This window comes from Bradyrhizobium sp. McL0616 (assembly GCF_049993385.1).
Lineage (GTDB): Bacteria > Pseudomonadota > Alphaproteobacteria > Rhizobiales > Xanthobacteraceae > Bradyrhizobium.
On record NZ_CP188255.1, the window covers coordinates 7,177,455 to 7,234,565 of the forward strand.

The 57,111-nt window shown below is 64.1% G+C and carries 49 protein-coding genes and 1 pseudogene (2 of these 50 running past the window's edge); 23 read left to right on the forward strand and 27 right to left on the reverse strand.

Annotation, left to right across the window (positions count from 1 at the left end):
- Nucleotides 1–643, reverse strand: the 5' portion of a protein-coding gene (locus tag ACPPVR_RS34490) for a shikimate dehydrogenase (RefSeq protein ID WP_426610976.1). 200 nt of this gene lie to the left of the window's left edge; only the first 643 of its 843 coding nucleotides appear in the window; it begins with the start codon at nt 641–643; the stop codon falls past the left edge of the window.
- Nucleotides 644–1,200: 557 nt separating this feature from the next.
- Between ACPPVR_RS34490 and ACPPVR_RS34495 the strand changes: the two genes are divergently transcribed.
- A complete protein-coding gene (locus tag ACPPVR_RS34495; RefSeq protein WP_426610977.1) occupies nt 1,201–1,500 on the forward strand; it encodes a hypothetical protein in 300 nt (99 codons plus the stop codon).
- Between the two features lie 59 nt (nt 1,501–1,559).
- On the opposite strand, the gene ACPPVR_RS34500 is transcribed toward ACPPVR_RS34495, so the two are convergent.
- From ACPPVR_RS34500 to ACPPVR_RS34510, 3 genes are read right to left on the reverse strand one after another with little or no spacing between them, the layout of a single operon-like run.
- Nucleotides 1,560–2,408, reverse strand: coding sequence for an SDR family NAD(P)-dependent oxidoreductase (locus ACPPVR_RS34500; protein ID WP_426610978.1), 849 nt, complete (start codon nt 2,406–2,408; stop codon nt 1,560–1,562).
- Between the two features lie 10 nt (nt 2,409–2,418).
- Nucleotides 2,419–2,970, reverse strand: a complete 552-nt coding sequence (locus tag ACPPVR_RS34505; protein WP_426610979.1) for a carboxymuconolactone decarboxylase family protein — start codon at nt 2,968–2,970, stop codon at nt 2,419–2,421.
- The gene (locus ACPPVR_RS34510; protein ID WP_426610980.1) at nt 2,948–3,643 is read right to left on the reverse strand and encodes a TetR/AcrR family transcriptional regulator; all 696 of its coding nucleotides are present in this window, start codon (nt 3,641–3,643) and stop codon (nt 2,948–2,950) included. Before ACPPVR_RS34510 ends, ACPPVR_RS34505 begins: the two co-directional genes overlap by 23 nt.
- Before the next feature lie 167 nt (nt 3,644–3,810).
- On the opposite strand from ACPPVR_RS34510, the gene ACPPVR_RS34515 reads away from it, so the two are divergent.
- From ACPPVR_RS34515 to ACPPVR_RS34535, 5 genes are all read left to right on the forward strand, one after another.
- The gene (locus ACPPVR_RS34515; RefSeq protein WP_426610981.1) at nt 3,811–5,019 is read left to right on the forward strand and encodes an ABC transporter substrate-binding protein; all 1,209 of its coding nucleotides are present in this window, start codon (nt 3,811–3,813) and stop codon (nt 5,017–5,019) included.
- A 4-nt stretch (nt 5,020–5,023) separates the two neighbouring features.
- Complete coding sequence (locus tag ACPPVR_RS34520; protein ID WP_426610982.1) at nt 5,024–5,917, forward strand: MBL fold metallo-hydrolase; 894 nt, start codon at nt 5,024–5,026, stop codon at nt 5,915–5,917.
- A gap of 12 nt (nt 5,918–5,929) precedes the next feature.
- Entirely contained in the window at nt 5,930–6,898 is a 969-nt protein-coding gene (locus ACPPVR_RS34525; protein WP_426610983.1) for a Bug family tripartite tricarboxylate transporter substrate binding protein, read from the forward strand.
- A gap of 25 nt (nt 6,899–6,923) precedes the next feature.
- Nucleotides 6,924–7,463, forward strand: a complete 540-nt coding sequence (locus ACPPVR_RS34530; protein ID WP_426610984.1) for a VOC family protein — start codon at nt 6,924–6,926, stop codon at nt 7,461–7,463.
- Nucleotides 7,464–7,556: 93 nt separating this feature from the next.
- Entirely contained in the window at nt 7,557–8,369 is an 813-nt protein-coding gene (locus tag ACPPVR_RS34535; protein ID WP_426610985.1) for a class I SAM-dependent methyltransferase, read from the forward strand.
- A gap of 12 nt (nt 8,370–8,381) precedes the next feature.
- Here the strand turns inward: ACPPVR_RS34535 and ACPPVR_RS34540 are convergent, their stop codons facing one another.
- The gene (locus ACPPVR_RS34540; RefSeq protein ID WP_426610986.1) at nt 8,382–11,222 is read right to left on the reverse strand and encodes an ATP-binding protein; all 2,841 of its coding nucleotides are present in this window, start codon (nt 11,220–11,222) and stop codon (nt 8,382–8,384) included.
- 533 nt (nt 11,223–11,755) lie between these two features.
- Between ACPPVR_RS34540 and ACPPVR_RS34545 the strand changes: the two genes are divergently transcribed.
- From ACPPVR_RS34545 to ACPPVR_RS34565, 5 genes are all read left to right on the forward strand, one after another.
- On the forward strand, nt 11,756–12,283 hold the full coding sequence (locus tag ACPPVR_RS34545; RefSeq protein ID WP_426610987.1) for a hypothetical protein: 528 nt from the start codon (nt 11,756–11,758) through the stop codon (nt 12,281–12,283).
- Nucleotides 12,284–12,312: 29 nt separating this feature from the next.
- On the forward strand, nt 12,313–12,960 hold the full coding sequence (locus ACPPVR_RS34550) for an isochorismatase family cysteine hydrolase (RefSeq protein WP_426610988.1): 648 nt from the start codon (nt 12,313–12,315) through the stop codon (nt 12,958–12,960).
- Nucleotides 12,961–13,059: 99 nt separating this feature from the next.
- Entirely contained in the window at nt 13,060–14,037 is a 978-nt protein-coding gene (locus ACPPVR_RS34555) for an ABC transporter substrate-binding protein (RefSeq protein WP_426610989.1), read from the forward strand.
- A gap of 39 nt (nt 14,038–14,076) precedes the next feature.
- A complete protein-coding gene (locus ACPPVR_RS34560) occupies nt 14,077–14,460 on the forward strand; it encodes an enoyl-CoA hydratase/isomerase family protein (protein ID WP_426610990.1) in 384 nt (127 codons plus the stop codon).
- On the forward strand, nt 14,441–14,896 hold the full coding sequence (locus ACPPVR_RS34565) for an enoyl-CoA hydratase/isomerase family protein (RefSeq protein WP_426610991.1): 456 nt from the start codon (nt 14,441–14,443) through the stop codon (nt 14,894–14,896). The genes ACPPVR_RS34560 and ACPPVR_RS34565 overlap by 20 nt, the downstream gene beginning before the upstream one ends.
- Nucleotides 14,897–14,911: 15 nt before the next feature.
- On the opposite strand, the gene ACPPVR_RS34570 is transcribed toward ACPPVR_RS34565, so the two are convergent.
- Nucleotides 14,912–16,480 (reverse strand): L,D-transpeptidase, encoded by a 1,569-nt coding sequence (locus tag ACPPVR_RS34570; protein ID WP_426610992.1) that lies wholly within the window; start codon nt 16,478–16,480, stop codon nt 14,912–14,914.
- 336 nt (nt 16,481–16,816) lie between these two features.
- On the opposite strand from ACPPVR_RS34570, the gene ACPPVR_RS34575 reads away from it, so the two are divergent.
- Both ACPPVR_RS34575 and pstS read left to right on the forward strand, forming a co-directional pair.
- A complete protein-coding gene (locus tag ACPPVR_RS34575; RefSeq protein ID WP_426610993.1) occupies nt 16,817–16,996 on the forward strand; it encodes a hypothetical protein in 180 nt (59 codons plus the stop codon).
- Between the two features lie 111 nt (nt 16,997–17,107).
- Nucleotides 17,108–18,154 (forward strand): phosphate ABC transporter substrate-binding protein PstS, encoded by a 1,047-nt coding sequence (pstS, locus tag ACPPVR_RS34580; protein WP_426610994.1) that lies wholly within the window; start codon nt 17,108–17,110, stop codon nt 18,152–18,154.
- Between the two features lie 17 nt (nt 18,155–18,171).
- Here pstS and ACPPVR_RS34585 read toward each other — a convergent pair whose 3' ends face one another.
- From ACPPVR_RS34585 to ACPPVR_RS34620, 8 genes are all read right to left on the reverse strand, one after another.
- Nucleotides 18,172–19,365: a CaiB/BaiF CoA transferase family protein gene (locus ACPPVR_RS34585; protein ID WP_426610995.1), complete on the reverse strand. Its 1,194-nt coding sequence runs from the start codon at nt 19,363–19,365 to the stop codon at nt 18,172–18,174.
- 44 nt (nt 19,366–19,409) lie between these two features.
- The gene (locus tag ACPPVR_RS34590) at nt 19,410–20,618 is read right to left on the reverse strand and encodes an ABC transporter substrate-binding protein (RefSeq protein WP_426610996.1); all 1,209 of its coding nucleotides are present in this window, start codon (nt 20,616–20,618) and stop codon (nt 19,410–19,412) included.
- A gap of 220 nt (nt 20,619–20,838) precedes the next feature.
- Nucleotides 20,839–21,534, reverse strand: coding sequence for an ABC transporter ATP-binding protein (locus tag ACPPVR_RS34595; RefSeq protein WP_426610997.1), 696 nt, complete (start codon nt 21,532–21,534; stop codon nt 20,839–20,841).
- Nucleotides 21,534–22,283, reverse strand: coding sequence for an ABC transporter ATP-binding protein (locus ACPPVR_RS34600; RefSeq protein WP_426610998.1), 750 nt, complete (start codon nt 22,281–22,283; stop codon nt 21,534–21,536). Before ACPPVR_RS34600 ends, ACPPVR_RS34595 begins: the two co-directional genes overlap by 1 nt.
- Complete coding sequence (locus ACPPVR_RS34605) at nt 22,280–23,566, reverse strand: branched-chain amino acid ABC transporter permease (protein ID WP_426610999.1); 1,287 nt, start codon at nt 23,564–23,566, stop codon at nt 22,280–22,282. Before ACPPVR_RS34605 ends, ACPPVR_RS34600 begins: the two co-directional genes overlap by 4 nt.
- Nucleotides 23,563–24,510, reverse strand: a complete 948-nt coding sequence (locus ACPPVR_RS34610; RefSeq protein ID WP_426611000.1) for a branched-chain amino acid ABC transporter permease — start codon at nt 24,508–24,510, stop codon at nt 23,563–23,565. The genes ACPPVR_RS34605 and ACPPVR_RS34610 overlap by 4 nt, the downstream gene beginning before the upstream one ends.
- A 120-nt stretch (nt 24,511–24,630) precedes the next feature.
- Nucleotides 24,631–25,863, reverse strand: coding sequence for a branched-chain amino acid ABC transporter substrate-binding protein (locus tag ACPPVR_RS34615; protein WP_426611001.1), 1,233 nt, complete (start codon nt 25,861–25,863; stop codon nt 24,631–24,633).
- 275 nt (nt 25,864–26,138) lie between these two features.
- Complete coding sequence (locus ACPPVR_RS34620; protein WP_426611002.1) at nt 26,139–27,575, reverse strand: lipopolysaccharide biosynthesis protein; 1,437 nt, start codon at nt 27,573–27,575, stop codon at nt 26,139–26,141.
- Nucleotides 27,576–27,866: 291 nt separating this feature from the next.
- On the opposite strand from ACPPVR_RS34620, the gene ACPPVR_RS34625 reads away from it, so the two are divergent.
- A complete protein-coding gene (locus ACPPVR_RS34625) occupies nt 27,867–28,958 on the forward strand; it encodes a glycosyltransferase (protein WP_426611003.1) in 1,092 nt (363 codons plus the stop codon).
- Between the two features lie 100 nt (nt 28,959–29,058).
- Nucleotides 29,059–30,126, forward strand: coding sequence for an endo-1,4-beta-xylanase (locus ACPPVR_RS34630; protein WP_426611004.1), 1,068 nt, complete (start codon nt 29,059–29,061; stop codon nt 30,124–30,126).
- A gap of 6 nt (nt 30,127–30,132) precedes the next feature.
- Here the strand turns inward: ACPPVR_RS34630 and ACPPVR_RS34635 are convergent, their stop codons facing one another.
- The 3 genes from ACPPVR_RS34635 to ACPPVR_RS34645 all read right to left on the reverse strand — a co-directional run bounded on the left by ACPPVR_RS34635 (nt 30,133) and on the right by ACPPVR_RS34645 (nt 35,432).
- A complete protein-coding gene (locus tag ACPPVR_RS34635) occupies nt 30,133–31,083 on the reverse strand; it encodes a DUF6492 family protein (RefSeq protein ID WP_426611005.1) in 951 nt (316 codons plus the stop codon).
- Between the two features lie 93 nt (nt 31,084–31,176).
- Entirely contained in the window at nt 31,177–31,971 is a 795-nt protein-coding gene (locus ACPPVR_RS34640; RefSeq protein WP_426611006.1) for a protein-L-isoaspartate O-methyltransferase family protein, read from the reverse strand.
- On the reverse strand, nt 31,968–35,432 hold the full coding sequence (locus tag ACPPVR_RS34645; RefSeq protein WP_426611007.1) for an ATP-binding protein: 3,465 nt from the start codon (nt 35,430–35,432) through the stop codon (nt 31,968–31,970). The genes ACPPVR_RS34640 and ACPPVR_RS34645 overlap by 4 nt, the downstream gene beginning before the upstream one ends.
- 135 nt (nt 35,433–35,567) lie before the next feature.
- On the opposite strand from ACPPVR_RS34645, the gene ACPPVR_RS34650 reads away from it, so the two are divergent.
- The 4 genes from ACPPVR_RS34650 (at nt 35,568) to ACPPVR_RS34665 (ending at nt 44,244) form a co-directional block, all read left to right on the forward strand.
- Entirely contained in the window at nt 35,568–42,005 is a 6,438-nt protein-coding gene (locus tag ACPPVR_RS34650; RefSeq protein ID WP_426611008.1) for an amino acid adenylation domain-containing protein, read from the forward strand.
- A 144-nt stretch (nt 42,006–42,149) separates the two neighbouring features.
- The gene (locus ACPPVR_RS34655; RefSeq protein WP_426611009.1) at nt 42,150–42,314 is read left to right on the forward strand and encodes a hypothetical protein; all 165 of its coding nucleotides are present in this window, start codon (nt 42,150–42,152) and stop codon (nt 42,312–42,314) included.
- Nucleotides 42,315–42,535: 221 nt separating this feature from the next.
- A complete protein-coding gene (locus ACPPVR_RS34660; RefSeq protein ID WP_426611010.1) occupies nt 42,536–43,267 on the forward strand; it encodes a 4'-phosphopantetheinyl transferase family protein in 732 nt (243 codons plus the stop codon).
- A complete protein-coding gene (locus ACPPVR_RS34665) occupies nt 43,264–44,244 on the forward strand; it encodes an LLM class flavin-dependent oxidoreductase (RefSeq protein WP_426611011.1) in 981 nt (326 codons plus the stop codon). Before ACPPVR_RS34660 ends, ACPPVR_RS34665 begins: the two co-directional genes overlap by 4 nt.
- A gap of 2 nt (nt 44,245–44,246) precedes the next feature.
- Here the strand turns inward: ACPPVR_RS34665 and ACPPVR_RS34670 are convergent.
- The 4 genes and pseudogenes from ACPPVR_RS34670 to ACPPVR_RS34685 form a co-directional block, all read right to left on the reverse strand.
- A pseudogene (locus ACPPVR_RS34670) lies at nt 44,247–44,747 on the reverse strand (ABC transporter ATP-binding protein); the annotation flags it as partial.
- Between the two features lie 122 nt (nt 44,748–44,869).
- The gene (locus tag ACPPVR_RS34675) at nt 44,870–45,895 is read right to left on the reverse strand and encodes a histone deacetylase family protein (RefSeq protein WP_426611012.1); all 1,026 of its coding nucleotides are present in this window, start codon (nt 45,893–45,895) and stop codon (nt 44,870–44,872) included.
- Nucleotides 45,896–46,023: 128 nt separating this feature from the next.
- Entirely contained in the window at nt 46,024–46,965 is a 942-nt protein-coding gene (locus ACPPVR_RS34680; protein WP_426611013.1) for an SMP-30/gluconolactonase/LRE family protein, read from the reverse strand.
- The gene (locus ACPPVR_RS34685) at nt 46,922–48,997 is read right to left on the reverse strand and encodes a PQQ-dependent sugar dehydrogenase (RefSeq protein WP_426611014.1); all 2,076 of its coding nucleotides are present in this window, start codon (nt 48,995–48,997) and stop codon (nt 46,922–46,924) included. Before ACPPVR_RS34685 ends, ACPPVR_RS34680 begins: the two co-directional genes overlap by 44 nt.
- A 207-nt stretch (nt 48,998–49,204) precedes the next feature.
- Here ACPPVR_RS34685 and ACPPVR_RS34690 point away from each other — a divergent pair, with 207 nt between their 5' ends.
- Entirely contained in the window at nt 49,205–49,438 is a 234-nt protein-coding gene (locus tag ACPPVR_RS34690; protein WP_426611015.1) for a DUF6894 family protein, read from the forward strand.
- Nucleotides 49,439–49,447: 9 nt separating this feature from the next.
- Nucleotides 49,448–49,624 carry a hypothetical protein gene (locus ACPPVR_RS34695; RefSeq protein WP_426611016.1) on the forward strand — a complete coding sequence of 59 codons (177 nt, stop codon included), beginning with the start codon at nt 49,448–49,450 and terminating at the stop codon, nt 49,622–49,624.
- A 21-nt stretch (nt 49,625–49,645) separates the two neighbouring features.
- On the opposite strand, the gene ACPPVR_RS34700 is transcribed toward ACPPVR_RS34695, so the two are convergent.
- A complete protein-coding gene (locus ACPPVR_RS34700; RefSeq protein WP_426611017.1) occupies nt 49,646–50,419 on the reverse strand; it encodes an enoyl-CoA hydratase-related protein in 774 nt (257 codons plus the stop codon).
- Nucleotides 50,420–50,506: 87 nt separating this feature from the next.
- Here ACPPVR_RS34700 and ACPPVR_RS34705 point away from each other — a divergent pair, with 87 nt between their 5' ends.
- Entirely contained in the window at nt 50,507–52,096 is a 1,590-nt protein-coding gene (locus ACPPVR_RS34705; RefSeq protein ID WP_426611018.1) for a gamma-glutamyltransferase family protein, read from the forward strand.
- Here the strand turns inward: ACPPVR_RS34705 and ACPPVR_RS34710 are convergent.
- The 4 genes from ACPPVR_RS34710 to ACPPVR_RS34725 are packed head-to-tail and all read right to left on the reverse strand — an operon-like array spanning nt 52,093 to nt 55,557.
- A complete protein-coding gene (locus ACPPVR_RS34710) occupies nt 52,093–53,379 on the reverse strand; it encodes an NAD(P)/FAD-dependent oxidoreductase (protein ID WP_426611019.1) in 1,287 nt (428 codons plus the stop codon). The two genes, ACPPVR_RS34705 and ACPPVR_RS34710, sit on opposite strands and share 4 nt — an antisense overlap.
- Before the next feature lie 12 nt (nt 53,380–53,391).
- Entirely contained in the window at nt 53,392–54,123 is a 732-nt protein-coding gene (locus ACPPVR_RS34715) for an amino acid ABC transporter ATP-binding protein (protein WP_426611020.1), read from the reverse strand.
- Nucleotides 54,120–54,773: an amino acid ABC transporter permease gene (locus ACPPVR_RS34720; protein ID WP_426611021.1), complete on the reverse strand. Its 654-nt coding sequence runs from the start codon at nt 54,771–54,773 to the stop codon at nt 54,120–54,122. Before ACPPVR_RS34720 ends, ACPPVR_RS34715 begins: the two co-directional genes overlap by 4 nt.
- A gap of 25 nt (nt 54,774–54,798) precedes the next feature.
- On the reverse strand, nt 54,799–55,557 hold the full coding sequence (locus ACPPVR_RS34725) for an ABC transporter substrate-binding protein (protein WP_426611022.1): 759 nt from the start codon (nt 55,555–55,557) through the stop codon (nt 54,799–54,801).
- Between the two features lie 180 nt (nt 55,558–55,737).
- On the opposite strand from ACPPVR_RS34725, the gene ACPPVR_RS34730 reads away from it, so the two are divergent.
- Nucleotides 55,738–56,388 (forward strand): helix-turn-helix domain-containing protein, encoded by a 651-nt coding sequence (locus tag ACPPVR_RS34730; protein ID WP_426611023.1) that lies wholly within the window; start codon nt 55,738–55,740, stop codon nt 56,386–56,388.
- A gap of 289 nt (nt 56,389–56,677) precedes the next feature.
- Here ACPPVR_RS34730 and ACPPVR_RS34735 read toward each other — a convergent pair whose 3' ends face one another.
- Nucleotides 56,678–57,111, reverse strand: the 3' portion of a protein-coding gene (locus ACPPVR_RS34735) for a D-amino acid dehydrogenase (protein ID WP_426611024.1). Its footprint extends 832 nt past the window's final position; only the last 434 of its 1,266 coding nucleotides appear in the window; its start codon lies beyond the right edge, outside the window; its stop codon occupies nt 56,678–56,680.

Sequence of the window (57,111 nt, forward strand, 5' to 3'; positions counted from 1 at the left end):
TGAGCCGCGACAGGTCGATCTCCAGCGCATCCTTGCCGACCATGCCGCGGTCAGTGCAATTTACGAGCAGCGCCACATCCGCGAGCGCGGCGCCGCGATCCTCCCACGCAACGGTGCTGACGGCGGCACCGAATTCCTTCGCGATCGCCTGCGCCTTCTCGGGCGTACGATTGGCGATGCGGATCTCGCGCGCGCCGTTTTCAAGCAACGCTACGACAACCGCGCGCGATGCGCCGCCCGCCCCTAACAGCAGGATCGGCCCCGTATCGCCGCGCCAATCGGCCCTGGCATCGCGCAGGCTCTGCACAAAGCCGTTGCCGTCATTGTTGAAGCCGGAGAGCGTGCCGTCCGCTTCGACGACGATGGTGTTGACGGCGCCGATGCGTTTTGCGGTCTCGTTGACGCGGTCGAGCAGCGGCATCGCCGTCAGTTTGTGCGGCATGGTGACGTTGCAGCCGCGAAAGCCGAGCGCAACAAGTCCGCGGAGCGCATCCTCGAGCCGTTCAGGCTTGACGGCGAGCGGCACATAAGTGCCGCGGATGCCGTGCGCCTTCAGCCAGTAATTCTGAATCACGGGAGAGCGAGAGTGCGCGACCGGGAGTCCGATAATGCCCGCCAGCCCAAATCCGTCCGCCTGCGACATGCTGCGCTTCCATCCTCGACGGCGCCATTCGGCGCGCGACCATTTTATTTGGTCATTTGTCCAAGACAATTAGAGGGAATGGCTAGCACGTGCAATCTGAATCTCGGAACCGCGATACGGACGGAAATTGACGTCGGCCCACTGAGCGGCCGCCTTCCCCTCCCCTCGTCTGTGGCAATTCAGGTCAATAACCCACCCCTTTTGGGTGACTTGCACGACGTTTGAAGTACCGCGATAATCTACACTTACCTAAAGGTGATCCGCTCGCGCTTCGGCAGGCAATTACGTAACGCGCTCCTTTCAGTAGGAGAATTGCAATGCCCGTGTTGGACTTGCCGCATTGGTTGATGATTGCAGGCTCCGCGTTGGTATTGGGCGGGCTCATTGGCTTGGGTGTCAGCCGCAACAAGCAAGTTGAAGGCGATCCCATTCTGCTCCCGGGCGACTTAGCAGCATGGAGAGCCGAGGGATCAGAGACCCCGGGCCTTGCGGCCGTCCGGGATTCCTGACGGCTTGCGCCTGTGGCCAATTCTGCGAAGCAAACTCTGGAAAGGCATATGGCCCTGCACTTTGTTCGCGTCGATACTCCGGTGCATGCGCTTGAAATCTGGATGGCGTGCAGCGGCGGATTTTCGTTTGTGATCAGTAACGAAAGCCGCACCGGTCCTGGCCTTCACGGAAAGCCGGGCCTGGTTGCCTCGTGGCGACCCGTCCAGGCGAACAAGTCCGCAATCAAGCTTGGCGGCTCCCCCTTCCATACCTTCGCTGAAGCCGCGAAGGCGTGCGAGGCTCTCTTGGAAGCACTTGAGCAGATGAACGCATTGCACCCCCCGGAGATTGCAGCACCGCCGCAATAAAGAGAGGCCTCTGCGCGGCCGGGGCTTCGAATTCCATGGTGCCGGCTTGCGCTTACGCCTTACATCCCGCTCAGCCCGCTATCGACCGCGAGCGTCTGCGCGGTGACGTAGACGCTTTCATCCGCGAGGAAGAACAGCACGGCATAGGCAATCTCCCAGGCTGTCGCCTGACGGCCGAAGGGAACGTTGCTCTTACCACGCGAGGGACGGCCGGCGCCGGCTTCGCGGCCGTTCGGGGTATCGACGAGGCCGGGATAAACCAAATTGGCGCGGATGCCGCGGCGCGATCCGACATGGGCGATGTTGCGCATCAGGCCGCCGAGCGCAGCCTTGGAGGAATCATACACCGCCATCTGCGAGCCGGCCTTCAGCGCGGCGATCGAGGAGATGAAGACGATGGCGCCGCCATTGTCGAACTTCGCCAATGCCGCGCGGCAGCACAGCATCGGGCCGCGGACATTGACGTCGTAGATTTTGTTCCACTCTTCGGGGCTGACGGCATCGAGGCCGACCTTGCCGAAGGTACCGATGTTCAGCACCATGCCGTCGAGACCGCCCATGGCGCGGTGCGCCTCGTCGATCATGCGCTGAACGTCAGATTCAGACGTGACATCGGCGGCGATCGCAAGAGCTTCGCCGCCCTCATCCGTGATGCGCTTGACGGTCTGCTCGGCTGAGGTGCGGTTGAGATCGGCAACCGCAACCTTGGCGCCCTCGCGCGCGCTGAGAATGCTCATGGCGCGACCGTTGCCGATCGGATCGGTGGCGGTGTCGAACACGCGCTGACCGCCGCCGACGATCAGGATGCGGCGGCCCTTCAACCGTCCCCTGCCCGGCGCTTCGCCGAGCGATTCCGCGCTGGGCGGGCGGACGTAGCGATCGGGCTTGGTTTCGGTGTTTTCCGCCATCTGAGCCGCCCTACTTCTTGCCGCCTTCATAGACCTTCATGCCGGCCGCAGGATCGAGATCGGTCTCGGTCGCCTCGGTCAGGCGCGCCATCATCATGTAGAAGCCCAGCGCGACGATGGATTCCACGATCTCCTGGTCGCTGAAATGTTTTCGCGCGGCAGCAAAGTTTGTCGCGGGAACGCGAACGTTTTCGACCACCTCGCGGCCAAATTTGAGTAGCGCGCGCTCCGCCTCACTCAGCGCCGCGGAATCGTACTCGCTGCGCTCCACCGCATCGATCTGCGCCTGCGTGCAGCCGACACCGAGCGCGATCGGCACGTGCTGGCGCCATTCATAGGCGCCGCCTTCGAGTTGGGCGGCCTGGAGGATCAGCAGCTCGCGGTTGACGGCTGAGAGCTTCTGCTTGTGCAGGATGGAATTGCCGAGCCGCATCGCCGGGATCATGTTGGCCTCGGCATGGGCCATCATGCGAAAGATGTTGAGCTTGACCGGCATGCGGTCGAACGAAGCGCGGATGTCGCCGCTTGTCGTTTCCGGATCAATCAGGGGCAGCCTTGCCACGCGTTTCTCCCTTGGGTTTTCGTTTCTTGTTGTCGTCATTGCCTGCCGCAATCAGCGACAGGAAGAAGGCGAGATAACGGTCGATCACCTCGATCACATTCGGCCGCGGCGAAGGGGCTGCGCCCATCACATAATGCTCGAGGCGGATGTAGATCAGCCCGGCAGCGAACAGCCGCGCGGTCTCGCGCGGATCCGGTGTGGACACCAGGCCGGCCAATGCAAAACCGCGAAAATAGTCCGTCATCATGCTCTGCTCGCGCGCGTAAAAATGATCGGCGAATTTGGCGCGAATGCCGGGCACGCGGTTGCGCTCGGCGGTGATGACCTTCTGGAACTGGTGCTCGCGCGGGTCGGACCATTGCTCGACGAGGTCCAACGCAAACTGCCGGCAGAACGCGGCGGGCTGGCGCGCCAGCTGCTTGTAGCGCGGCTCCTCCAGCCGGCTCGCCGAGCTTGCGGGGCCATGCTCGGCAACGATCGCTTCCAGGATCGCGGCCTTGCCGGAGAAATGGTTATAGAGGCTGCTCTCGCGGATGCCGACGCGGCGCGCCAGCTCGCGCATCGAGGCGCCGCCATAGCCGCTCTGCGCGAACAGATTGAGCGCCTCGGTGAGGATGCGTTCGCGCGTGGAAGGCGCAGCCGCTTCCGCGGCAGAGGACGTCTGGACAGCCATGCGACTTGACTAACGAACGATCGTTCGCTAGTCAACCATACGAACGATCGTTCGTTTGCCGGTCTGCCGGCGACGGTCGTGGCCAGCAAGTTCACTTGCTGGCGCTGTTCTCGCGTTTCAACTCCGCTCCATTGAGAGGCGGAGAGCAAATTTGGGGAGACGATTTCATGGCGCGCTTTGCCCGCCTTCGCTTGGCCGCGGCCTGCATCCTGCTGCCGCTGCTCACAGCAAGCACCGCTCAAGCCCAAAGCAAATATGATCCCGGCGCCGACGACAAGACCATCAAGATCGGCACCACCGCGCCGCTGAGTGGCCCGGTCTCGGCCTTCGCGCAAATCGCGAAATCGGCGGAGGCGTATTTCCGGAAAGTGAACGACGACGGCGGCGTCAACGGGCGGCAGATCCAGATGATCATTGCGGATGACGCCTATAGCCCGCCGAAGACGGTGGAGCAGACGCGGCGGCTGGTCGAGAGCGACGAGGTGCTGCTGATCTTCGGCGGCGTCGGAACGCCAACCAACAGCGCCGTGCACAAATATCTCAACGACCGCAAGGTGCCGCAGCTCTTCCTGGGATCGGGCGCGGCGAAATGGGACGATCCAAAGAACTTTCCGTGGACGGTCGGCTGGCAACCCACCTATCGCGACGAGGCGATCGCCTACGCAAAGTACATCAAGGCGAGCCATGCCAATGCGAAGATCGGCGTGCTCTACCAGAACGACGATCTCGGCAAGGACTATCTGAAGGCGCTGGAGGAAGGGCTTGGCGGCGGCGAGGCCATCGTGGCGCGCGCGGCTTATGAGACCTCGGCACCGACCGTGGACACCCAGATCCTGCAACTGAAGACTGCCGGCGCCGATGTGGTGCTGGTGGCGGCGACGCCGAAGTTCGCGGCCCAGGCTATCCGCAAGATCGGCGAAATCGGCTGGAAGCCCGTGACCATCATCTCCAACGTCTCGGCTTCGATCAGCGGCGTGCTGGAGCCAGCCGGCAAGGACAATTCCACCGGCGTCATCTCCAGCCAGTATCTGAAGGACGCGACCGATCCGGCCTCAAAGGACGATGCCGGCTATAAGGAATGGGCCGCCTTCATGGACAAGTACCTTCCTGACTCCAACAAGAGCGACTGGCTCAACGTCTATGGCTACACCATCGCGCAGACGCTGGTGAGCGTGCTGAAGGCGTCCGGCAACGACCTCACCCGCGCCAATGTGATGAAGCAGGCGACGAGTCTCAAGGACGTGCACCTACCGATGCTGATCAACGGCACCGCGGTCAACAACTCGCCTGAGCACACTACGCCGATGACGAGCCTTCAGCTGATCCGCTTCGACGGCACGCGCTGGGTGCCGTTCGGCGATCTCCTGAAGAACTGAGCAAATGCGGCAGGTCAGGGTTGGCAGCATGCGGGTCGATCTCGTCAGCGAGATCCCCGCGCTCGCTTTCGACAAGACCTGGCTGTTCGCCAACGTCACCGATGAGGTGATTGCGGAGAATCGCAGCTGGCTTGATCACCGCTATGTCGAGCCGGAGACCGGCCGCTTCATCCTCAGCCACCACTCCTATCTGGTGCGGACGCCGCGCTGGACCGCGATCGTCGATACCTGCTGCGGCAATCACAAGCCTCGGCCGCGCGTGCCGGTATGGAACGATCTCAACCAGCCTTATCTGGAAAACATGCAGGCGCTTGGCGTCGCGCCCGAACAGGTCGACTTCGTGATGTGCACGCATCTGCATGTCGATCACGTCGGCTGGAATACGCGCCTGATCGACGGCCGCTGGGTGCCGACCTTCCCCAACGCGCGCTATCTGATGGGCCGCGATGAATATCGTCACTTCGAGGCCGCACACAATGCGGCGCCGAAGAATCCCGTGAACCACGGCTCGTTCGAGGACTCCGTGCTGCCGGTGGTCGTGGCCGGGCTCGCCGAATTCGTCGAGACCGATCACCGCCTGTTCGACGATCGCGACGCCGCCTTGCGCTTCGCGCCGGCGCCGGGCCACACCGCCGGCAACATGCAGATTCACCTCGATGGCGGCCACGATCACGCGGTGATGTCGGGCGACGTCATCCATCATCCGATCCAGTGCGCGGCGCCGTGGCTGTCGAATGCCGCCGATGTCGATCCAGCCGCAGCGGTCGCGACGCGAATGGCGTTGCTCGAAGAGCTCGCGGATACGCCGAGCTATCTGCTCACCGGCCATTTTCCGGCGCCGACCGCGGGCCGCGTGATTCGGCATGGCGAGGCATACCGGTTTCGTTTTTGGGATTAGGGGGAGGCACTCATGAAGCTGCGCATCGTCACGCTCTCATTGCTCGCATTGTTGTCGTCGGCGCTCACCGCGCGCGCCGAGGATCCCAGCGCCTATCCCACGCACAAGATCAGGATGCTGCTGCCCTACGCGGCCGGCGGCGGTGGCGACGTGATCGGCCGGCTGCTGGCGGACCGGATGGGCAAAACGCTGGGACAGAGCATCTATATCGAGAACCATACCGGTGCCGCCGGCACGCTCGGCACGCAGATGGTCGCGGCATCAGCGAATGACGGCTACACCATCACCGTCGGCGGCATGACCACGCATGTGCTGGCCCCCGCAATCTATCCAAAGCTGCCTTACGATTCGATCAAGGATTTTACGACGATCGGCCGCATCGGCACGTCCTCGATCATGCTGGTCGCGACCAAGGATTTTCCTGCCGATGACATCAAGGGCCTGATCGCGCTTGCCAAGAAGGGCGAAGCGATCCAGTACGGCAGTTGGGGTGTCGGTTCGACCGGGCAGTTCTGCGCCGAGATTTTGACGCAGCAGACCGGCATCAAGATGGAGCACGTTCCGTTCAACGGCATCGCGAAACTTGCCGGCGATTTGCTCGGCGGTCACATTTCGCTCGCCACTCTCGACATGGCGACCGCGACGCCGCTGGTGAAGGACGGCTCGATCAAGGCGCTGGCCGCCTGCGGCGAGCGCTCGCCGAGCCTGCCTGATGTCGCCAGCTACAAGGAACAGGGCGTGCCATTCGACCGCAGCCTGTCCTGGGCGATGTATGCGCCGGCAGGCCTTGCCGAACCGATCGCACAAAAGCTGTCGGCCGCACTGAAGGAGGCGCTCGGCGATGCCGAGGTGAAGGAGAAGCTGCTTGCGCTCGGCATCACGCCGCAATTCGTGCCTGGCGACGAGCAGCGCGACATCAACGCCCGCGACATCGCGGCCTGGAAGCAGGTTGCCAGGGACGCGGGCATCGAGGTCAAGTGAGCAAGACAGCAACAGGAGCGCGGGCATGAGCCGCATCTTCGGCGCGGTGCGCCAGAACGGATATGTGGTGCGGGATATCCACGCCGCGATGAAGCACTGGATCGACGTGATGGGCGTCGGCCCCTGGTATTACATGGACCGCGTCAAGACCGACTGGTTCCGCCATCGCGGCCAAAACTCCGCGGTCGAGATGAGCATTGCGCTGGCCAATTCCGGCGATCTCCAGATCGAGCTGATCCAGCAGCGCAACGACGCGCCCTCGCTCTACAAGGAGTTTCTCGACGCCGGCCACGAAGGCCTTCAGCACATGTCCTATTGGAGCCACGACTACCAGGCGCTCTACGACAAGGCGATCGGGCTCGGCTACAGGATCGGCCATGAGGGCCAGATCGGCGGCGACAAGGGACGCTTTGCCTATTTCGATACGCAGTCGCATCCGGGCACGGTGATCGAGATCTCCGACATCAGCGGCACCAAGGGCCCGTTCTTCGAGAAGGTCCGGCAGGCGGCGATGAACTGGGACGGCGCCCGGCCGATCCGTGAGGTCGGAGGCGCGAAATCGTAGAGCCTTTCGCCTCGTCTGGACAAGTCATGCCGTTCCGGGGCGGACGATCCATGATAGGATCCCCGTCCTGTCCAAGAGTTCAGCGAGGCAAGCATGTCCGCGACTGACAAGGTTTTCGCCGGGTCGATCCCGAAGATCTACGACGAATATCTCGTCCCGATGATCTTCTCCGTTTATGCCGACGAGATCGCAAGACGTGTCGCGGCTCTCTCTCCTTCGGTTTTGCTCGAGATCGCCGCAGGCACCGGTGCGGTGACGCGCGCCGTAGCGGCGGCGCTGCCGCGCGGCATCCGCTATGTTTCGACCGACCTCAACGAGCCGATGCTCGCGGTCGCAGCGCAGCGTCAGGCGGAGGATGATCGCATCACCTGGCGTCAGGCTGATGCATCGACCCTGCCCTTCGGCGATGCTGAATTCGACGTAGTCTGCTGCCAGTTCGGCGCGATGTTCTTTCCGGATCGCGTCAAGGCTTACGAAGAAGTGAAACGGGTCCTGAAGTCGGATGGCACATTCGTGTTCAACGTCTGGGACCGGATCGAGGACAATGTCTTCACGCATCATGCAACGATTGCGCTCGGCAAGATGTTTCCCGATAATCAGCCTCGTTTCATGATCCGGACGCCGCACGGCTATTGCGACAGGGACGTCATCAGAACCGACCTCGAACGCGCAGGCTTCCGCGACATATCGATTGAAACGCGATCCGAAATCAGCCGGGCGCCGTCGGCCGAGTATGTCGCGATCGCGCTCTGCCAGGGCACGCCGCTGCGCAACGAGATCGAGGCAATAGATGCCAGCAAGCTTCAGGCTGCAACCGACATCGTTGCCGAGGCGATCCGAACGCGCCACGGCTCCGGGCCGATCGAGGGCAAAATTCAAGCTGTGGTGATCGAGGCTCGTCGGTAGTTCGAGGAGGTACTACGCCAGCCCGGCGAGTAATTTGGCCGCAGCTTCGATATCTGTCGTCCCGAAGCCTTCTGCGAAGGCGCCGAATACATCTTGAAGTAATCGCCTCGCACTATCGCGATGTCCGGTATCGGCCATGAATGCCGCCAGATCGGTCGCCGCCCGCAGCTCCCAGGATCGAGCGCTCTGCGCGCGTGCGAGCTCGATGGACTGCCGGAAGCAGGCTTCCGCCTCGTCTCGGCTCGCGCCCGGCGTTGCGGCAAGAAGCTTGCCCTTCACGCGCAGCAGTTCGGGCATCTGGAACAGCTCGCCGCTTCCATTCACCCGATCGATCGCCGCGTTGACGAGAGCGAGGCCCTCGCCGGCCTGGCCAAGCGCGAGGAGGCCGAGCGCTAGCTCCATGTTGAATTCGGTGGTGAGCAGTTCGTGGCGCGCTGCGTGAATGGGCTTGAGGCCGGCGCGCAAATCGTCGACGCCTTGCCTCACGTCCCCCCTGCGGATGGTCAATTCGGCCTTGCGGCATCGCCCGATCGCCATCAGCGGGCCCATGCCGTTTGCCTCGGCCAGCGAATAGGAGCGATCGACGTAATGTTGGGCGGCATCGAGATCGCCGCGCCAGAGAAAGACGGTTCCCGCACCGGCCAGCACCAGGGCCAGCGCGGCCGAATGACCCATGGCTTCCGAGGCCTTGACCGCCTCTCTCGCGCGATCCGCGGCCTGGTCCGGATAGCCATGCAGCCAAAGCGTCCGCGCCAAGGCGACGATCGACCGGTAATGCGGATCGTAGCCCAGCAGAACGGAGCCCTGCTGGGTGTGCGACAGGATTCCCATCAGGGCCTCAAGTTCGCGGCGCGAGCCGGCGAGATCGCCTGAAAACTGCAAGGCCATGCCGAGTCCGGAATGCGCCAGCGTCCTGATTGCGAGATCGCCTGATCTTTCGGCAAGCCCGTGGCAGCGCCGGGCGTAGTCGAGCAATATCCTGAAATGCCCGCTGCGGCCGTGGAAGATGTATTGCATGTTGAGCAATCCGGCCTCGTAGGCCGTCTCGCCCCTCGCCTCTGCAATGGCGAGGCTCCTGTTCAGCGCATCATTGACGGCATCGCTCTCTCCGTACATCTGCGACGAAGAGACCCCGATGCCCGCCTGGAGACGCATCTCATCGGAGCTTCCGATGGCGTCCGCGTCGAGCGCGATCAACCCGCGCTCGGACCAGCGGTGACACTCCGCCAGCAAGGACATGGCCAGAAAGACGTCGACGGCCGCAGCGGCGAGCTGAATGCCGCGCCTGATATCCCCGCTCTCGCCGAAACACCAGTCGAGCGCGGCTCGCACATTGTTGATGCTGGCGAAATGCGAGGTGCGTTCCGCGCCGGTGGAGAGAGTGGCCCAGTCGCGTCCGCGCTGCTCCAGCCAATCGCGGTAGTAGGTCGCATGCCGGACGGCGAGGTCGCGGGCTTCGTCCTCGGCGATCTGAATGTCCAGCGCGTAGGCGCGCGTGGTGTCCAGGAGGCGATAGCTCATCACGGTTCCGACCGGGCGCGTTGCGATCATGGATTTCGCGATGAGGCTGTCGATCGCGCCGAGAATATCCTTGCGGGCAACGTCGCGTCCGCACACGGCGATGACGGCATCGAGCGTGAAATGTCCAACGAAGACGGCAAGCCGGCAGAGAACGACCCGCTCCAAATCGGAAAGAAGGCCGAAACTCCAGTCCAGAGTTGCGTGCAGCGTCCTCTGCCGAGGCGGGGCGCTCCTCGGCCCAAGCCAGGAGAGCGCAAGCCGTTGATCGAGCAATTCTGCCGTCCCATGCACCCCATAGCTCTCGACGCGGCGGGCCGCGAGCTCGATGGCCAGTGCGACACCGTCAAGCCTGCGGCACATGCTCGCGACAACGGGCGCCTCATCGTCGCTGAAATGCAGCTGCGCGCCGCTCGCGCGGGCCCGCTCGACGAAGAGCTGGACCGCCGGAAATGTCCGGACGATCTCAGCCGTCAGCTCTGTGCCTTCGGGCGGACAGGCCAGTGTGTCGAGCCGGTAGACATTCTCGCCATCGGTCTGAAGCGCTTCGCGGCTCGTCGCCAGAATGTGAACGTTCGGTGCAGCCGCAAACACCGACGACGCGAACGCAGCCACGGGATCGACCAGATGCTCGCAGGTATCGAGGATCAGCAAAATCCGCTTGTCCCGGAGATAGGCAACGATGCTCGGCGTCGCGTCGCTGGATTGCACCGACAAACCGAGCAGCGATGCCACGACCGTCCCCACCAGGGTCGGATCGCTGACCATGCTGAGATCGACAAAGAGCAGTGCGCCGTCGAAGCTCTTCATCAGCCGATGTCCGACGGCGATCGCAAGCGTCGTCTTGCCGACGCCGCCGGCGCCCACGATGGTCACGAAACGCGTCGCCGTCAGCCGCGCCGGTATCTCCTCGATCTCCACCTCGCGGTCGATCATCGGCAGACGCACGGGCAGATTGGCCTGCTGAAAGGAGGGCGCATCGCCTGCGGGCAGCGCCTGATCGGATGAGCGCGCAATCTGGGCGACGAAGGTATAGCCGCGCCCGGACGAGGTCACGATATAGCGATTGCCATCGCTGCCCTCACCGAGCGCCTTGCGAAGGTTGGTGATGTGAAAGCGCAAGGCGCCTTCCTCGACGACCAGGCCTGGCCACACCTGCCGCAGCAGCTCAGCCTTGCTGATCAATTCGTTGGGGCGCGACAACAGCGCCACCAGGAGATCGTAGGCCCGACCGCGGAGCTCCACCTGCTCGCTATTCCTGGTCAGCACGCGCTCGGTCAGACTGAGGCGGAAAGGACCGAACGAAATGATCTCCGTGTTCTGCGCTGTCGGCATTGATTGGCGTTGTTCTTGGTGTGGCGCGGCCCAATTCGGGTGATTGCGAAAAGGCGGTGAAGATTGGCGTCGTACGGATCGTGATATCCGATCCTCGAGACAAAAAGTAGTGCTGCTGCGCCATATCCGACATGACGGACCGCCACCCTGCGAGCCATCCCGCCGGCATTTTCGTCTTAAAAGCCAATGGCTTGCAAATTCATCGACGACCCCATGCGGACCGTTTGATCAGGATGGGCGGGCTTGTCGCATCCCGCGAAGATCGCCGGCCATAACAAAATCTCTCAGCCCCTAACACGTGGTCCTACGACCCCCCGGTGAGCTCCTGCCAGCTCGCTTTTGCGGGCTTCGCACGGCTCCGCGAGGGCTAACGATCCATAACAATCGATAACGAGCAAATTTCGATCGTCCGCACCAAAGTATCTCCAGGACGAACGGCCGATCGATCTGCGACAGCGTCACGCAGGTCGCAACACGGGGCCGTGAAGTCTCGATCACGTCAACGGCGCGCAACGCAACCAGGAGACTTAGCCATGACCAGCAACCAGATCGTCGATTCCAGCTTCACCGCCATCATCAATGCACCGATCGACCGGATCGATATTCCGACGTGGTGCTTCAACCTGTCCGAGCGCGACTATCAGGGCTGCTCGCCGGCGCACATCGCCGCGGGCTACACGACGGCACCGGACGGCAAGCGCATGTCGATCAACGTCGAGACCATCGGCGGCAGCCTGATGGTGCAGCACTACGTCGAAACGCTCGGCGAGAAGGACCATCTGATTCTCGATTCGACCTCCGACGTGTTCACGCCGACCGGGCGCACCACCATTCACGTGACCTGGGAGCTGCGCGTCAGGGAGATTGAACCCGGCAAGTGCGAGTTCACCAACCGCGTCCGCTCGCATGCCACCGACGAGTTCATGGCGTTCATCGGCAAGCAGGGCATCCCGTTCGACCTGTTCCGCGCCCAGCGCCAACCCGCCTCGATCGCCCACAATCAGAGCGAAACGCCGGAGTTCGCCGCCAGCATCGAGCGTGCTGCACTCAGGAACAACTGACGGGCGGCGCCGTCGCAACGGAGAATCCCATGACACAGCTTTCATACGACAAGAACGACACCGCCCTCCTGGTGGTCGATCCCTACAACGACTTCATCTCGGAGGGCGGCAAGATCTGGCCCCGGATCAAGGCCGTCGCCGAAGCGAACAATTGCGTTCCACACATGCAGCAAGTGCTGCATGCCGCGCGCACCGCGGAGCTTCGGGTGTTTTATGCGATGCATCACCGCTATCGCGCCGGCGACTATGAGACCTGGAAGTACGTCGCGCCCATCCAGCGCAGAGCGTGGCAAGCCAAGAGCTTCGAATTCGGCACCTGGCGCGGCGAATTCCGTGCCGAGTTCGTGCCGGAGCCGGGCGAGATCGTCGCCAGCGAACATTGGTGCTCCAGCGGCTTTGCCAACACCGATCTGGATCTCCAGCTCAAGCGCCACGGCATCCAGCGGCTCATCGTCATCGGGCTGATCGCGCATACCTGCATCGAGGCGACGGTCCGCTTTGCCGCCGAGCTCGGCTACGACGTCACGGTCATCAAGGATGCTGTCGCCGACTACTCCGACGAGATGATGCACGCCGCGCTGGAGATCAACATGCCGAACTACGCCAGCGCGATCGTGACCACGCGGGAGATCGTCGAGGCGCTGTCAGCGACCCACTCTACAGTAACGGCTGCGTAGCGGCCGAACGATAAGGATCCGGACGGGCGATCGCGTTGCGCAGCCTGACCGGATCCGGCGACGCAAGACCAGAGCAGAACCGAATGCGGAGGTTCGATCATGAAACGCCGGGATTTCCTTGGAGCTTTTGCGGGTTTGGCATTGTGGCCCTCTTTCGCGAAGGAGGAGCGCAGCAAGCCCATCATCGGCTTCCTGAGCAGCCGGACGCTCGACGATTCGGCCCGTATCGTCGCCGGTTTCCGCAAAGGGCTTGCCGAAGCCGGCTACAGCGAGGGCCAGGACGCGACGATCGCGTACCGGTGGGCTGAAGGCGACTATGAGCGGCTGCCGGCGCTTGCGGCCGAGATCGTCGAGCTCAATCCATCCGTGCTGATCGCGGCTGGGGGCGAGCCGTCTGCGCTCGCGGCAAAAGCGGCATCCGCCGACATCCCGACGGTCTTCTCCGTCGGCGGGGACCCTGTGAAGATTGGCTTGGTCAAAAGCCTGAACCGGCCGGGCAGCAACATGACGGGAATCAGCCTCCTGGCCACGGAGCTGGAGTCCAAGCGCCTCGGCATACTGCACGAGCTGTTGCCGCGCGCCAGCGTGCTCGGCGTTCTCATCGATCGCGATTTTCAGGAGTCCGCAACGCAGGTCTGCGAGGTAACGCAGGCGGCACAGGACATCGAGCGGCCCATCGAGATCGTGTACGCGACCAACGACGGCGAGCTTGCAGTTGCGTTCGAACGATTGAGGGCGGTCGGCGCTGATGGATTGCTGGTGTGCGCATCCCCGTTCTTCGACACGCGGAGAGCGCACCTCGTGGCCTTCGAATCGCAGCAACGGATTCCGGCGATCTACCAATTCCGCGAATATGCCGCCCAAGGCGGCCTGATGAGCTACGGGATCTCCCCGCCCGACGGCTACCGGCAAATCGGACTTTATGCCGGCCAGATTCTCAAGGGCACGTCGCCGGCCGAGCTTCCCGTCGTTCAACCGACGATTTTCGAATTCGTCATCAACGCGAAGGCTGCAGGCGCGATGGGGATCGACATCCCGGCAAGCCTGCTGGCGCGCGCTGACGAGATGATTCAGTAGCCCGCCCCTCCCACCCATCGACGTCACAAGGAGACTCCCATGACCCGACAAATCATCATCGACAAGCCTTCCTCCGGACTATGGACCGCGACCTTCGACAATCCGCCGATCAACCTGATCGACCCCGATACGATCGGCGAGTTGCAGGATCTGTTGACGGCACTGGAAACCGACGCGGAGGTCAAGGTCGTGGTGTTTCGAAGCGCGGATCCGGATTTCTTCCTGGCGCACTGGGACGTGCTCGCCGACAAGACGAAAGTCGCCGCGATGCCGGCCGGTCCGACCGGCATGCATCCGTGGATCGACGTGCTCGTGCGTTTGGCGCGTGCGCCGGTCGCCTCGATCGCCGAAATCCGCGGCCGTGCGCGCGGCGCAGGCAGCGAATTCGGTTCTCGCCTGCGACATGCGTTTTGCCAGCCGTGAGCGCGGAATTCTGGGACAGTTCGAAGTCGGCCTCGGCTCGGTCCCCGGCGGGAACCCGATGGCGCGGCTTGCCGGCCTGATGGGCCGCGGGCGCGGGCTCGAGGTCATTCTCGGCGCCGATGATTTTTCGGCGGACCTTGCCGAGCGCTATGGCTACGTCAATCGTGCGCTGCCGGATGTGGAGATCGAGGCGTTCGTCGATGCATTTGCTCGCCGTATGGCCTCGTTCGAAAAGCATGCGCTGGTCGGCGCCAAGGCGCTCATGAACGACGTCACACTGCCCGCAGACAGTGTGTTTCCGCCGGCGCTAAAGGCTTTCTTCAGCGCGGCGACCCACCCGAGCACTCGGGCACGCGCGGCGTCGCTGCTGGAGCGTGGCTTGCAGCGCCGTTCCGACACCGAATTGCGACTTGGTCAGGCGGTGGCGGAGCGCTGATTGGCCGGCCGCGCCTTACCAAAAGCTCCGCTGCATCGGCGCCTGTTGATAGTATTGGTACTGGCCGCCGCGCTGCCGGCGCGGATTGACGGGCTGCGGGGCCGGATCGCGCTGCTGGAAGAAGAAGCCGAAGCCGTTGCCGCCATTGCCCCAGCTGTCGTCGCTCGCCATCGCCATCGGAGGCGGCGCTGTCGGCTTGCGGGTGATGAAGCCGCCCTGGGGATGGTTGCTCAAGACCGCGACGAACTCGGTGCGGTAGTTGGTCTCGGCACTCAGCGGCTCGTCCGAGATGATGATCGACGAGCGCGGCAATGCGGTCGGCCCGATGCGATCGAGCACCTCCTGCGGGAAGGTGATGCGGTCGAGCGCGTCCTTGGCGTTGTCGCCGTCGTCAATGCTGACCACGCTCCAGCGCAGGCCCGAATCATTCTTCGCCATCGCCGTGAAGATATGCGTGCCGAGCGGCTGGTCGGGATTACGGATCGTGACGGGAACCTCGATGCTGGTGTCGAACACCTCGCCGCCGCCATCCGGCGCCGGCTTGTGCGTGTTCCGCCGCACATAGAGCTTCTGCGTCGCGCGGCTGATGTAGACCGAGACCGGCTCGAGCGCGAGCTTTGCGTCGGTTGCAGCCCTCACGGCGTCGGCCTTTTTGGTCGTGGCCGCCTTGGCGGCATCCTTGGTCGCGGCGACGGCGTCGCGCTTCGGCTGCGCGGCGGCCTTGGCAGCGTCGAGCTGGGTCGCCGCATCCGCGGCCTTGGTGGCGGCCTTCTGCTTCAGCTCCCCGGCCTTTGCGATGGCCTGATCGGTCTTTGCGTCCGCGAGCGACTTCTCGGCGAAAGCGAGCTCGGCATCGGCGCGAGCTTTCTGCTGCTCCAGTTTGCGCAGCGATGCCGGGAGCGATTGAGCCTCTTTCGCTGCCGCAGCAGCCGCCTTCTTGGCTTCGCCGGCGGCGTTGGTGGCCTCTTCGGCTTCGGCTGAGAGCTTGTCGGCACGGTTCGGCGCCGCCGCGATGGCCTCCTTGCTCGGCACGAACAGCGAGGGATGCGAGAAATCAACCGGAGCGGCATCGTTCGGCGAGATGATCACCCGCATGCCGATATTGGTCTTGTCGAACAGGCCCTCGGCGAATGGGAAGGGCATGCGCACGCAGCCATGCGAGGCGGCATAGCCCGGTAGCGGTCCGCCATGCAGTGCGATGCCGTTCCAGGTGATGCGCTGCATGTTCGGCATCCAGGCATCGTCATACATCGAGGAGTGGTGGTCCTTGTCCTTCTCGATCACGGCAAAGACGCCGGCGGGCGTCTCGCGTCCCGTGGTGCCGGTCGAGACCGGCGCGCGCAGGATCCAGCCCTCGGAATCGTAGAACGTGACCTGCTGGCTCTTGATCGACACGATCGCCATGATCGGCTCGCCGGCCTCGCGCTGCGCCACCGCCTCGGCAGTCTGGCGCGGCTGCTTCGCCGCCATGGCGCCAGGGGTCAGCGCGGTCAGCGCCACGGCTGCCGCGAACATCACAATTCCGGGAGGCCCCCAACGCCGCATCGTTCCATGGGATTGCGCCGTCGTCAGTCGGTCTTTCATGCCATACCCCGGTTGCCTGTCAGCACTTGCGTGGATCATCCGTCAGATTGCGATCTTTGGATTAAGAAATCGCGGCCACCATCCGTTCCATATCCGGCGATTTTCGGTCCGTTCGAGCGGCAAAACTCTCATATACGAGGGCCCGCGCGGGCGGAAGGGTCGTCAGGGCTGACACTGGTGGCCGAGGCTGGCCTGAAGCTGGCAGGCAGGCGCTGCGGCGCAATGTCCGCTGCCCGTGGCGCGCGGGCGGGGTGTGACCGGAATCACAGAGAATTGCCTCAGGCCGCGGCCATGTTGGCTGTAATATCTACAATCAGCATATCGGAGGATGAACAGATGTCCTCAACTCTCTCGCAGATTGCCGCGGCCGTGGCTGGACTGGCGCTCTTCACCACCGGCCTCATCGTTTTTCCCGTAGGCCATACCAGGAGCCTGGCGAAGAGCCTGGCGGTCTCGGTATCTTTGGCCGTCCTGGCGGCCGTCCTGATCGGCGTCGCCCGCAACTTCGGTTCTTGAGTAGCACCAGTCCACATCACATTGCAGCCAAACCAGATGGTTCTGATCTCCATTACATATTTGTGACATAAGCCACAGAGGCTCCGAGCTCATGCTGCTAGTTTCGCAGGCATGATGAAACTTCTCAGGCTACCGATCATCCTCACCGCTCTCGTCGTCGCGACGCAAAGCTTCGCTGCCGACACCACGGGCGCAGGCTCAACCTTCGTTTCGCCCGTGATGTCGAAATGGATCGACGCCTACAAGGCCAAGACCGGCAACACTGTCAGCTATCAGGCGGTCGGCTCGAGCATCGGCGTCGGCCTGATCAAGAAAGCCACCGTCGATTTCGGCGCGACCGACATGCCGCTCGATCCGAAAGAGCTGGAGAAGCTCGGCATGATCCAGTTCCCGATCGTGATCGGCGGCGTCGTTCCGGTCGTCAACATCGACGGCGTCAAGCCGGGCCAGATTCATTTCACGGGCGAGGTGCTCGCGGGCATCTATCTCGGCAAGCTCAAATCCTGGAACGATCCGGCGATTCGCGCCATCAATCCCGACCTGAAGCTGCCGAATGCGCCGATCACCGTCGTGCATCGCATCGACGGCTCAGGCACGACGTTCAACTGGTCGAACTACCTCTCCAAGGTCAGCCCGCAATGGAATGCGAGCGTTGGCGAGGGCACCGCGGTCGAGTGGCCGGTTGGCGTGGGCGGAAGGGGCAATGACGGCGTCGCCTCGCTCGTCGGCCTCGTCCCCGGCTCGATCGGATACCTCGAATATGCCTATGCGCTGCAACGGCTCGACAAGATCTCGTTCGGCGTGGTGCAGAACAGTGCCGGCAATTTCGTCATGCCTGACGCCGCATCGTTCCAGGCGGCGGCTTCGAGCGCGGACTGGACGGCGGACAAGGATTTCCACCTCGTGCTCACCAACGCGCCGGGCGAGGATGCCTACCCGATCACCGCCACGACATTCGTGTTGATGCCGATCAAGCCGAAATCGCCCGAGAGATCGGCGGCAGCCATCGACTTCGTGCGCTGGTCATTGGAGAACGGAAAGTCGCAGGCCGAAACGCTGAACTACGTTCCGTTGCCGCCGGCCCTGATCCAGCAGGTCGAGCTCTACTGGCAGCAGAGCTTTGAAGCGGTGACGGCGTCGGCGATCGGCAAGCACTGACGCCAAAGTGGCGCGCCTTACGGCGCACCAACGGCCTTGTTCGCAACGAGCGCCTCGATCTCGGCATCATTCAGGCCCGCTTCGCGCAAGACCTCGCGCGAATGCTCGCCGAGGCGCGGCGCCATGCGATGAATGCCGGCAGGACTCTCGGAGAATTTCGTCGCAGGCCGCGCCTGCCGAATACGGCCCTCGGTCGGATGATCGATATCCGCAAACAATCCGACCGCTGCGAGATGCGGCTGCTCGCCGATCTCGGTCAGCCGTGCGAAGGCGGTGTGCGGCACGTCGAGCCGCAGCAATAGCTCCTCCCATTCCGCTGTGGTGCGGGTAGGCCCGATCTCGCTCATGCGGTCGTAGATTTTGTCGATGTTCTGGGAGCGCAGCACGGGATCGCGCACGCCGAGCTCGTCGCTCAATTCAGGGCGGCCCACGGCCTCGAAGAAGGCGCACCAATTGTCCCCGGAATAGGGCAGCATCGTCAGCCAGCCGTCCTTGGTGCGCACGGGGCGCCGGTTCTTCATGCGCTTGTAGCCGGTCGGTCCGATTGGCGGATCGAACGCGTGTCCGCCCAGCATCTCGATGCTGTTGAAGCCTGCGATCGTCTCCAGCATCGGCACTTCGACCATCTGGCCCTCACCCGTGCGCTCGCGCCGGAACAAGGCTGCGGACACCGCACCGACCATGGCCAGCGCGCAGATCTTGTCACCGACCAGACTCGGGATGAACTGCGGCTCCTCGTCCGATCCGATCGACGATGCAAGGCCCGAGGCGGCCTGGATGATCTCGTCGAAGGCGGGCCGCGCCGCCCAGGGGCCGTCCTGGCCAAAGCCGGTCGCCGCGGCATAGATCAGCCGCGGGTTCAACTTGGCGCACGCCTCGTAGCCGAAGCCCAGCCGTGCCATCGCAGCGGGCCGCACATTGGTGACGAGCGCATCGACTGTCGGGATCAGCTTGGCCAGCGCCGCCTTGCCGTCCGGATGCTTCAGATCAAGCGCCAGGCTGCGCTTGTTGCGATTGACCGCCATGAACTGGCCACTCATGCCACGATTTCGAAACACGCCGGTGTAGCGCCATGTATCGCCGGTCGTTGGCTCGATCTTGATGACATCGGCGCCCCAGTCGCCGAGCATTTGCGCGGCATAGGGACCGAACAGCACGCTCGTCAGATCGAGGACGCGAATGCCGCTGAGGGGGCCAGTCGGTGTCGTCATGTCTTCACTGTGGCTGGAGGATGCGATCAATCGATACGCGGATGCTATTCGCCGATGACGTCGCCGAACAGCTCCCAGGACTTTCCGTTGAAGCGCGCCATCTGCAACTGGCGGATCGGCGTGACCTGCTCGCCCGAGGTGTTGAGCTTGATGCCGGGCAGCAGCATCGGCAGCTCGACATCCTTGAATGATTGCGCCTGCTTCATCAGATTGGCGCGCGTGAGGTCATTGCCGGCGCGTTGCAGCACCAGCTCCATCATCTGCGCCATGGTGTAGCCGGTGACATTGAAGATATCCGCGGGGTCCGCGCCCGCATTGTAGGTCTTCATCCATTCGCGCCACGCCTTCATGCCGGCATCATCAGCCCAGCGCGGATCGCCGGGATCCTTCTGGAAGGCGCCGGTGACGATGCCGACGGCATTCTCGAGCCCGGCCGGGGTCAGCACGGAGCCGACGGAATTCGAAACAGCCGGAAGAATGATCTGCGGCTTCCAGCCAAGCTCGGCAGCCTTCTTGATCGCCTGGGCCGCGAATTTCGGCGTGCATTCATTGAACAGCACGTCGGCGCCGGCGGCCTTGAACTTGACGATCTGGGAGTCGACGGTCGGATCGGTCGTCTCGTAGACGGCCTCGGACACGATCTGATTGACGTGCTCGCCGAGCCCTTCCTTGAAGCCCGCGAGATAGTCGCGCCCCGGATCCTCGTCTGGCGTGATGACGGCAATCTTGGCGTTCGGCTTGTTCGCTAAAATCCACTTGGCGTAGAGCCGCCCCTCAGTCCTGTAGGTCGGCTGCGAGCCGGTGGTCCAGGGAAAATGCTGCGGATCGTTCCAGCGGCTGGCGCCGCTCGACGGGAACAGCTGCGGGATCTTCTTGGCATTGAGGTACTTTTGCGCCGCGATGTTCGGGCCGGTCCCTAACATCGAGAACATCGCCAGGACTTCGTCGCTTTCGGCCAGACGACGCATCTGCTCGACGGTCTTCGCCGGCGAATAGCCATCGTCCATGCTGAGGAGTTCGACTTTGCGGCCGTTGATGCCACCCTTGTCGTTGAGCATCTTGAAATAGGCGATTTCGGCGCGGCCGATCGCGGAATAAGCGGAGGCCGGCCCCGAATAGGGCATGGTCTGACCGAGCTTGATGCCCGTGTCTGTCGCGCCGGTATCGTAATTTCCCGCCGTAGCGACTGAGGCAGCGAAGAGCGCAAGCAGAGCAACAGCTCCACGGACGAAGTTACGTTGTTTTCCCGGCATGCCCGGCATCTCCTACCCTGGCAGAGCGCATCGACGCGGGCCCGCGGGCCGTCGTCAACGTCCTCCACTTCTGTTCTTGGTTATCGTCGGCCGCATCGGTCACGATGGCAGCGAACGCGACGATACCTTGATTATCGGGCGTGAGATGTAGCTAAGAATTCAGATGCGTATGCGCGGCTTGCAGCCGCTTGATTGGCCCGTTCATCGCCTGACGGCGATGTCAGACCTCGAGCCATTCCTGCCGCACGGCGGCATTTGCCTTGAGCTCGTCTGGCGTGCCCTCGAACACGACGCGGCCGTGGCCCATGATGTAGACACGCTTCGAGATCCGCATCGCGATCGACAGCTTCTGCTCGACGAGCAGGATCGCGACGCCGGCCTGCGCGATGCGGGCAATGAGATCGCCGACCTGCTGCACGATCAGCGGCGCCAGCCCTTCGGTCGGCTCGTCGATCATGATCAGGTCGGGGTCGCCCATCAGCGTGCGGCACGTCGTGAGCATCTGCTTCTCGCCGCCGGACAGCACGCCCGCGGCCGTATCGGCGCGCGCGGCGAGATTGGGGAACATGTCGAGCATATCCTGAAGCCGCCATTTGCCGGGACGGCGCGTATCCTTGACGCCGAGCAGCAGGTTCTGGCGAACCGTCAGGCTCGGGAAGATGTCGCGATGTTCGGGGACATAGCCAAGGCCGAGGCGTGCGATCTTGTAGCTGGGAAGACCAGCGATGTCCTTGCCCTTGAAGCGGATCGTGCCTTGCGGGGCGACCTCGCCCATGATCGCCTTGACCGTGGTGGAACGGCCAACGCCGTTGCGGCCGAGCAGGCTCACGACTTCGCCCGCGGCGACATCGAGATCGACGCCCTGGAGAATGTGGCTCTTGCCATAATAGGCGTGAAGATTCCTGACCTCGAGCATCAGTGCGCTTCCTCGCCGAGATAGGCTTCCTTGACCTTCGGATCGCGCCGGATTTCTTCCGGCGTGCCCGACGCGATGATGTGGCCGTAGACCAGCACCGAGATACGGTCGGCCAGACCGAACACGACGCTCATATCGTGTTCGACGATCACCAGGGTCTTGCCCTCGGTCAGTCGCCGGATCAGCGATACCGCGCGGTCGGTTTCGGCGTGGCTCATGCCGGCAGTCGGCTCATCGAGCATGACGACGGTGGCGCCGCTCGCGATGGTGATGCCAATCTCGAGTTCGCGCTGCTCTGCGTAAGTGAGGAGGCCAGCCGGAACATCGCGCCGATGCGTCAGATGGATGTCATCGAGGATCTGGGCGGTTCGGTCGCGCACCTCGGGCAGGCCGTCGACGTTCTTCCAGAACGCGTAGCGATGCCCCGTGGCCCACAGCACGGCGCAGCGCACGTTTTCCCAGACCGTCATGCGGGCGAACACGTTGGTGACCTGGAACGAGCGCGACAGGCCGCGCCGGTTGATCTCGAACGGCTGGAGGCCGGAGATCAGATCGCCGTTCAGCCTCACCTCGCCCGAGGTCGGCTCGATATGGCCGCTGATCAGATTGAACGTCGTGGACTTGCCGGCGCCGTTCGGGCCGATAATGGCGTGCCGCTCGCCCTGCGCGACGCTGAAATTGAGGTCGCGGATGATGCCGACATTGCCAAAGCGCTTTTCGACGGCGCGGACTTCGATGGCTGCGGTCATGCCATATACCCCCGGTCACGGGCGACCGTGGCGGCCCTGTCCCACGCATCCGCGATGCGCCGCCAGGTCAGCCGCGCGACGAACGCACCGCCGACAACGAGAACCGCAGCAGCGATCCATGTCACCGGCGAGGTCGGATTGAAGGCAATGCCCAACAGGTTGATGGGGTCGCCGCCGGAATAGCGCGCGACCGTCTCGATGGTCAGGATCACGCCACAGGCGAGCGCTATCGTCGGCACGATCGCGACCAGATAGGACGGGATCACCGTCCACAGCGTCCCGGCGCGGATCAGCGGCCGATGCATCATCAAGAGGCCGGCAATGCCGCCCGGCGCATACATCACGATGCCGATGAAGATGATGCCGAAATAGAGCTGCCACGCCGTGGTGAGGTTGGTCAGCCCGAGCTGCAGATAAGTGACCAGGATCGCGCCGAGGATCGGACCGAAGAAATAGGCGGTGCCGCCGATGAAGGTGGAGAACAGCACCAGACCGGACTGGATCGCACCGAGCAGCGCGGAGTTCGCGATCTCGAAATTGATCGCGGTCAGGCCGCCGGCGACGCCCGCGAAAAACCCGGCAAAGCAATAAGCGAGGTAGCGGACGACGTGAGGATCGTAGCCGATGAACTGGACACGCTCGGGATTGTCGCGGACGGCATTGCTGATCCGCCCCAGCGGCGTCCGCGTCAGCGCGTACATCGCGATGGCCGACAGCACCAGCCAGAACGCGATCAGATAATAGACCTGCAGCTGCGGTCCGAACGACCAGCCGAGCAGCTTCGGCAACGCGGTGCGGTCCGTGGTGATACCGGCCTCGCCACCGAACACCGAGCGCAGGATCAGCGAGGAGGACGCCACCAGTTCGCCGATGCCGAGCGAGATCATCGCAAACACGGTGCCCGCGCGCTTGGTCATGACCCAGCCGATGATCATCGCAAAGACAAGACCACCGATCCCGCCGAACAGCGGAATGAAAGGAAGCGGAATCGGCCAGCCATGCGACACCACCGCATTCATCATGTGGCAGGCCGCGAAGCCACCAAGGCCATAGTGCACGGCGTGGCCGAACGACAACAGGCCGGTCTGGCCGAGCAGGATGTTGTAGGACAGCGCAAAGACGATCGCGATGCCGATCAGGCTGAACGACGTCAGCGAGCCGCCCGACGAGAAGATCATTGGCAGAACGATGAGCGCGGCGATGCCGACCAGCCAGACGCCGTAGAAGCGCAGATTTCCGCCGGCGGGCTCGCCTGTAACCTTCGAAGTCGTAGCCGTGGTCATGACTCGCGCGTCCCCATCAGGCCCATGGGGCGAACGATCAGAATGAGCACCAGCAGCATATAGGGTACGATCGGCGCGACCTGGGCGATCGTGACGTTCCAGATGTCGGTGAGGACGGACGGTCCCGACGACGGGTCGAGCGGTCCGAACGCACTGGCCAGCGAGCCATCGAGCGCCACCGCAAAGGTCTGCACCAGCCCGATGACGAGCGAAGCGATGAAGGCGCCCGGCAGGGAGCCGAGGCCGCCGAAGACGATGACCACGAACAGAATGGGCCCGAGCGATGCGGCCATATCCGACTGCGTCACCAAAGCGGGACCGGCAATAACGCCGGCGAGACCCGCCAGCGCGCTGCCGACGCCGAATACCGCCATGAACACGCGCCCGACATTATGGCCGAGATGCCCGACCATGTGAGGATGAGTGAGCGCAGCCTGCACGATGAGGCCGACACGGGTGCGCTTGAGCACGAGCAACAGCGCCACGAAGATCACGATCGACACGGCCAGCATGAAGATCTTGTAGGCGGGGTAGTTGGTCGAGAAGATCGTGAAGGCCGGGAAGTCGAGCAGCGCCGGCACGCGATAATCGAGCGGGCTCTTGCCCCAGATCATCGAGACGATCTCTTCAATCGCAAACGCCAAACCGAACGTCAGCAGCAGCTCGGCGACGTGGCCGTGCTTGTGGGTGTTGCGCAGGCCATAGCGCTCCACCGCCATGCCGATGGCGCCCACCAGCAGCGGCGCCAGCACCAGCGCCGGCCAGAAGCCGATCCACTTGGTGAGCTGGAAGCCGAAGAAGGCGCCGAGCATGTAGAAGCTGGCATGAGCGAAGTTAAGCACGCCCATCATGCTGAAGATGACGGTCAAGCCGCTCGACAGCAGGAAGAGCAGCATGCCGAACAGCACACCGTTCAGGGTCGAAATGACAATGAGTTCAAGCACAGCGCACTCATGGATATCCGGGGCCAAATGGCCCCGGCGAACATCGTCCAACCAATCAAATGCATTCCCGCCGCCCTCCCGCAACCGATAGCGGCCGCGGAACGGCGACGTATCCCGTGATTACGGCCGCGCCATCTTGCAGGTCGTGGAGACCATGGCCTGCGGCGTATCGATCTTCGACACCAGATGCCAGCCCCAACCGGTGCTCTCCTCGTCGAACGGCTCGCTCTCGGTCAGCTTGCCGAAGGAGGAGATGTAGATCGGCTGCAGGAACTGATGGTCGTCCTTGCGCATGATGCCCTGGCCGCCATCGAGAACCTCGAACTTCAGGTCCTCAAGCGCCGCCGCGACCTTCACGGGGTCGATCGAGTTGGCCTTCTCGGCCGCCGCCTTGAACATCCGCATCTCGTTGACCGCACGCGGGTACCACAGCGACAGGTTGACCTTGGCGCGGAACGCTTTCTCGTAGTCCATCGCGGCCTTGTTGCCGGAGTTTGCAAAGCCTTCGGTGATCTGGAAGACCTGCTGGTCGAGACCGGTCTGCTTGATCGCGGTCGGACCACCGGCGCCGCCGGCATAATAAGTGTACCAATTGACCTTCAGGCCGGCGTCGGCCGCGGCCTTGAGCATCAGCGCGAAGTCCTGGCCCCAATTGCCGGTGACGACGCTGTCGGCGCCGGACGCCTTGATCTTGGCGATGTAGGGCGAGAAGTCCGTGACCTTGAGCAGCGGATGCAGCTCGTCGCCGACGATCTGGATGTCGGGCCGCTTGGCGCCAAGCATCTTGCGCGCATCGGTGCGCACCGACTGGCCGAACGAATAGTCCTGGTTGATCAGGTACACTTTCTTGATGGAGGCGGTATCCTTCATGTAGTTGGTGAGCGCCTCCATCTTGATGTCGGAGCTGGCATCCCAGCGGAAATGCCAATAGCTGCACTTCTCGTTGGTCAGGCTCGGATCGACGGCGGCATAGTTGAAGTACAGGACTTCCTTGCCGGGATTGCGCGTGTTGTTCTTGGTGACGAAATCCGACAGCGCCGCGCCGACGGACGAGCCGTTGCCCTGGGTGATGTAGTGAACCCCGGCGTCGATCGCCTTCTGGGCCTGCACCAGGCTTTCCTGCGGATTGGTCTTGTTGTCGAGCGGGACGATCTCGACCTTGTGGCCGAGAATGCCGCCCTTGGCATTGAGCTCGTCGGCCAGATACTGGAATGTCTTCAGACCACCCTCGCCGACGCTGGCACCGCCGCCGGAGAGCGGATCGATATAGCCGATCTTGAGCGTGTCCTCAGCCGACGCTGCATGACCGAGCATCGGGGCGATCACGGCAATGGCCAAAGTGAGCTTGCGCATTGTTTTGTTTCCTCGCTGGCTATCGACTTTAGTCGATGGGCTTTTTGCGCATGTTGCAGCGCATTTGCAGGCCCCTACTGAGCAGAATGAACCTTGATTTACAAGCTCAACAGGACATGGCTCCGGCCGCCGCTACAGCAAAAGGTGAAGGCCGGCTCCGGGCGGGGAGATTTCCGCGAAGAGAAATAGAAAGCAAGGTGGAACTCGCACACGGCGCGCTCTGCTTTGGACTACGATTGTAGGGGCGGCGAGACCGGGGCGCCGTCAGCCTCGTCCTAAACGCCCAGCGCCTTGCGGTTGAATGTCCGCAGGAAGCGCAGCGACAGCGTCCGCACGTTCGCGACATTCAGCAGCCACGCCGCAGCGGTGTAAGCGAGCCCGCCCGCAACACTCACGATCATCAGCGAGACGATACCGGCGCCGTTGACTTGCGACCGTGCAACGAGGATCGCGCCCGCCATCGCTGCACCCGAGGCCGCGACGCCGGCGAGGCGGTTGACATCGAACGGCACGGGGTAGGCGCGGTGCATCAGGACGACGGCAACGACGAGGCCGATCGCCTCGGTCGCCAGCGTCGCCAGCGCCGCGCCGTAGAGGCCATGGCCCCCGACCAGCGCGAACATCAGCGCCACGCTCACGACCAGCGTGAGGAACGACTGCGCCGCCAGCATAAACGGCCGCTCGGCGAGCTGGAAGCTGATCTGCACATAGAACTGGTTGGCGATCCCGAAGAAGCGGGCGAGCACCAGCGTCGGCAGCAGTGCCGACACGCCGGCGCGGAAATCGACGCCGACGAGCGTGCCGGCGACCTGGTCCGCCGCGAGCGCAAGCCAGACGGCGACGGGCACGACGACGACGAGCAGCAGCTCGAAGCTCTCGGTCAGGCGTTCGCGGGTCGCGTCTACGCTCTTCTCCGACAGCGACCGGAATACGAGCGGCACGGTGGCCGCGGCGACACTGGAGGCGATCATCACCATGAACTGGCGCGGCAGATCGGCGGCGACGCCAAAGATGCCGGCGGCATCCTTGCCGAGCAAGTAAGCGACAATGAGCCGGTCGCAGGCCGAGTAGACCGCAACGGACAATCCGGCCAGCGTCAGCGGCAGGCCATAGCGTGCGAGCTGCACGAACTGGCTGCGCTGGAAGCGCGCGATCCTGGTGCGGTCGCCGACGAGGTTCAGGACAATGCCGGTGAGCGAGCCCAGGCCGAAGGCCGCGAGCAGGCCCATGCCGCCCCAGCCGAGCCAGATGCCGAGCAGGCCGAAGCCGACGCTCGCCACGCTGCGCACGATCGAGATCGCCGCAAACCGATAAGGGCGCAGCTTGGCGCGCTCGAATTCCTGGCCGACATCGACCGCATTGGCCATGATCGCGACGAACATGCTGGCGAGCAGCAGCTCGACACTGACGTCGCTGCGAAAAAGCAAGACCAGCGGCGTCGCAGCGCACATGGCGGCGACTGTCAGCCCGAAGGCGATCATCGCCGTGCCGCGAAAATCCACCTCCGCCGACATCGCCTGATAGCGCGACACCGACAGCTTGATCCAGGCAAAGAAGATCGCGCCCAAAATGCCGGCAATGCTGATGCCGACGACATAGACGCCATACTCCGCAGGCGTCAGCAGCCGCGTGTAAGCGGTGACCGCGAAAAAGCCCACCGCCGCGGGCAGGATGTAGGCGACCAGGTAGATCGAGAAATGGCGATTGAGCATGCGTGCACGGGACCGGCGTCGGCCTTGAAATGGAGCGGCCGTTAATCAGTTGGACCTTGGCTTGACGGTCGGAGGCTTGACTGTCGAAGGCTTGGCGATCGGACTGCGCCGCAGCATCCCCCAAGATAGTCACATAAGTCTGCAAATCGGCCCGCGAATGGGGCGGCTCGGCCGGTTTCGCGCGTTAGCGTTAAATTTGCCCTGTCCTTGAACGGGCCGCCGCGATCACCGAAAAGAAACCATGATTTCAAGCCGCCGCCCGGCTTTCTCTGATGCGTGGACGTGACTGGAATGGACGTTGCCGAGCGTATACGGGCAAACCCGGCCTCCCTGCCCCATGGCGGCACGGATGCCCCCCTGGTTCCGGCGAACCCCGCGGCCGGAGACGGCGAGCGGATGGTCCTCAATTTGTTCTTCGAGGAGCGGGACGACCGCTGGTTTCCGGGTGATCGCCACATCCGGCCGCTGCTGCGGCGCATGCTGCTCGGCCAATCCTGGATCAGCGGCCAGCGGCGCGTGTTCCTCAATCTCTGCGCCGGCCTCGACCGGGTCGGGATCCGCTATCGCGTGAACGGTTACGGCTACATCCGCAAGCACCCGGAGGAGCTCGCCTGCATCATCGGGCGTCCTTTCGTGCTCGACTGGTTCGCATGGAAGAACCCGCTGCTGTTGGGCGTTGCCATGTACAACCATCCGATCGAAGCGCCGGGTTATCTGAAAGACCTGCAGGTTGAGAGCATTCTGGTGCCCTGCGCCTGGTACGCCGATATGTGCCGGCCGGATTGGCCGCACGTTACGGTCTGGCCGGTCGGCATCGAGACCGATGTGTGGACGCCGGCGCCTGCCGATCAGAAGCGCGTCGATGTGCTGCTCTACGACAAGGTGCGCTGGGAACACGACCGCTACGAGGCGGAGCTGATCGAACCGATCCGCAGGCATCTCGAAGCGAACGGCCGCACGGTCGAGGTCATCCGCTACGGCCACTACAAGGAGGACGACTACAAGGCAGCGTTGGCGCGCTGCCGCAGCATGGTCTTCCTCTGCGAGCACGAGAGCCAGGGCATCGCCTGCCAGCAGGCGCTGTCGAGCGGCGTTCCCGTGTTCGCCTGGGATCGTGGCGGCCCTTGGCAAGATCCGGACTATTTTCCGCACAAGGTGCGATACGAGGGCAGCGTGTCCTCGGTGCCCTATTTCGACGCACGCTGCGGCGGCACGTTCATCGACGCAGCCGGCTTCATCTGCGGCTGGAGTGACTTCTGGTCGCATGTGAGCGCTGGCGACTTCGCGCCTCGCGACTATGTGATCGACAATCTCACGCTCGAGAAGGGCGCGCTTCACTATTACGGGATCGCTGAAGCAGCGATGCAGCGTCAGGCGCGCTGACAAGACCGTCCGCAAAGTTAACCCAATCGCGGGAAACCCCGGCGTCGCAAGGCACCGCTTGGTACGATGGCGCGTTGGTTCCGAAAGGACGACTCGCCACGTGATCAAGCTCGACAGACGCGAATTTCTCCTCGGCGGCGCCGCAGCGCTTGCAGCGGGCACATCGGCGTCAGCAGTGCCGGGGGCGAAACTTGCCCAGCGCCGCCCGGGCTTTGGTGCTGCGGCCACGCTCTGGGACCTGCAAGCCGATCCGCGGCTCGGCGAAGCCATCAGCACCTATTGCACGCAGGTCGTGCCGGTGCTCGAGCTGAAATGGCCGATGCTGCGGCCGGACGCGCACACGTTCGCCTTCGAGCGCGCGGATGCGATCTATGATTTCGCCCAGCAGAACGATCTGACGATGCGCGGGCATGCGCTCGCCTGGTATCACGACATTCCCGACTGGACCAAGCAGATCAAGGAAACGAAGGGCGTCGAACGCGCTTACGTCGATCACATCTCGACCGTCGTGTCCTACTACAAGGACAAGCTGACGTCGTGGGACGTCGTCAACGAGCCGATCCCGGACAACCCGCGCAGTCCGAAAGACAGGCGTGACACATTCTGGACGCAGAATTTGGGTGACCGCTGGATTCCGCTCGCCTTCCGCACAGCTGCTGCGGCCGATCCTTACGTCAAGCTCGCGATCAACGAATACGACATCGAGTCGGCGAAGGACTCGTTCATCGCCAAGCGCGCGGCCTACCGCAACCTCATCATGGATCTGCTCGACCAGGGCGTTCCGCTGCATGCGGTCGGACTGCAATCGCATCTGCATGCCGAGCTCGAGATCGACACGCACGGGCTTGCCGAATTCGTCACCGAGCTGCGCTCGTGGGGCCTCGAGGTGTACGTCACCGAGCTCGACGTCGACGATCAGAAGCTGACGGGTAATCCGGCGGAGCGCGACGCCATCGTCGCCAAGCGCGTCGATGACCTGCTGACGGCGATCTCGACCAGCGGCCCGGTGCGCTCGATCCTGACCTGGGGCCTCTCGGATCGCTATAGCTGGATCAACGGCACTTTCGCCCGCAAGGACAAGCAGCCGAACCGTCCGCTGCCGCTCGATGGCGAATTCAAGCCCAAGCCGTTCATGGACGTCCTGACCAAATTCACGAAAGACGTGTAAGCGCGCCTAGCGCGTTTTGGGCGTCTCGAATGCGGCCGTGTCGCCCATGTGGTCGGGAGACAAGCTCGGGCCGCGCCGGTCGCGCGAGTTCAGCCGGAACACGTCCCGGATGTCGTCGATCGAGGTCGACGAATAGGACTGGATGCAGAGCGCGACCTGATCGGGCGAAGCGGCGCCCATCAGCGCCTCGATCGCCTCGCGATCGAGGCGGGTATCATCCCAGTGCGAAACGGCGATGCTGTCTTCGCTGATCCGATGTCTCGCCAGATGTTCCGGCGAATTCGCGACGAAATTTCCATAAAGCAGGTACTCGGAGAATTTCTTCTTCCGGCACAGCGCCAGAGCCCAGCTTAGGCCTGTCGCCGACTTGATCGCGTCAGTCATCGCGCGCGCGGTGTCCTTGTCCCAGACCAGCGCGTTGCCGACATAATCGTCTGCCGGAAACGAGCGCTGCTCGATACCGAGAAGCTGATCGACGGTGCGGAGCCACAGCCCGTGCAACGGGTGGTCGGCGTCGATCGCCTTGCGCGTGACGAACAGCGGCGTCTTCTCGGCGCCGGCATATTGCCCGACATCGAATTCGCGGAAGAACAGATTGTCTGAGTCCAGGATGCAGACGCGCTGCTCGGGCGCATTGAGGACGCCAGCGATCTTCAGGATCTGCTGGATGTGCCAGCCATGCACGGGCGACGATAGCAGCGACAGCCAGACACGTCGGCTGCTGATGAACTGAAGCGCAGGCGGCAGCGCCCACAGCCATTTCGGCAGGTAACGCGAGGCCGGCACGATGACGCGCTTGTCGGAACCGAACCGCTCGAACAGCGGCACGTCCTCATCGTTAACAAGAACATAATGCTTGGTATATCCCGTCAGCCAGGTGTCGATGCTCTCGCTGAGCAGCGAGAAGCGCTCGATATCCTTGGCATAGCTGGCAGTCAGCAGTGCAACGGAATGCATAATGCGTGCTCAAATGGCGCTCGAACCGCAGTCATACAAGCGCGGGGAGGGATGGGAAACTCACAACCTGAATCAAGGTAAAGCGAAACAACGCTAGCGATCCGCCGGCAGCCCCTGCTCGATCGCGCGAAACCGCAGCGGCGCCAGCGACGACGCGCGCTGCCACCAGTCGGCGACACGGTCGTCGAGGGCGGTCGAGCCGCGACCCTGACCGGGAAAGATCCGGATCTGCTGGACTGCCTCGGCCTCAAACCCCTTGCCCTTGCGCGTGATCTTGACGACGGCGCCTTCGCGGTCTCGCTGGGTCAACGGCACCAGCAGGCGGCCGCGCGGACGAAGCGACTGAAGCCAGTGCGTATGCGGGTGCGAGAAGCCGGCATGCACGATGATCACGTCAGCCGGCTCGCCGATGTCCGCGCATCCATCACCGTAGATAACCCCGACATTGCGGTAATCACGAAGGAAATTCGCAGCGCGCGCCGCAAGCCGCTGGTCGCATTCGATGGCAAGCACCCTGCCCCTCGGGCCGACGATCTTCGACAGCACCGCCGAGAAATAACCGAGCCCGCAGCCGATCTGGACCACGCGCTGCTTCGGCTTGACGTCGAGCACATCGATGAAATGCGCCCACAGGCTCGGCAGTCCGGTATCGAGCTTGCGGCGTGCGTCGATCGCGACCAGCACATTGTCATAGAGATGAGCTGGATCGGCATCTGGCGTCAGCCGGTAGCTGCGCGCCGCCTCGCTCTTGATGCGCCAAGGCCCCTTCGCCAGAAAATTTTCGCGCGGGACCGTACCGAGGGCTGCGAGCAGGAGCGGCGAGGAAATCCGTTCCCGCTTCGCGATCAACGCCACGTAACGGTCACGCGCGGCGGCAAGATCGCTCATTTCACCGCATCGGCCTGCTGACGAACGGGCGCGTCGCCACCGAGTTCGTGCACGAGCTGCATGGCCTGCTTGAGGTCCGGCGTCAGGAATCCCTCGTGGAATCTGCCGACGATCGGCACCAGCAGGAGGCTCGCATGCTCGCGCTTGCCCGCCTCAAGCGAAAGCCGCGCGAGGCTGACGGCGGTGCGAAGCTCCCAGGACAGCGCGCCCTGCTTGCGCGCCGTCTCCAGCGACAGGTTGAACAGATCTTCGGCCTCGTGCACCGAGGCCGGATTGCCGTCCGACAGGGTGATCTCGCCTTGCAGGCGATACACCTCGGCGAGGTAGGAGTGATCGCCGGTCCGCCGCGCGGTCGCAAGCGCGCCGTCCAGTGCGCGCAAGGCGGCGTCGCGCAAGCCGACCTTGGCGTAAGCCTCTGCGAGCAGGCAACGAAACCAGCAGCCGGCAAGCCAGGAATCCATCGCCTCATATTCGTCGAGCCCAAAGCGCATCTGGCTGATGCCTTCGTCTGCCTCGCCGAGCTGCGCAAGTGCCCAGCCGCGCAGGATCGCAGCCTGCTGCTTCCAGTGCAGGAAATTGTGTTCGGTGGCGATGATCATGGCGCGGTTGGCGTGGTCGCGCGTGCCCTCGATATCGCGCAAATGCTCGCAAAGATAGGCGCCGAACACCAGCGCGAAGGCGAGCGAGAACGGATGGCGGATCTTCTCCGCATGCAGGATCGCCTGCTCGCTGTGCTGGCGCGCCGCGTCGGGCCGGCCGAGGAACCAGAGCAGGTAGCCGAGATAGGACAGCGAGACGACGCCCGGATCGGTGCCGTGGCGCTCCATCAGGTCGGAGTGCAAATCGGGGCTGTAGAGATTGATGCAACGGTGCAGATGATGCTGTGAAGCAGCAAAGCGCCCGCGATAGAGCATGGTCATCGCGATCGAGCGGTGCGCCTCGATCAGATAGCCAGTCTGCTGCGCCGGCTGAGTCCGCTCGTTCAGCCGCTCGCGCTTGGCGAATTTCAGCAGCTCGACGCTGAGATCATGTGCACGGGTGAGATCGGCGCGGATGAAATGGCACACCCAGAGCCCGCGCGTGGCGGCAAAGGCCTTTTCGTCGTCATCGAGCTGCTGGCCGAGCTCGAGCGCGCGGATGTAGTTCTCCTCGACCTCCTGCACGGCATAGCCCTTGGCGGCGATCAGCGCGTTGCCGAGCGCGATGCGCACCTCGAGCTCGATCTCGTCGGCGCCCTGCATGCGCGCATTGGCCTGCACGACGCTCAAGCCGCGGCGCAGATGGCCGATCGCCTCTAGATTGGCGCCGCTCTTGGCCGCCTGCTTGCCGGCCTTGAGCCAGAAGCTCGCGGCGCCCTCGCTCTGTCCCGACTCGGTCAGATGGTGGGCGAGCAGCTCCGGCTCGCGCTCGGTCTTCTCCGGATACATCTCGGCGAGCACGAGGGCGATCCGCGCGTGCAGCTTCCGCCGCTCGCTGTGCAGGAGGCTGTCATGCGCGGCATTCTGGATCATTACGTGCTTGAAGGAGTAGAGCGCGTCCGGCGGATGACCGCGGCGCATGATCAGCCCTGCCTCCTCCAGGTGAGTGAGCGCCGCCTCGATCTGCTCCGCCGGCGTGTTGGCCACCGCGTGCAGGGTCTCATAGGAAAACTCACGGCCGATGGTGGCGCCGATCTGTGCGATCCGCTTGAACGGCCCCATTCGATCCAGCCGCGCCATCAGCGAGTCCGTCAACGTCGCCGGGATCGCGAGCTGCCGCCACGGGCCCGAGAGCACGTAGCGCCCGTGCCGCTCGGTCAGGAGGTTGGATTCGAGAACGGTCTTGGTCAGCTCCTCCAGGAACAGCGGCACGCCGTCGGTCTTGACGATGATCTCCTCGACGACCTCCTTGGGAAGCTCACGTCCCGCGACCCGCTCGACCAGCGTCGCGCGCAACTGCCGACTCAGGCGATTCAGGACCAGGGTCGTGATGTGCGAATGCGCGCTCCAGCTTGGCTGGAATTCCGAGCGCGCGGTGATGATGACAAGGATCGGCCGGTTCTGCACCTTGTCGACGAGGAGGTCGACGACCTCGCGGGAGGTCGGGTCGATCCAGTGCAGATCCTCAAAGGCGATCACCAGCGGCTGGTCGCGCGCGAGCCCCAGGAAATGATTGACCAGCGCTGCGACGGTCGCATCCTTCTGTTGCTGCGGCGACAGGTCGAGCGGCGGATAGCGATCTCCGGCCGGTATCGACAGGAGCGCAGCAAACAGCGGCGTGACCTGCTCGATGTCACCATGGGCGGCCGCGATCGCGGTCTCCAGACTCGCCAGCGACATCGCAGATGCATCCTCGCGGTCAAGGCCGAGGGAGAACTTGAGTTGCTCGGCGAAGGGATAGAACGCCGTGGAGGTGTAGTAGGGCGAGCACTGGAACGAGACCTGTCCATGCCGGTCGCCCGCAATCCGCTCGAAGATCTCCTGAATGATGCGCGACTTGCCTATGCCAGGCTCGCCGAACTTGACCACGACCTGGCCGCCGCCCTCCTTGACCTGCTGCCAACGCCCCATCAGCAGCGCGATTTCCTCCTCGCGGTTGACGAGCGGGGTCAGGCGCGTGCCCATGGCGGCGGCAAAGCGCGTTTCGACCCGCGAGGCGCGCATGACGTGCCAGGCCTGGGCCTTTTCCGTGATGCCCTTCAGCGCATGAGCACCGAGATTGCGGTAATCGAACTTCCCCTTCAGCAGCGATTGCGTCGAGGCCGAGATCACGACGCCGTTGGGCGGCGCCAGCGCTTGCAGGCGCGCGGCGAGATTGACGGTTTCGCCGACCGCGGAGTCGCGCTCTTCGGTGCCCTGGCCGACGAGGTCGCCGACCACGACGAGGCCGGTCGCGATCCCGATGCGGACGGCCGGCGCGTGGCTGAGCGCGCCGCGCGGCTCGATCGCGCGCGCGGTCGACAGCACCCGGACGATCTCGAGCCCGGCGCGCACCGCGCGCTCGGCGTCGTCCTCATGTGCGGTCGGATAGCCGAAATAGATCAGAATGCCGTCGCCAACGAAGCGGGCAGCGTAGCCTTCGTAATGCTTGACCACGCGTACGCAGGTCTCGCGAAAGCTCGCGATCATGTCGCGCACGTCTTCCGGGTCGAACTGGGCCGAGAGCGCGGTGGAATCCACCATGTCACAGAACATGGTGGTGAGCTGACGCCGCTCGGCACCGACCTCTGTCCGAATTTGCGGGCGCGCCGCCGCGGCAGGCGCCTCCGCAGCTTCAGCCGGGAGCAGCCCGGCCATCGCCCGCTGGAGCCGCTTGCGATCGCCAAGCGGCAATCCGAGCTCGGCCAGGTCAGCCTCGGTCAGGTCCCCCATGACGTCGAGATCGAGGCGGTGCTGCACGAACAAATCGTTGTAGTGGCCAAGACTGACGCCTTCGAGCCAGCGCTTTAACCCGCCTTCCGTCTCCAGCTCTTTCTCCAGCATGGTGATTTCTGCCCGACTCTCACTCCGTCGAAGGGCTCAAGGCCCCTCAACCACAGATTTTGGGGCCCAAACTTCACCTCGGACTGGACGCGTTCCCTAGTTCTAGGAAGAATAGACCAATCGGATCAAAAGGGAATGGACTTGTCGGACGTTGTACCCGGAGCCGCGAAAGGGTTGGCCAGCACGGACGCCGAGACGAAGGTCTTGACGCATATCGGCGGTCTTCTCGACTTCTATGCGCGACAGACGCCGGCGGCGCCCGCCCTCCTCTCTCCCAGCCGGCCACCGCTGAACTATGACGGTCTCGGCGCCACGACCGAGCATCTGGTCCGCAAGCTGCGCGGGCTCGGCGTTGCGCCTGCAGACCGGATCGCCGTTGCGCTGCCGCGCGGGGCCGACAGCGCGCTGGCGCTGATCGCGGTCGCGGCGGCCTGTGCCTGTGTCCCCGTCAACCCCGACCTGACAGCGGACGAGCTGCAACGCTATTTCAGCGAATTGAAGCTGACGGCGCTCGTTACCCGAGCCGACATGAACTCAGCGAGTCGCGACGTCGCCAAGGCGCTTGATATTGCCGTGATTGACTTCGTGCCGGGACCCGAGACCGATCTCGGCGGCTGCGAATTCGTCGGCCCAACGATCGGTCCGGCCTGTACGAACGGCGTCGCGCGCAGCGACGACGACGCATTCATCCTCCTGACATCGGGCACGGCGGCGCGGCCGAAAATGGTGCCGTTGACGCACCGCAATGTGTGCCTGTCCGCGACCAATGCCGGCCGCGTGCTGTCGCTCGCCGCTGACGACCGTCTGCTGAACGTCCTGCCACTGTTTCATGCCCATGGGCTGATCTCGGGCCTTCTGACCGCGCTGGCCGCAGGCTCCAGTGTGATCTGCACCAACGGTTTTGACGCGCTGTCCTTCTTCGGCTGGATGCGGGAGCTGCAACCGACCTGGTACACGGCGGTGCCGACCATCCATCGCGCGCTGCTGACGGCGGCGGAAGCGGACCCGGACTGCGTGCGGTCGTCATCGCTGCGCGTCGTCCGCTCGGCTTCGGCCTCGCTCGCACCCGCTATCCTCAACGGGCTGGAGGCGACGTTCTGCGTTCCCGTGCTGGAAACGTACGGCATGACGGAAGCGGCGTCGCAGATCTCCGCCAATCCGTTCGAGCTGCGCAAGGCCGGATCGGTCGGACGCGCTGCGGGTCCCGAGATTGCGATCATGGACGCAACAGGCCGCGAGCTTGCAAGCGGCCGGCATGGCGAGATCATGCTGCGCGGGCCGAACATGAGCCGCGGCTACTATAATGACGAAGCGGCGACACAGGCCGCATTCCGCAACGGCTGGTTCCGGACCGGCGATCTCGGCTATCTCGACCCTGACGGCTATCTCTTCATCGTCGGGCGGATCAAGGACGTCATCAACCGCGGCGGACAAAAGGTCTCGCCGCTCGAGGTGGAAGAAGTCCTGTTGAGCCATCCCGCGGTGCTGGAGGCCGGCGTCTTCGCCGTTCCGCACCCGAAGCTCGGTGAGAACGTCGCCGCCGTCGTGGTGCTGCGGGCGAATTCCGAGGTGACCTCGGACCAGCTGCGCCAATTCGCGCGCAAGCGGCTTGCCGCCTACAAGGTGCCGAGCCTGATCAGCAGCGTGACGGCGCTGCCAAAGGGCGCGAGCGGCAAGGTCAAGCGCAATGCACTGGCCGAGCTGATCGCGACCGCAGACGATAGCGACGAGGCGCGGCTGCCACGCACGGGACTCGAAACCCAGCTCGCTGACATCTGGGCCAATCTGCTGGAGCTGCCACAGGTTGGCGTCGATCAAGACGTCTTTGCGCTCGGCGCCGACTCGCTCGCGGCAACGCAGATGCGCTCGCGGCTGCGCGAACGCTTCAATGTCGACTTCTCGTTCGAGGACATCTTTGATTGCGCCACGGTCGCTGCTCTCGCGGCCCGGCTGGAAACCGCAGCAACCCATCGCGACACGATGCTGCCGGCATGGCGTCCGGCCGCGATCGAGGGAGACGCGCCGCTGTCATTCCAGCAGCAGCGGATGTATGTGCTCTCGCGGCTCGATCCGACGCGCTACAACTATAATGTCGTCGAGGTCGCACTGCTCAAGGGACAGGTCGACCTCTCCGCGCTTCAGGCAGCCCTTGGGGCGATCTGCGAACGGCACGAGACGCTGCGCTCGGTCTTCATCGAAAGCCAGGGCGAACCAGTGCAGCGGGTGCTTCAGTCGCCGCCGCTCGAGCGGATCAAGCTCAAGCCTTGCGTCGCGGACAAGCAGGCCGCTGCCGTCCGGCGGGAGGCACTCAAGCTCGCGCAATATTCGTTCGATCTTGCCAGCGAACCGCCACTGAAAGTCACCCTGCTCTCGTTCGACAAGTCCAGCCATGCGCTGGTGGTCAACGTCCATCACCTCGTCACCGACGGCTGGTCGCAGCGGCTGTTCTGGGAGGAGCTCGCCGTCGAATATTCCGCCGCGCGCAAAGGAAGTGCGACGGCGCTGCCCTCGCCCACCTTCCAATATCGCGATTTCGCGCGCTGGCAGCAGGGCTGGGCGCAAACGCCGGCGGCGAAGCAGCAGCTCGATTATTGGCGGACGCAACTCGACGGCGTCACCACGCTGCCGCTGCGGACCGACCGGCCGAGGCCGGAGGTCTGGAGCGGTCACGGCGCCCGTCACACGCTCGAGTTCTCGAAGACCTTGTCCGCCGACCTGAGAGCGCTGAGCCAGCACCAGGGCGTGACGCCGTTCATGACGCTGCTCGCAGCGTTCCAGTGTCTCCTGTTCCGCCACACCGGCCATGAGGACGTGGCGACGGGATCGCTGATTGCGAACCGCAACCAGATCGAGAGCGAGCGGCTCATCGGGCTGTTCGCCAACACGCTGATCCTGCGTAATGATTTCGGCGGCGCGCCGAGCTTCGGCGAAGTGCTGCGGCGGGTGCGCCAGGTCACGCTGGATGCCTATCGCAACCAGGACCTTCCGATCGAGGAGGTCCTGCGCGCGTTGCAGATCGCGCGCAGGAGCGACGGCAATCCGCTGTTCCGGATCATGTTCATCCTCCAGAACGCATCGATCGAGGCCGCGCGCTTTCCCGGGCTGTCGACGCGCCGGCTGGAGGTCGACCCCAAAGTCGCGCGCTTCGACATCACGCTCGAGCTGGTCGAGGCCGAGGGCCGCTTCACCGGCTTCTTCGAATACGCCACCGATTTGTTCGACACGCTCACGATCGAGAACATGGCCGCGCAGTTCAAGATCCTGCTCAAGGCCGTGATCGCCAATCCGGAGCAGCGCATCTCGCGCCTGCCGCTCCTGACCGACGCGGAACGGCGGCAGCTGCTGACGAAAGGCATGCCTGCCAATTTCGCCACCCGCGGCAATCTCTGCGAACGCTTCGACCGGCAGGCGAAGAAAACGCCGAATGCCGTGGCGATATCGGATGGACGTGTAGTCCTGAACTATCGCGAGCTGGCGCGCCGCAGCCAGGCGATTGCACGCTGGCTCGCCCGCGAAGGCGTCGGTGCCGAGACGGTGGTCGCGCTGCTTGCGGATCGCGGACCCGATCTGCTCGCTGCGATGATCGCAGTGCAGCGCGTGGGCGCGGCCTTCCTGAACCTCGATCCCGAGCAGCCGCCTGCACGGCTCGCAACTATCGTCGGATCAAGCTGCGCCCGCGTGCTGCTGACGGCGCGTGCGCAGTCCACCATGGTCGACGCGCTGCTCGAGCCGCTGGTCGAGCCTATCCTGGTAGCCGAGCTCGACGACGCGATCGCGCTCGGATCGACCAAGCCGGCCCGCGCGGTGCGGCGCGCGTCCACAAGCCTTGCCTACCTGATCTATACGTCCGGCTCCTCCGGCGCGCCGAAGGGCGTCATGATCGAGCAGCGCGGGCTGTCGAACCATCTGGCGTCGCTCATTTCCGAGCTTAGGCTGTCGGCCAAGGACGTGATCGCGCAGACCGCGCCGCAGAGCTTTGTGATCTCGGTCTGGCAGTTCCTGGCCGGCCCCATGGCCGGCGCGCGCGTTCATGTCTGCGGCAATGCGGTCGTGCAGGACCCGATCCTGCTTGCGCGCGAGATCGAGCGCGAGGGCATCACGGTGCTTGAGATCGTCCCCTCGCTGCTCCGCGTCATCCTCGAACGCCTGGACGAGGCGCCGATGCTGCGCGCCTTTGCGAAGCTGAGAGTTCTGATCTCGACCGGCGAGCCGCTGCCGGTCGAGCTCTGCCGCGCCTGGTTCGCCCATTGTCCAAAAGTGCCGCTGATCAACGCCTATGGCGCCTCGGAATGTTCCGACGACGTCTCCCTGCACCGGCTGACCAAGGCGCCGACGGCGGCGACGATCAATGTCCCGGTCGGCGCGGCGCTGCCCAATACCCAGCTCTACGTGCTCGATCCGAATCTGGAGCCGCAGCCGATCGGCGTGGTCGGCGAGCTCTGCATCGGCGGCGCTGGCGTCGGCCGCGGCTATATCAACGATCCCGCGCAAAGCCGACAGCGCTTCATCCCCGATCCGTTCGCGCGCCAGGCCGGTCACCGGCTGTACCGGACCGGCGACCTCGCCCGCCGCCGCGCCGACGGGACGATCGAATGCCTCGGCCGCGCCGACCACCAGGTCAAGGTCCGCGGCTACCGCATCGAGCTGAAGGAGATCGAGAACGCGCTTGCCGATCATCCGGGCGTGCGCGCCGGCATCGTCGAGCCACGCCGCGAGGCGAGCGGCGATGTCAGGCTGATCGCCCATATCGTCGCAAGAGCGGGCAACCAGATCAGCGCCAGCGAACTGCGCGATTTCCTCAAGACCCGGCTGCCGGGCCACGCGATCCCGTCGGCGTTTTTGTTCCTGGACCAGGTTCCGCTCAATGCCCACGGCAAGGTCGATCGCTCAGCGTTGCTGGCGCCCGCGCAACAGCAAATCGCCGGACCAGAGGCCGCAGTGCCGGCCCGCAGCTTCACCGAAAAAGTGCTGTCCGACATCTGGATCGACCTGCTGAAGGTCGAGAGCCTCGGTATCACCGACAATTTCTTCGACCTTGGCGGCCATTCGCTGCTGGCGGGCCAGGCGATGGCGCGCGTGGCCCGCGCGCTCGGGGTCTCGCTGCCCATCAAGTCCATCTTTGAGGCGCCGACGATCGAAGAGCTTGCCCGGCGCGTCGATGAGGCTGTGGTAGCGCAACCGCGCCAGCCTCCGACAAGCGTGCCGCGACTGGCCGACAGCGGACCTCCCACGCTGTCGATCGCGCAGGACCAGATGATGCGGATCGAGGCGAACCTGCCCGATCTGCCGCTGTTCAACCTGCCCTTCGCCTTCCAGCTCGATGGCCCAATCGATCCGCGCAGGCTGGCGCAGGCCATCGACGACATCGTGCGCCGCCATGAATCGCTGCGGACGGCGTTCGGCTGGAGCGGCGAGGAGCCGGTCAGCCGCATCGTCGCGCCCGCCACGCTCGGCCCGGTTCTGACTGTCGAGACCATTGGCGACGGCCAGCCTCACAACAACAAGCGCCGCAAAGCCCTCGAGCGCAGGAAGATCGAGCTCCTGATCGAGGAGGAGACCTATACCCCGGTCGACGCCACCCGGGCGCCGCTGCTGCGGGCGCGGCTGCTGCGGCTTCACGCCGAGGATCACATCCTGCTGCTGACGTTGCATCACGCCATTGCCGACGGCTGGTCGATCGGCGTGCTGTTCGAGGAATTGTCCAACCGCTATGCCGCGCTGGCCGGGCATCCGTCGGTCCCGTTGCCCAAAATGCCGCTCGCCTTCTCGGACGTCGCCCGTTGGCAGCGCTGGTGGTGCGGAACCGACTCCGCCAGGCAGCAGGCGGCCGAGTGGACGGAGGCCTTGCGCGGCGCAGCCCCCGCGTTCGACGGCGAATCGAGCCCCGGCGCGTCCACCGGTCACCATCCGCTCAGCCTGGAGCGCGACCTGGTCGCCCGACTCACAGCCTTTGCGCGCCAGCACAACGGCACGCTGTTCATGTGTCTCCTCACCGGCCTGAAGGCCCTGCTGCTGGCGCGGACCGGACGTACGGATATTTCGGTCGCCACCGCCATGGCCAATCGCAGCCAGCCGGACACCGACCGGATCGTCGGCCCGTTCGAGAACACCGTGATCGTCCGCAGCCGAATCACGCCGGAGCTGTCGTTCGCGCACGCCTTGGGCCGGGTGCGCCAGAGCGTGCTCGACGCTCATGCGCGGCAGGAGCTGCCGTTCAACATCCTGGCCGACCATCTGGAGCAGGAAGGAATCGATCCGGCCTCGCTGCTCCAAGTCTATTTCACCCTGCAAAATCCGCTGCGCCAGCCGCTCGATTTGCCCGATGTCACGGTGCGATCAATCGGGAACGTCACGCGCGAGGGCCAGCCGGTGCTCCCGATCGACCCGACCTGGCTATCCCTGATGCTGAAAGAGCGCCCGACCGGTATTACCGGTTCCTGCAATTACAAGAGCGAGTTGCTCGATGGCCCCATGGTCGGCGCGTGGATGGAGGATCTCGTCGCACTGCTGGCGGCAGCCGTCGCCCGGCCCAGTACACCGCTCGGCCGCTTGCTCGATCGGAGAGCCGTGTGACCGGCCGTTGGTCCGCGCCGAACACGGGTTCACTCGCCAAAGCTGTGCATGATCAAGTTGCATCTTGATTATTTGGGCGCTGCCGCGCAAGATTATTCCTGCGTTTTTGATTTGGACGATTATTTTCAACCGGGGAGTGTCATTATGGGTTTCATCAAATTTACCAAGGGTACCTCGCTGAGCGACAAGGATCGCAAGGCCCTGCAAAAGCTGCTCACCGACGAGAAGAAGAAGCTTCAGTCTGCGCTGAAGGACGTCGACACCAGCCTTTCGCTGCTGGGCGGAAAGAAAGCCAAGAAGAAAAAGTAAGACTCGTCGGCCGGGACGCCGAACGAATCTTCTTTTCGGATTTGGGCCGCTCGCTTGTCGAGTTGGGGTCTCGCACAAGCTTGCGCCTGTAAACCGGCCAGTAATCGACAAGAATTTGCCTGGGTGAACCGCTAGAAGCGGTTCGCTTAGTGGCTTCCTGTTCGGTTGATTCTTCTGTCAGGGCAGGATTTGGCCTCCGCCTGACGTTATGGGCTCAATTGATGGCAGACGACGGAATTGAACTGTTTGTCGGACTGATCGAGAGCATCGACACGCCTGGCGCGGTCGCTGCGTGCCGGCGTTTGCTCTCGGTCGACGAACTCGCGCGCGCCGACCGCTTCATGTTCGAGCGGCATCAGCGGCAATATATCTTCGCGCACGCCATGTTGCGCCTTGCGCTCTCGCACGCCGAGCCTGATGTCGCGCCCACCGATTGGTCCTTTGCAGCCGGCCGCTACGGGCGACCCTTTGTCGCAGCGCCTGCGACCTCGACGGCGCTGCATTTCAGCCTGTCCCATGCCGACGGCTGCGTCGCTTGCATCGTGTCCAAGCATGAGGCCGTCGGCGTCGACGTCGAGACCGTGTCGCGGCGTGTCGCGCCGCTGTCGACGGCGCTTCGCTTCTTTGCGCCGGAAGAGGTCGAAACGCTGCGGGGACTGCCGGAGCCCGCCGCGATCGAGCGCTTCTTCGACTATTGGACGCTGAAGGAGGCCTATCTGAAGGCCCGGGGTTTTGGGCTCAATCTGCCGCTCGATGCGTTCGCGATGCAGGTGTCGCGGGAGGCGATCGAGATCAGCTTCAAGCCCGATATCGCCGACGATCCGGAAGGTTGGCGCTTCTCGCTGTGCTCGCCGTCGCCCTCGCACCGCCTGGCGATCGCCGACGGCTCGCGCGCGGCCGGCGGCCTTCCCATCACTCGCAACGCCTGGCCGCTCCAGGACGCGGCGGAATGACGTCCCCGCGGCTGCGCGTCTTTCCCGCGATCTCACGCAACCGCGATCCCAAGAAATATATCGGCGAGCTGATGCGGGTGGCAGAGTTCGCCGACCGCAACGGCTTTGAAGGCATTCTGCTGTTCGAAGGCAATGACGTGTTCGTCGAGCCCTGGGCCATGGCTCAGCACATCATCGCGGCGACGACGCGATCCTCGCCGCTGATCGCGGTCAATCCGGTCTACATGCATCCGTTCACGGCGGCGAAGTTCGTCTCGTCCTTCGCTCAGCTCCATGGCCGCAAGATCTATCTCAACATGATCACGGGGACCGCGGTCAGCGACTTGCAGGGGCTCGGCGACGAGCAGTCGCATGCCGACCGCTATGTCCGCCTTGGCGAGTTCGTCGCGCTGATGCGCGCTCTGCTCTCAAGCCCGCGGCCGGTGAATCTCGACGGCCGGTTCTATCGCGCGAGCAATCTGCAGCTACGGCCGCGCCTGCCGGCGGAGCTGATGCCGGAATTCCTGATCGCCGGCCAGTCGGACGCGGCGCAGCGCGTGGCGGCGGAGACCGGCTGCATCAAGATGCAGATGCTGCCGCCCGATCTCGATCGGGGCCTCAATGCGCCCGGAGTGAATTTTGGCATTTTTGCGCGCGAGAGCGGCGACGAGGCGCGGCAGGCGGCGAAGACGCGCTTCCGCGACAATCCCGACGATCGCGAGCTGCTCGCGCTCACCGTGGAGAACAGCGATTCCGTCTGGAAGCGCCGGCTGTATGAGGGGCAAAGCGGCGAGCTTCAGGGCAATGGCTACTGGCTGCTGCCGTTCCTGACCTTCCAGGCCGACTGCCCCTATCTCGTCGGCAGCTACGCCGAGATCGGCGCCAGACTCAGAGATTTCGCCGCGAAGGGCCTGACCACGATCATGCTCGACATGGTCGCCGACGAGGCCGAGATGCAGCACGTCTGCAAGGCACTCGCTGCAAGCGGGATGTTTTAAAATTAGGCGCCGAGCGGGCTAAGCCGCGCCAGCGGCTCTGTCCCCTCCGGTCGTCGCAAGAGCTGCATGACATGCCGCTTCAGGCGCACGAACTCGGGTTCGGTCACGAGGTCATGGCTTCGCGGCCGTCCGAACCGCAATACGATATCCTCGATCAGGCGGCCCGGCCTCGCGCTCATGACGACGATGCGATCGGCGAGGAGCAGCGCCTCGTCGATATCGTGGGTGACGAATACCGTGGTCGTCGGAATCTTGCTCCAGATGTCGAGCAGGACCTCCTGCATCATGCCGCGCGTCTGCGCATCGAGCGCGCTGAAGGGTTCGTCCATCAGCAGCACCCGCGGCTGATTGATCAGGACCCGCGCGATCTCGACGCGCTGCTGCATGCCTCCGGGCAATTGCGCGGGGTAAACCGTCTCGAAGCCGGAAAGCCCGACAAGATTCAATATGGCGTCGGCCGAACGTTTGCGCTCGGCCTTCGCAAGGCCGTACATCATCGGACCGCTTCCAGAACCGCCGCATCATCGCCATCGACGGCAGCAGCATCCGGATCAGGCGGATCGATCTGCTGGAACAGATACTGTTCAAGGACTAGGCCGGCATCCCGGCCCAATCCCAACGAAGATCACCGCGCCTCTTCGAACCCCGCCAGCACCGAGGTCAGGTTGGCGCCGAGGATATCCGAGAGGTAGCCGCCCTCCTGCACGAACACGGTCGGCAGGCCCATCTTCGCGATGGCCTGGCCGATGCGGCGGAAGCCTGGCGTGGTGACGGCGAGGCCTTTCAGCGGATCGTGCTCGGATGCGTCCAGGCCGAGCGCGATGACGAGGGCGCCAGGCGCGAAGGATTCGATCGCCTTGCGCGCGACATCCAGCGCCTGGATGTAGCCGTCATCGCCGGTGCCAATGGCCAGGGGAATGTTGAGATTGGCGCCGAGGCCTGGGCCTTCGCCGCGCTCGTGCGCATAACCCCATACGTAGGGATAGTACGCAACGGGGTCGGCGTGGATCGACACCGTATAGACATCAGGCCGCGCATAAAAAATGCCCTGCGTGCCGTTGCCGTGATGGACGTCGACGTCGAGGATCACCACGCGCTCATGCTTGAGCCGAAGATGCGCCGCCGCGATCGCGCTGTTGTTGAGGAAGCAGAAGCCGCCGGCCATGTCGCGATAGGCGTGATGGCCGGGCGGACGGCAGAGCGCGTAAGTCGCATCCTCGCCGTCCATCACCATCTGCGCCGCGGTGACCGCAACGTCGGTCGCGGCACAAGCCGCGGCCCAGGTGCCGGGGCCGATCGGCGCCGCGGTGTCGGCGGTGTGCCAGCCGAGCTTGCCGACGATGTGAGTGGGATATGTCCCGGCGTGACGCACGGGATGAATGTTGCCGATCATCTCCGGGCCGGAATCGCCGAGTGCTTTCCAGGCGTCCCAGGCTTCGCTCAGGAACGACAGATATTCCGGGCTGTGAATGCGTGCGCGCGGGCCCTGCCCGAATGTCGTCGGCTCGACCAGCTGATGCTTGCCGTCCTTCAAACCTTTCAGCAGACGATCGGCGCGCTCGGGCTGCTCGGTGGTGCGCGTGACGACACCGCGAACCAGGAAGAATTGCGGATCATGGCTGCGGTGCAGTTCGGTATGGACGGCTTTCACTCAAACACTCCGTGGTCGCTTTGACGATGCCCACAGATGTCTAAATCCCTGCGGCGGCCAGATGCAAGCAAGAAGAATGCCGCCCCTGTCGCGCTGTTCTGCGCGGGGAGCAGACCGTCTCCGATGCTCTAGCAGCGCCCGCGCTGGAGGCAGTGCTCGCGGCCTTGCTGATCGGTGCGGAAGGATTCGATGAAGCCGCCCCGGCGCTGCGTGACGAAGACGGTCTTGCCGTCGCTGCCGCCGAAGGCAAGGTTAGTCGGCTCCTTGCCCTTCAGCACGATCTCGCGTTCGACCGCGCCGTTGGGCTTCATCAGCGTGATCGTGCCCTTGAGAATGCGCGCCAGGTAGAGACGGCCGGTGATATCGGTGCGCAGGCCGTCGATGGTATCGGGCTGGAACGTCTTGACGAGTTTTGCGTCGCTAAGTTCGTTGCCGTTGATCGCGTAGGACCAAACCTGACCGTTGCTGGACTCGCCTACATAGAGCGTCTTCCCGTCGGGGCTGAGATCGATGCCGTTGGTCGTGCCCATCGCGCGCGGCGCAATCATGACCTGTCCCTGCACCGAGCCATCAGCGGCTTTGGCAACGCGCCAGATGTGGCCTTCCCGACCCTTCCAGTTCGGATCGCTCGCATAGATCGTGCCGTCGCGGGCGATGGTGATGTCGTTGGGCTGCTTCATCTCGTCAGAGTGAAACCAGACCACCGGCTCGGTGCCGCCTTTCGTGATCGCGAAGATGTTGTGCTTCTTGTAGTCGGCAATGAACATGGTGCCGCTGCGATCGAAGCGGATGGCATTGCCGATGCTCCCTTCGGGAAGCGCCGTGAATGGCTCGGAAGCCGTGCCGCCCGCGGGCAATCTGCCGATGGTGCCGGGCTTGCCGAAATTGACGACGAAGAGATTGCCATCGAGATCGGCGGCCGGCCCTTCGATGCCGAAGGTGTATTCGCCGGGCGGCGTCACCTGCACGCTTTCGAACAGTTTCGTTTCCGCTTGCGCGGACGCCGTCGCGATGACGAGAAAGACGCTACTGCACAGGCACCAGAAATTCCTGCCGGATGTAATAGCCATCGTCGTCGCTGCACTCGCCGTTCAGATAGGGATCGGCCGGCCGGAAGAATCGACTGAAGCCGGGTTTGTCTACAGCGTTCCTTTGTGTCACGACGACGACCTTGGCGGCCGGTATTTCGCCGCATTCCTTGTTCGCCTTGCTAAAGAATTTGCGCTGCGGCGGGCCGAGCTTGATGCGCATTCGCATTCCCGGAACCATTTTCGCAACCAGCAGGTCCGCGGTAATGAGCAGGCCCGTGTAACCGGGCTCGGTCTTCGGCAGGCTTTCGCCGCCGGGCGGCATCAGCTTCTCCGCACCAATGCCGCGCAGCCGCGTGCGCAACCTCCCGGATTCGGGATCGCCGGGATAGATCCAGCCATCCTGAGACAGCATGAAGCGCAGCACGGTCGCGTCCTTGTCCGCATCCGATTGACCCGCCATCAGGCCGAAATCGGAATGGCAGCCGAGGCAGTGCTTCTCGACGAGGCCCTTGCGCAGCGCGGTGAGCCGGATCTTGTTTTGCGGATCTTTGGCGACGAAGGCCGCGAGCTGGTCGATCTGCGCCTGGCTGCGCGTATCGCAGGGCAGAGGCGGCGGCGGATCGCCGGCGGCGCGATCGATGCGGATCACCGTCTGGTTCTTGTCCTCGACCAGCCAGATCGCGCCATCCTCCGCGACCGTCATGCCGACAGGGGCGCCTTGCGGCCGCGCGCCGTTGACGCGGTGCCAGCCGGCAATCAGCTCCTCGAACGGCGCAGCGGCGACTTCGCCGGCGTCGGTCTGAAAACTGTGGGTCGGATCGGCGGCGCAACTGACATGATAGCGCACCGGCGCGGGGCTTGGCTTTGGGAAGCCGTGGTCGTCGACGTCGTAGACGAGGACGCGGCTGCCGGTCGGGCGATAGCCGTGCAGGCCGACCAGCAGCTTGCCTTCGAGCTCAGGAAATTTGGCGCCGTGATAGTAAAGCATTGCGAGCGGCGCACCGTGCGGCGGCATCAGCGAGAGCGGCGCCTTGTAGAGTGCGTTCGATGTACAGAGCGATTTGTAGACTCCGGATTGCAGCACGCTCCTGAACTCGGGGCTTGGCGTCGACAAATCGTAGCAATAGGGCCAGCCATAGTGCCTGCCCTGCTCGATCGCGTTGATCTCCTCGTTCGGCTTGAAGATATCGGGCAGGTCGCGGCCATTCTCGCCTTGCAGGAAGGCGTAGCCGGCATCCGGGAAATTCGGATGCAGCGCCAGCGCCATCGAATTGCGCAAGCCCCGCGCATAAACGGTGTGCGGCAGATCGGAGTCGTTCGGATTCAATGCCGGGAAGACACCGCCTGACGGCGGCGTGAACAGCCAGATCGCGGCCATGGCGGAAGCTCCTTCGGCCGCCGCGCAAGGCTTTGTGATCGGCGCCGGCGTGATGCAGTCGTCGCTGTGGGCTCCGACATTGACGAACAGCCGGCCGTTTTTGTCGAAGACGAATTGCTTGAGCGGATGCACGCTCTCGTCGATCTTGGTGCCGTCAGGCAGCGTGATGCGGCGTCCCGGCATGTGACGGATGATGGTCTCGACCGTGCCGCGCGGATTATCCGCGAGCGGGTCGAACCGGAAGATGGTCTCGGCGGTGGAGGCGTAGAGCTTCTTGTCCGGGCCGATCACCAGGCCGAACGGATATTCGATCGCAGTCAGGAGCTCCTTGAACCGCTGGCCTTGGGGCGCATGCGGATCGAGCAGCAGCAACCTGCCATCGGTATGACCCCAGCGGCCCATGTCGGCGACCACGAAGAGATCATGGCCGGGCACCTGGACGATCGAGCGCGGGAATTTGAGATGGTCTTCTTCGCTAGCAATGAGGCCGGCGCAAAATCCGGCCTTCATGTCGATCTGGATTTTGGGAAAGGCGAGATCGCCGCTGCCGCAGGTTTCCGAACCGATCGCATAGCCGCTTTTCCTGACCGGCTCGGACGAGGCCACCGAAGAGAGGACGAGCAAGACAGCGGCGGTGGCGACGACACCTACGCACAAGCTTCGGCCTACATTCTGAAATGTGAGCTGCTTCACAGCGACCTCCGCGACTTTCGGTCGAAGGTTGTTCCATGCCGCTCAAGCGCCGTCCAGTTGAACATCACCCCCCTGTGATCAAACCGGCAGGGGCCTTGGTAGCGACCAATCTCCGTAGATTCCCTTACCGGGTTCGGCCCGAATATTCTTCGACTGTTTCGGATGGTATCGATATGCCGTCCAAATCGCTTTCCAGAGGAGGCGTGTATGGTTCAGATGTATTTCCACTGCTCCAACGCCGAGGGCACGCTGATCGATCGCTACGGCACGGCAGTCGCCAACCTGACCGAGGCGCGCGACCGCGCCGCCCAGATCATGAGCTCGATGATCCAGATGCCCGGCTCCGAGGACTGGCGCGACTGGGTGATCCATATCAGCGATGACGACGGCGAGGAGATTTTCGATCTTCCCTTCACCGCCATGCTCGGCAAGCCGCATTGAGGTGATGCCGTGTTGTTCGCTTCACTGAGCCTGCTCTGCCAGCCCCTCAACTTCGTCGCCACCAAATGGCAGAAGCTGGTGCGGATCGCGGGCAACCCCTACCGCCCCGAACTTCACTACATGCGCGGGCCTGGCCCAAAATGGCACGCCAAGCATCAGGCCAGCCGGGTGGACCGCTCGCTCTGAGCGCGGCCTGGGTCTTCTCCCCTATCTGCCCGTGAACTTCGCCTTGCGCTTCTCGACGAAGGCATTGCGGCCTTCGACGGCGTCGGCGCCCTTGCGGACCACGGCCTGAAGCTCGATCTCGCGGCGGAACTGCGCCTCGTAGCTCGTATGCTCGCTCTCCTCGACCAATGCGCGGGTCGCGACCAGAGCGCGGGTCGGCCCCTCAGCCAGACGGCGCGCCAGCGTCAACGCTTCCTCCATCAGCCTCTCATCGTCGACGACCTGCCGCACCAGGCCGATCTCCTGGGCACGTTCGGCCGTCAGCGGCTCGTTCAGCAACATGAGCTCGAGCGCGCGCTGCCGGCCGACCAGCCGCGGCAGCAGCCAGGTCGAGCCGAGATCGGGCACCAGCGCAATGCGGCTGAACACCTGAATGAAGCTCGCAGACCGCGCCGCAACAATCATGTCACCGGCCATGGCGAGACTGAAGCCACCGCCGGCGGCGACGCCATTGACGGCAACGACGACCGGCAGGCGACATTCGCGCAGGGCCTTGAAGGCCGGCCAGTAGAACCGCATCACGCCGGCCGCGATGTCCTCGCCGAGCGCTCCAGACGCCTTCAGGTTCTGGCCCGAGCAGAAGCCGCGCCCCGCGCCGGTCAGGATCAAGGCGCGAACGCCCTCATCGCCAGTCATCTCGGCAATTGCAGCGGCGAGCGCGCCGAGCAGGTCCGGCGTCATCGCGTTCAGGCTTGCCGGCTCGTCGAGCGTCAAAATCCCGACCGCGCCATCCCGCGCCTGTCTCACACCTGCCATGTCGTTCCTCCCTGCGGATGTTCTCGTTGTTGGCAATGTGCCATTGTCCCTGCGCTTCGCCAACCAAGACAAACACAAGACGACATCATGCCTCACCAGTTCAGCCTCAACCAAACCATCCGCAAACCCGCCGTTAAATCCAAGGGCGGCATCGTCGCTGCGCAGTCGCGGCTGGCGGCCGAGGTGGGCGCGCAAGTGCTGGCGGCGGGCGGCGATTGCGTCGACGCGATCGTTGCGACCACCTTCGCGCTGAACGTGCTGGAGCCCTGGAACAGCGGCATCGGCGGCGGCGGCGCGATGGTGCTCTACCGCGCCAAGGAAAATCGCTACGAGGTGATCGACTACGGCATGTGCGCGCCGCAAAGCGTGCGCGCCGCCGATTATCCCATCACGGGAGAACGCGTCGCCGCCGACCTGTTTCCGTGGCCGCGGGTGAAGGACGATCGCAACGTTCACGGTCCCGGCGCGATCGCGGTGCCCGGTGTCGTCGCTGGCATGGAGGAGGCACACCGTCGCCACGCCAGGATGCAGTGGAAAGACCTGGTCGAGCCGGCTGCGAAGATCGCAGGCGAGGGCCTGCTGGCCGACTGGTGGACCACGCTGACGATCGCGGGTTCGGCGGAAGATCTTCGGCGTTATCCCGCCAGCGCGGCAATGTTCTTGAAGGATGGCCTGCCTCCGAGCCCGCCCTGGAGCGTCGCGGCCGAGACGCGACTGCCTCAGGAGACCTTGAAGGCGACGCTGTTGCACCTCGCCGAGGCCGGTCCGCGCGATTTCTACCAGGGCGACCTCGCCAGGAGCATAGCATCCGACATCAAGGCCGATGGCGGCTCGCTGTCGGTCGAGGATCTCGCCGCCTTCCGCGCACATCTGCGCGAGCCGCTGGCGATTCCCTACCGCGGCGGCAAGGTGCTCGCGACGCCGGAGCTCACGGCCGGACCAACCATGGCGCACGCGCTGCGCCTGTTGCAGCAGAATTTGAAGCCGGCAGGCACCCCGGATGCGGCTACTTACGCCGAATATGCCGCTGCCCTGCAAACCGCCTATCGCGAGCGGCTCAAGGACATGGGCGATGCCGACGGCAAGCGCTCGCTCGGCGCCGAACATCTGGCGCCCGCCTGCACCACGCATTTCTCCGTCGTCGACCGCCACGGCAACATCGCCGCGGTGACGCAGACGCTGCTCTCGTCGTTCGGCTCGAAATATGTGACGCCGCACACGGGCATTCCCATGAACAACGGCATCATGTGGTTCGACCCGAAGCCGGGCGCCACCAACTCGCTCGCTCCCGGCAAGCGCTGCCTCACCAACTACACGCCGGTCATCGCCGAGACCAAGGACGGCAAGCGCCTCGCGGTCGGTGCCTCCGGCGGCCGCCGCATCCTGCCTTCGGTGATGCAGCTGGTGTCGTTTGCGATGGATTTTGGCATGGACCTCGATGCCGCCATCCATCAGCCGCGCATCGATTGCAGCGAAGGCGCGGTCGTGGTTGGCGACACGCGGCTGCCCGCGGATACACGCAAGGCTCTCGCCGCTCGCTTCGACTACAAGGAAACACCGGTGCAGACCCTGCCCATGAAGTTCGCCTGCCCGAGCGTGGTGATGCGCGACGGCGACGTCAATTGGGGCGCGGTCGAGATCTTTCAGCCCTGGGCCGATGCGGTGGCGGAAAGCTAAATCCCCAGCCGGTCGCGCACTCGGCCGGCGATCACCGCGGTGGTCACGCCCACCGGCCAGAATGCGTGCATCGGGATCGGCTTGATGCCGGTGACCGGCATGTCGATCTCCGCCTTGGCGCCGCCGATCAGGCGACGCGCGAGCTGGGCGCCCATCGCGGTGGAGAGCGCGACGCCGCGGCCGTTGCAGCCGAGCGAAATCAGGACGCTCTCCTCCGGCTCGTGCACATGCGGATAATGGTCCTTGGTGATGGCGAGCCGGCTGTTCCAGCCATGGGTCCAGGCAACGCCCTTGAGCTGCGGCCATAGCCGCTCGGCGTAGCGCATGAGATAGGCGACGTCCGTCGGCGACTTGATCCAGCGCATCGGGCCGCGACCGCCCATCAGCAGGCGATTGTGCTGGTCGATGCGGTAATAGACCGTGATGTGGCCGCTCTCATAGAGCACGGGCCGCGTCGGAATGATCGAGCGGGCGACCTCGTCCGAGAGCGGCGCGGTGGCGGCGATCGAGGAGAACACCGGGACGATGGTACGGCGGAGTGCCGGCCAGAGATCGTCAGTGAAACCGTTGGTGGCGAGCAGCACTTTGTCCGCATGCACCACGGCGCGCGGGGTCTCGATGCGCCATCGCGCGCCCTCGCGACGGAGCGACAGCGCTGGCGTCTCGCCATGCACCTTCGCGCCCGCGGAGATCGCGGCGCGCGCCAGGCCGCGCGCATAGCTGAGCGGATGCAAATCGCCGCCGCGCGCGTCGAGCATGGCGCCGATGTAGCGGTCGGTGCCGGTCATCTCGCGCAACTGCTCGCGGTTCAGGTATCTCACGGGCATGCCACGGCGGATGCATTGCTGCGCAGTTGCCTCGATCGCAGCGGCGCTGGCCTCGTTGTAGGCCGCCCGCAGCGTGCCGTTCTGACGCGCCTCGCAAGGGATCTGGTAGCGACGGATCAAATCATGCGTGAAATTTGGGGTGCCGTAGGAGAAGTCAATCATGCGGCGACCGAGCTCGGCACCGAAGTCCGCTTCGATCTGATCGGGATCGTGTTTCAAGCCGGGATTGGTGTGGCCGCCATTGTTGCCCGACGCGCCCCAGCCCGGCTCCTGCGCTTCCAGCACCAGTGCCTCGACACCCTGCTCCGCCAGATGCAGCGCGGTGGACAGGCCGGTATAGCCGCCGCCGATAATCGCGACGGAAACGCTGCTGTCGGCGTCGAGCGGCGGCGTCGCGACCGGCGCAACGGCAGTATCGGCATAGAGCGAGGGCGGCAAAGGCAGGCGCGTCGTCATGGCTTAGACCGATCAGAGCGGATGCAGCACGCGGCGCAAAAAGTCCTGCGTGCGCGGATGCTGGGGTTGATTGAGCAGCGCCTTGGCCGGCCCTTGCTCGACGATGACGCCGCCATCGATGAACAGCACGCGGTCGGCGACGTCGCGGGCAAAGCCCATCTCGTGGGTGACAACGACCATGGTCATGCCGTCGTCGGCAAGCTTGCGCATCACGCCGAGGACGTCGCCGACGAGTTCGGGATCCAGCGCCGAGGTCGGTTCGTCAAACAGAATCGCCTTGGGCTGCATCGCAAGTGCGCGCGCGATGGCGACACGCTGCTGCTGGCCACCGGAGAGCTGCGGCGGATGCGCGTCGGCCTTTTCGGCCAAACCCACTTGCACAAGCAGCGCGCGGCCGCGATCGAGCGCCTGCGCACGCTGCTCCTTCTTCACATAAAGCGGCCCCTCGACGACGTTCTCAAGCACCGTTCGATGCGGGAACAGGTTGAAGCGCTGGAACACCATCGAGACCTGAGTGCGGACTTTCACGATCGAAGTCGCATCGCGATCGACCTTCAAGCCCTCGACGCTGATCTCGCCGCGGTCGTAGCTTTCGAGCCCGTTAATGCAGCGCAGGATGGTGGACTTGCCCGAACCGGAGGGGCCGATGATGCAGACCACCTCGCCCTTCTCGACCGAGGCCGTGATGCCCTTGAGCACCTCGTTCTGGCCAAAGCTCTTGTGGACGTCGGTGAGCTCGATCATTTCTTGCCCGCCCGCTTCTCGAAGTGGCGGACCAGCAGGATCAGCGGAATGCTCATGGTGAGATACATCAGCGCCACCATCGTGAACACGTTGGTGTTCTTGAAGGTCGAGGACGCGATCAGCTTGCCTTGAAGCGCGAGCTCGGCGACCGTGATGGTCGAGGCTTGCGAGGAATCTTTCAGCATCATGATCATGACGTTGCCGTAGGGCGGCAGCACAATCCGCACTGCCTGTGGCAGCACCACACGGCGCATGGTCAGCCACCAGCCCATGCCGATCGACTGCGCCGCCTCGATCTGGCCCTTGTCGATTGCCTCGATGCCGGCGCGGAAATTTTCGGCCTGATAAGCCGAATAGGCGATGCCGAGCCCGAGGATCGCAGCCTGCAAGGCCGACAACGTGACGCCGAGGTCGGGCATTACGAAATAGAGGTAGAACAGGAGCACGATGATCGGGATGCCCCGGATCACGTTGATCAGGCTGGCGCTGAGCATCGACAGCACCTTGATGCCGGAGACCCGCATCATCGCCCAGACCAGGCCCAGCACCGTCGAGAGCAGCAGCGAGCCGATGGTGACGACGATCGTCAGCACGACGCCGCTCATCAGGATCGGGAAGAACTCGACGGCGTCGTGCCAGAAGCCTTTCATCGGCCAGCCTTCGATGAGCTTCTCATCAGCCCTGAGCCTTCAGGCCCCATTTGTCGAGGATCTTGTCGATGGTGCCGTTGGCTTTGAGCTTGGCAAGCGAGGCGTTGATCTTGCCAAGCAGTGCGGTCTCGCCCTTGCGCACGCCGATGCCGACCGAGCCGACGGTGACAGGCTTGTAGCCGTCGACGAGACGCACCTCTGGGAAGCCGCCCTGCTTCAGATTGTAGGCGAGGATCGGGTAGTCGGCGTAGCCGGCCTTGAGGCGGCCGGTGTTCACGTCGCGCAGGATGTCGGGGATGGTGTCGTAAGCCTTGACGTCGGCGAACAGGCCGGACTTCTTCAGCGCGTCGACGAAAGCGGTGCCGACCTGGGCGCCGACGGTCTCACCCTTCAGATCGTCCTGCGTGGCATAGGCCTTGGTGTCGGCCTTCGGCACCACGAGGCCTTCACCATAGGTGTAGATCGGGTCGGAGAAGTCGACGACCTCTTTCCGCGGCGCGGTGATAAACATCGCAGCCGCAATGACGTCGATCTTGCTCGAGGTCAACGACGGGATCAGCGCCGAGAACTGCATCGGCTCGATCTGCACGTTGAAGCCGGCATCCTTGCCGACTTCGGTGATGAGATCGACCATGATACCCTGGATGGTGTTGGTCTTGGTGTCGAGGAAGGTAAAGGGAATGCCTGTCGGCGTCGAGCCGACCTTCAGCACCTGCTGCGCCGTGGCCGGCGCCACGACAGCAATCGCGATTGCCGCGACCGCGGCCAGACCAAAACGCTTCATCGCATCCCCCTTTGGGTCCGGCCGATGCGGCGCTCGCCAATGTCGTGATCGCACACATTGCGGGCCGAGCCGTTTCGGCCTATTTTCACCAATATGAAATTTTGGTCACACTTTTGCGGACGATGCAAGAAGTTTTCATGCACATGAAGGAAGCGGTTTGACGTGAGCGGTGGCAAAAGAATGCGCAAACCGGCCGCCGCAAAAGCGGTCAAGAAGGCCGGGAACGGCAAGAAGGCTATCGCGAAGCCCGCCGAGCCTGCAATGGACATCGCCGTCGGCCGCCGCATCCGCGATCTCCGGCGGGTCAGGCAGTTCTCGCTCGAAACTGTCGCGGCGCGCACGGAGCTGTCGATCGGCTTCCTCAGCCAGATCGAGCGCGGCCTGTCGTCCCCCTCGCTGCGCGTGCTGGCAACGCTCTCCGACGTGCTCGGCGTCGGCATCGCCGCGCTGTTCGGCGCGAGCCCAAGCGCCGATGGCGCATCCGATCAGGTGGTGACGCGCGGGCTGCAGCGGCCCGAACTGAAACTCTGGCGCACCGGCGTGTCGAAGCAATTGCTGAGCCCGGCGAGCGCCGACAACAAGCTCAATTTGTTTCTGGTGCATCTGGAGCCCGGCGGCTCGACCGGAGACGAGCTCTATACGCACGACGGCGAAGAAGCCGGTCTCGTGCTCGAAGGCGAGATGCTGCTGACGGTGGACAGCGAGACATGGTCGCTGAAAACGGGCGACAGCTTTCGGTTTGCGAGCCGCCGGCCGCACCGGTTTTCCAATCCGGCGCAGGATGCGAAGGCCGTGGTGCTGTGGGTGAATTGCGTGACGGGCGCGGGTTAGCTCTCTCGTCCCTCCGCGAGCACGCTCCCAGTCCCGTCTTCCTGAGGTGCGAGGCTTGCGATGCGATCGCATCGCAAGGGGAGCCTCGAAGGATGCACGGCCCCGATGCAGCCGGGCCGTCGCCCTTCGAAGGCCGCTGAAGAAGCGGCCACCTCAGGGTGACAGTGATGGAGTGGGCAACGCGATGCTTCCACACCGTCATTGCGAGCGCAGCGACGCAATCCAGACTGCCGCTGCGGTGAGATCCTGGATTGCTTCGCTTCGCGCACAATGACGAGAGGATGGAGTCTTAGCCGAACCGATGTTCGTACCGGTCCACCGTCAGCGCGCTGACATCGACATCCGGTTTCTTGCCCGACAGCATGTCCGCGAGCACGCGCCCCGAACCACAGGACATGGTCCAGCCGAGCGTGCCGTGGCCGGTGTTGAGGTGCAGGTTGGCGTATTGCGTCGCGCCTATCACCGGCGGGCCGTCCGGCGTCATCGGACGCAGGCCGCTCCAGAATGTTGCCTTCGAGAGATCGCCGCCGCGCGGGAACAGATCGGTCAGCGAGTGATCGAGCGTGGCGCGGCGCGCGTCGTAGAGCTTGCTCGAGAAGCCGGAGATTTCGGCGGTGCCGCCGACGCGGATGCGATTGCCGAGCCGCGTGATCGCGACCTTGTAGCTCTCGTCCATCACGGTCGATTCCGGCGCGCCGGAGGCGTCCTTGATCGGCACCGTGA

Bases quoted from the DNA above. Each gene is read 5' to 3' on its own strand.
- ACPPVR_RS34495 (WP_426610977.1), top strand. From the start codon at position 1,201: ATGGCCCTGCACTTTGTTCGCGTCGATACTCCGGTGCATGCGCTTGAA.
- ACPPVR_RS34500 (WP_426610978.1), bottom strand. From the start codon at position 2,408: ATGGCGGAAAACACCGAAACCAAGCCCGATCGCTACGTCCGCCCGCCC.
- ACPPVR_RS34510 (WP_426610980.1), bottom strand. From the start codon at position 3,643: ATGGCTGTCCAGACGTCCTCTGCCGCGGAAGCGGCTGCGCCTTCCACG.
- ACPPVR_RS34515 (WP_426610981.1), top strand. From the start codon at position 3,811: ATGGCGCGCTTTGCCCGCCTTCGCTTGGCCGCGGCCTGCATCCTGCTG.
- ACPPVR_RS34520 (WP_426610982.1), top strand. From the start codon at position 5,024: ATGCGGCAGGTCAGGGTTGGCAGCATGCGGGTCGATCTCGTCAGCGAG.
- ACPPVR_RS34525 (WP_426610983.1), top strand. From the start codon at position 5,930: ATGAAGCTGCGCATCGTCACGCTCTCATTGCTCGCATTGTTGTCGTCG.
- ACPPVR_RS34530 (WP_426610984.1), top strand. From the start codon at position 6,924: ATGAGCCGCATCTTCGGCGCGGTGCGCCAGAACGGATATGTGGTGCGG.
- ACPPVR_RS34535 (WP_426610985.1), top strand. From the start codon at position 7,557: ATGTCCGCGACTGACAAGGTTTTCGCCGGGTCGATCCCGAAGATCTAC.
- ACPPVR_RS34540 (WP_426610986.1), bottom strand. From the start codon at position 11,222: ATGCCGACAGCGCAGAACACGGAGATCATTTCGTTCGGTCCTTTCCGC.
- ACPPVR_RS34545 (WP_426610987.1), top strand. From the start codon at position 11,756: ATGACCAGCAACCAGATCGTCGATTCCAGCTTCACCGCCATCATCAAT.
- ACPPVR_RS34550 (WP_426610988.1), top strand. From the start codon at position 12,313: ATGACACAGCTTTCATACGACAAGAACGACACCGCCCTCCTGGTGGTC.
- ACPPVR_RS34555 (WP_426610989.1), top strand. From the start codon at position 13,060: ATGAAACGCCGGGATTTCCTTGGAGCTTTTGCGGGTTTGGCATTGTGG.
- ACPPVR_RS34560 (WP_426610990.1), top strand. From the start codon at position 14,077: ATGACCCGACAAATCATCATCGACAAGCCTTCCTCCGGACTATGGACC.
- ACPPVR_RS34565 (WP_426610991.1), top strand. From the start codon at position 14,441: ATGCGTTTTGCCAGCCGTGAGCGCGGAATTCTGGGACAGTTCGAAGTC.
- ACPPVR_RS34570 (WP_426610992.1), bottom strand. From the start codon at position 16,480: ATGAAAGACCGACTGACGACGGCGCAATCCCATGGAACGATGCGGCGT.
- ACPPVR_RS34575 (WP_426610993.1), top strand. From the start codon at position 16,817: ATGTCCTCAACTCTCTCGCAGATTGCCGCGGCCGTGGCTGGACTGGCG.
- pstS (WP_426610994.1), top strand. From the start codon at position 17,108: ATGATGAAACTTCTCAGGCTACCGATCATCCTCACCGCTCTCGTCGTC.
- ACPPVR_RS34585 (WP_426610995.1), bottom strand. From the start codon at position 19,365: ATGACGACACCGACTGGCCCCCTCAGCGGCATTCGCGTCCTCGATCTG.
- ACPPVR_RS34590 (WP_426610996.1), bottom strand. From the start codon at position 20,618: ATGCCGGGAAAACAACGTAACTTCGTCCGTGGAGCTGTTGCTCTGCTT.
- ACPPVR_RS34595 (WP_426610997.1), bottom strand. From the start codon at position 21,534: ATGCTCGAGGTCAGGAATCTTCACGCCTATTATGGCAAGAGCCACATT.
- ACPPVR_RS34600 (WP_426610998.1), bottom strand. From the start codon at position 22,283: ATGACCGCAGCCATCGAAGTCCGCGCCGTCGAAAAGCGCTTTGGCAAT.
- ACPPVR_RS34605 (WP_426610999.1), bottom strand. From the start codon at position 23,566: ATGACCACGGCTACGACTTCGAAGGTTACAGGCGAGCCCGCCGGCGGA.
- ACPPVR_RS34615 (WP_426611001.1), bottom strand. From the start codon at position 25,863: ATGCGCAAGCTCACTTTGGCCATTGCCGTGATCGCCCCGATGCTCGGT.
- ACPPVR_RS34620 (WP_426611002.1), bottom strand. From the start codon at position 27,575: ATGCTCAATCGCCATTTCTCGATCTACCTGGTCGCCTACATCCTGCCC.
- ACPPVR_RS34625 (WP_426611003.1), top strand. From the start codon at position 27,867: ATGGACGTTGCCGAGCGTATACGGGCAAACCCGGCCTCCCTGCCCCAT.
- ACPPVR_RS34635 (WP_426611005.1), bottom strand. From the start codon at position 31,083: ATGCATTCCGTTGCACTGCTGACTGCCAGCTATGCCAAGGATATCGAG.
- ACPPVR_RS34640 (WP_426611006.1), bottom strand. From the start codon at position 31,971: ATGAGCGATCTTGCCGCCGCGCGTGACCGTTACGTGGCGTTGATCGCG.
- ACPPVR_RS34645 (WP_426611007.1), bottom strand. From the start codon at position 35,432: ATGCTGGAGAAAGAGCTGGAGACGGAAGGCGGGTTAAAGCGCTGGCTC.
- ACPPVR_RS34650 (WP_426611008.1), top strand. From the start codon at position 35,568: ATGGACTTGTCGGACGTTGTACCCGGAGCCGCGAAAGGGTTGGCCAGC.
- ACPPVR_RS34655 (WP_426611009.1), top strand. From the start codon at position 42,150: ATGGGTTTCATCAAATTTACCAAGGGTACCTCGCTGAGCGACAAGGAT.
- ACPPVR_RS34660 (WP_426611010.1), top strand. From the start codon at position 42,536: ATGGCAGACGACGGAATTGAACTGTTTGTCGGACTGATCGAGAGCATC.
- ACPPVR_RS34665 (WP_426611011.1), top strand. From the start codon at position 43,264: ATGACGTCCCCGCGGCTGCGCGTCTTTCCCGCGATCTCACGCAACCGC.
- ACPPVR_RS34680 (WP_426611013.1), bottom strand. From the start codon at position 46,965: ATGGCTATTACATCCGGCAGGAATTTCTGGTGCCTGTGCAGTAGCGTC.
- ACPPVR_RS34690 (WP_426611015.1), top strand. From the start codon at position 49,205: ATGGTTCAGATGTATTTCCACTGCTCCAACGCCGAGGGCACGCTGATC.
- ACPPVR_RS34700 (WP_426611017.1), bottom strand. From the start codon at position 50,419: ATGGCAGGTGTGAGACAGGCGCGGGATGGCGCGGTCGGGATTTTGACG.
- ACPPVR_RS34705 (WP_426611018.1), top strand. From the start codon at position 50,507: ATGCCTCACCAGTTCAGCCTCAACCAAACCATCCGCAAACCCGCCGTT.
- ACPPVR_RS34710 (WP_426611019.1), bottom strand. From the start codon at position 53,379: ATGACGACGCGCCTGCCTTTGCCGCCCTCGCTCTATGCCGATACTGCC.
- ACPPVR_RS34715 (WP_426611020.1), bottom strand. From the start codon at position 54,123: ATGATCGAGCTCACCGACGTCCACAAGAGCTTTGGCCAGAACGAGGTG.
- ACPPVR_RS34720 (WP_426611021.1), bottom strand. From the start codon at position 54,773: ATGAAAGGCTTCTGGCACGACGCCGTCGAGTTCTTCCCGATCCTGATG.
- ACPPVR_RS34725 (WP_426611022.1), bottom strand. From the start codon at position 55,557: ATGAAGCGTTTTGGTCTGGCCGCGGTCGCGGCAATCGCGATTGCTGTC.
- ACPPVR_RS34730 (WP_426611023.1), top strand. From the start codon at position 55,738: ATGCGCAAACCGGCCGCCGCAAAAGCGGTCAAGAAGGCCGGGAACGGC.